The sequence below is a fragment of the Stenotrophomonas maltophilia genome, assembly GCF_002799155.1.
GTDB lineage: Bacteria > Pseudomonadota > Gammaproteobacteria > Xanthomonadales > Xanthomonadaceae > Stenotrophomonas > Stenotrophomonas maltophilia_R.
In genome coordinates this window covers 3841852-3887500 of the sequence record NZ_NERD01000002.1, presented here as the reverse complement: position 1 = coordinate 3887500, position 45649 = coordinate 3841852, and the positions used below count along the sequence as shown (strand labels likewise).

Annotated in this window: 33 protein-coding genes, 2 rRNA genes and 1 riboswitch (2 of these 36 running past the window's edge); of the genes, 22 read left to right on the top strand and 13 right to left on the bottom strand. The window is 67.1% G+C overall.

Going from position 1 to position 45649, the window contains the following annotated elements; all coding sequences use genetic code 11:
* Together B9Y82_RS18495 and rrf are read left to right on the top strand one after the other, a co-directional pair.
* Positions 1-1384, top strand: a 23S ribosomal RNA gene (locus B9Y82_RS18495) (it extends 1496 nt beyond the left edge of the window).
* A gap of 126 nt (positions 1385-1510) precedes the next feature.
* Positions 1511-1625: ribosomal RNA gene (rrf, locus tag B9Y82_RS18490) — 5S ribosomal RNA — on the top strand.
* A gap of 391 nt (positions 1626-2016) precedes the next feature.
* Here the strand turns inward: rrf and B9Y82_RS18485 are convergent.
* The 3 genes from B9Y82_RS18485 to hemH all read right to left on the bottom strand — a co-directional run bounded on the left by B9Y82_RS18485 (position 2017) and on the right by hemH (position 6226).
* Positions 2017-4122: a methyl-accepting chemotaxis protein gene (locus B9Y82_RS18485; protein WP_100474836.1), complete on the bottom strand. Its 2106-nt coding sequence runs from the start codon at positions 4120-4122 to the stop codon at positions 2017-2019.
* A gap of 290 nt (positions 4123-4412) precedes the next feature.
* On the bottom strand, positions 4413-5267 hold the full coding sequence (locus tag B9Y82_RS18480) for an alpha/beta fold hydrolase (protein ID WP_100474835.1): 855 nt from the start codon (positions 5265-5267) through the stop codon (positions 4413-4415).
* Positions 5264-6226, bottom strand: coding sequence for a ferrochelatase (gene hemH, locus B9Y82_RS18475; RefSeq protein WP_100474834.1), 963 nt, complete (start codon positions 6224-6226; stop codon positions 5264-5266). Before hemH ends, B9Y82_RS18480 begins: the two co-directional genes overlap by 4 nt.
* A gap of 165 nt (positions 6227-6391) precedes the next feature.
* On the opposite strand from hemH, the gene B9Y82_RS18470 reads away from it, so the two are divergent.
* The 4 genes from B9Y82_RS18470 (at position 6392) to tatC (ending at position 8817) form a co-directional block, all read left to right on the top strand.
* Positions 6392-7291 (top strand): lipid-binding SYLF domain-containing protein, encoded by a 900-nt coding sequence (locus B9Y82_RS18470; RefSeq protein WP_100474833.1) that lies wholly within the window; start codon positions 6392-6394, stop codon positions 7289-7291.
* Positions 7292-7366: 75 nt separating this feature from the next.
* Positions 7367-7594, top strand: a complete 228-nt coding sequence (gene tatA, locus B9Y82_RS18465; protein ID WP_012512521.1) for a Sec-independent protein translocase subunit TatA — start codon at positions 7367-7369, stop codon at positions 7592-7594.
* A gap of 15 nt (positions 7595-7609) precedes the next feature.
* A complete protein-coding gene (tatB, locus tag B9Y82_RS18460; protein WP_100474832.1) occupies positions 7610-8071 on the top strand; it encodes a Sec-independent protein translocase protein TatB in 462 nt (153 codons plus the stop codon).
* Positions 8068-8817, top strand: a complete 750-nt coding sequence (tatC, locus tag B9Y82_RS18455) for a twin-arginine translocase subunit TatC (RefSeq protein WP_100474831.1) — start codon at positions 8068-8070, stop codon at positions 8815-8817. The genes tatB and tatC overlap by 4 nt, the downstream gene beginning before the upstream one ends.
* An 84-nt stretch (positions 8818-8901) precedes the next feature.
* Here tatC and B9Y82_RS18450 read toward each other — a convergent pair whose 3' ends face one another.
* From B9Y82_RS18450 to B9Y82_RS18440, 3 genes are read right to left on the bottom strand one after another with little or no spacing between them, the layout of a single operon-like run.
* Complete coding sequence (locus B9Y82_RS18450) at positions 8902-9813, bottom strand: BPSS1780 family membrane protein (protein ID WP_100474830.1); 912 nt, start codon at positions 9811-9813, stop codon at positions 8902-8904.
* Between the two features lie 50 nt (positions 9814-9863).
* Positions 9864-10610: a glutamine amidotransferase gene (locus B9Y82_RS18445; protein WP_100474829.1), complete on the bottom strand. Its 747-nt coding sequence runs from the start codon at positions 10608-10610 to the stop codon at positions 9864-9866.
* Positions 10582-12417, bottom strand: coding sequence for a GspE/PulE family protein (locus tag B9Y82_RS18440; RefSeq protein ID WP_100474828.1), 1836 nt, complete (start codon positions 12415-12417; stop codon positions 10582-10584). The genes B9Y82_RS18445 and B9Y82_RS18440 overlap by 29 nt, the downstream gene beginning before the upstream one ends.
* Positions 12418-12500: 83 nt before the next feature.
* Between B9Y82_RS18440 and glyQ the strand changes: the two genes are divergently transcribed.
* The 4 genes from glyQ (at position 12501) to B9Y82_RS18420 (ending at position 21439) form a co-directional block, all read left to right on the top strand.
* Positions 12501-13412 (top strand): glycine--tRNA ligase subunit alpha, encoded by a 912-nt coding sequence (gene glyQ / locus B9Y82_RS18435; protein ID WP_100474827.1) that lies wholly within the window; start codon positions 12501-12503, stop codon positions 13410-13412.
* A gap of 87 nt (positions 13413-13499) precedes the next feature.
* Complete coding sequence (gene glyS, locus B9Y82_RS18430; RefSeq protein WP_100474826.1) at positions 13500-15575, top strand: glycine--tRNA ligase subunit beta; 2076 nt, start codon at positions 13500-13502, stop codon at positions 15573-15575.
* 213 nt (positions 15576-15788) lie between these two features.
* On the top strand, positions 15789-17585 hold the full coding sequence (locus B9Y82_RS18425; protein ID WP_100474825.1) for an autotransporter assembly complex protein TamA: 1797 nt from the start codon (positions 15789-15791) through the stop codon (positions 17583-17585).
* Positions 17582-21439 carry a translocation/assembly module TamB domain-containing protein gene (locus B9Y82_RS18420; RefSeq protein ID WP_100474824.1) on the top strand — a complete coding sequence of 1286 codons (3858 nt, stop codon included), beginning with the start codon at positions 17582-17584 and terminating at the stop codon, positions 21437-21439. The genes B9Y82_RS18425 and B9Y82_RS18420 overlap by 4 nt, the downstream gene beginning before the upstream one ends.
* An 11-nt stretch (positions 21440-21450) precedes the next feature.
* Here the strand turns inward: B9Y82_RS18420 and B9Y82_RS18415 are convergent, their stop codons facing one another.
* The 3 genes from B9Y82_RS18415 to B9Y82_RS18405 are packed head-to-tail and all read right to left on the bottom strand — an operon-like array spanning position 21451 to position 25837.
* Positions 21451-22698, bottom strand: coding sequence for a heat-shock protein (locus B9Y82_RS18415; RefSeq protein WP_100474823.1), 1248 nt, complete (start codon positions 22696-22698; stop codon positions 21451-21453).
* Entirely contained in the window at positions 22695-24152 is a 1458-nt protein-coding gene (locus B9Y82_RS18410; protein WP_100474822.1) for a J domain-containing protein, read from the bottom strand. The genes B9Y82_RS18415 and B9Y82_RS18410 overlap by 4 nt, the downstream gene beginning before the upstream one ends.
* Positions 24149-25837, bottom strand: coding sequence for a molecular chaperone HscC (locus tag B9Y82_RS18405; protein WP_100474821.1), 1689 nt, complete (start codon positions 25835-25837; stop codon positions 24149-24151). Before B9Y82_RS18405 ends, B9Y82_RS18410 begins: the two co-directional genes overlap by 4 nt.
* 126 nt (positions 25838-25963) lie before the next feature.
* Here B9Y82_RS18405 and B9Y82_RS18400 point away from each other — a divergent pair, with 126 nt between their 5' ends.
* Together B9Y82_RS18400 and B9Y82_RS18395 are read left to right on the top strand one after the other, a co-directional pair.
* Positions 25964-28111: a S46 family peptidase gene (locus B9Y82_RS18400; protein WP_100474820.1), complete on the top strand. Its 2148-nt coding sequence runs from the start codon at positions 25964-25966 to the stop codon at positions 28109-28111.
* 135 nt (positions 28112-28246) lie between these two features.
* Positions 28247-31693 (top strand): hybrid sensor histidine kinase/response regulator, encoded by a 3447-nt coding sequence (locus B9Y82_RS18395; RefSeq protein WP_100474819.1) that lies wholly within the window; start codon positions 28247-28249, stop codon positions 31691-31693.
* 39 nt (positions 31694-31732) lie between these two features.
* Here B9Y82_RS18395 and B9Y82_RS18390 read toward each other — a convergent pair whose 3' ends face one another.
* From B9Y82_RS18390 to acs, 3 genes are all read right to left on the bottom strand, one after another.
* Entirely contained in the window at positions 31733-32308 is a 576-nt protein-coding gene (locus tag B9Y82_RS18390) for a manganese efflux pump MntP family protein (RefSeq protein WP_100474818.1), read from the bottom strand.
* 88 nt (positions 32309-32396) lie between these two features.
* Positions 32397-32486, bottom strand: a riboswitch (yybP-ykoY riboswitch).
* A 189-nt stretch (positions 32487-32675) separates the two neighbouring features.
* A complete protein-coding gene (locus tag B9Y82_RS18385; RefSeq protein ID WP_006477308.1) occupies positions 32676-33341 on the bottom strand; it encodes a response regulator transcription factor in 666 nt (221 codons plus the stop codon).
* 82 nt (positions 33342-33423) lie between these two features.
* Complete coding sequence (gene acs / locus B9Y82_RS18380) at positions 33424-35367, bottom strand: acetate--CoA ligase (RefSeq protein WP_100474817.1); 1944 nt, start codon at positions 35365-35367, stop codon at positions 33424-33426.
* Between the two features lie 245 nt (positions 35368-35612).
* Here acs and B9Y82_RS18375 point away from each other — a divergent pair, with 245 nt between their 5' ends.
* The 4 genes from B9Y82_RS18375 to xth all read left to right on the top strand — a co-directional run bounded on the left by B9Y82_RS18375 (position 35613) and on the right by xth (position 41228).
* Positions 35613-37040 carry a DcaP family trimeric outer membrane transporter gene (locus B9Y82_RS18375; protein WP_100474816.1) on the top strand — a complete coding sequence of 476 codons (1428 nt, stop codon included), beginning with the start codon at positions 35613-35615 and terminating at the stop codon, positions 37038-37040.
* Positions 37041-37135: 95 nt separating this feature from the next.
* On the top strand, positions 37136-38800 hold the full coding sequence (locus B9Y82_RS18370; protein WP_100474815.1) for an MFS transporter: 1665 nt from the start codon (positions 37136-37138) through the stop codon (positions 38798-38800).
* Positions 38801-38955: 155 nt separating this feature from the next.
* Positions 38956-40365 (top strand): coniferyl aldehyde dehydrogenase, encoded by a 1410-nt coding sequence (locus B9Y82_RS18365; protein ID WP_100474814.1) that lies wholly within the window; start codon positions 38956-38958, stop codon positions 40363-40365.
* Between the two features lie 95 nt (positions 40366-40460).
* Positions 40461-41228 (top strand): exodeoxyribonuclease III, encoded by a 768-nt coding sequence (xth, locus tag B9Y82_RS18360; protein WP_100474813.1) that lies wholly within the window; start codon positions 40461-40463, stop codon positions 41226-41228.
* A gap of 36 nt (positions 41229-41264) precedes the next feature.
* Here the strand turns inward: xth and B9Y82_RS18355 are convergent, their stop codons facing one another.
* Positions 41265-41516, bottom strand: a complete 252-nt coding sequence (locus tag B9Y82_RS18355; RefSeq protein WP_025878785.1) for a GlsB/YeaQ/YmgE family stress response membrane protein — start codon at positions 41514-41516, stop codon at positions 41265-41267.
* An 84-nt stretch (positions 41517-41600) separates the two neighbouring features.
* On the opposite strand from B9Y82_RS18355, the gene B9Y82_RS18350 reads away from it, so the two are divergent.
* The 6 genes from B9Y82_RS18350 to B9Y82_RS18325 form a co-directional block, all read left to right on the top strand.
* Entirely contained in the window at positions 41601-42200 is a 600-nt protein-coding gene (locus B9Y82_RS18350) for a 4'-phosphopantetheinyl transferase family protein (protein ID WP_100474812.1), read from the top strand.
* A gap of 39 nt (positions 42201-42239) precedes the next feature.
* Positions 42240-42878: a 16S rRNA (guanine(527)-N(7))-methyltransferase RsmG gene (gene rsmG, locus B9Y82_RS18345; protein WP_100474811.1), complete on the top strand. Its 639-nt coding sequence runs from the start codon at positions 42240-42242 to the stop codon at positions 42876-42878.
* 112 nt (positions 42879-42990) lie between these two features.
* Positions 42991-43788, top strand: a complete 798-nt coding sequence (locus B9Y82_RS18340; RefSeq protein ID WP_014648884.1) for a ParA family protein — start codon at positions 42991-42993, stop codon at positions 43786-43788.
* Positions 43788-44711, top strand: a complete 924-nt coding sequence (locus tag B9Y82_RS18335; RefSeq protein ID WP_008267278.1) for a ParB/RepB/Spo0J family partition protein — start codon at positions 43788-43790, stop codon at positions 44709-44711. Before B9Y82_RS18340 ends, B9Y82_RS18335 begins: the two co-directional genes overlap by 1 nt.
* 95 nt (positions 44712-44806) lie before the next feature.
* Positions 44807-45541, top strand: a complete 735-nt coding sequence (locus B9Y82_RS18330; protein WP_100474810.1) for a suppressor of fused domain protein — start codon at positions 44807-44809, stop codon at positions 45539-45541.
* A 45-nt stretch (positions 45542-45586) separates the two neighbouring features.
* Positions 45587-45649 carry the 5' end (the start) of an NAD-dependent epimerase/dehydratase family protein gene (locus B9Y82_RS18325; protein ID WP_100474809.1) on the top strand. It continues 903 nt past the right edge of the window, so the window shows 63 of its 966 coding nt (coding positions 1-63); it begins with the start codon at positions 45587-45589; its stop codon lies beyond the right edge, outside the window.

The following is a 45649-nucleotide window of genomic DNA, read 5'->3' as shown; positions in this document are numbered from 1 at the left end:
CCGAGCACCGAGACGAGCCTTTATGGCGAAGTCACTGATACCACGCTTCCAGGAAAAGCTCCTAAGCTTCAGCTTACGCAGACCGTACCGTAAACCGACACAGGTGGGTAGGATGAGAATTCTCAGGCGCTTGAGAGAACTCGGGTGAAGGAACTAGGCAACATGGCACCGTAACTTCGGGAGAAGGTGCACCCTTTTTGGTGGCTCGTGCGAGCTATAGCTGAAGAGGGTCGCAGTAACCAGGCCGCTGCGACTGTTTATCAAAAACACAGCACTCTGCAAACACGAAAGTGGACGTATAGGGTGTGACGCCTGCCCGGTGCTGGAAGGTTAATTGATGGGGTCAGCCGCAAGGCGAAGCTCTTGATCGAAGCCCCAGTAAACGGCGGCCGTAACTATAACGGTCCTAAGGTAGCGAAATTCCTTGTCGGGTAAGTTCCGACCTGCACGAATGGCGTAACGACAGCGGCGCTGTCTCCACCCGAGACTCAGTGAAATTGAAATCGCTGTGAAGATGCAGCGTTCCCGTGGCAAGACGGAAAGACCCCGTGAACCTTTACTATAGCTTTACACTGAACGTTGAGTTCGTCTGTGTAGGATAGGTGGGAGGCTATGAAACTGTGGCGCTAGCTGCAGCGGAGCCATCCTTGAAATACCACCCTGTCGTGCTTGACGTTCTAACCTGGGCCCATTATCTGGGTCGGGGACCGTGTATGGTGGGTAGTTTGACTGGGGCGGTCTCCTCCTAAAGAGTAACGGAGGAGCTCGAAGGTACGCTCAGCGCGGTCGGACATCGCGCACTGTGTGCAAAGGCATAAGCGTGCTTGACTGCAAGATCGACGGATCAAGCAGGTAGGAAACTAGGACTTAGTGATCCGGTGGTTCTGTATGGAAGGGCCATCGCTCAACGGATAAAAGGTACTCCGGGGATAACAGGCTGATACCGCCCAAGAGTTCATATCGACGGCGGTGTTTGGCACCTCGATGTCGGCTCATCACATCCTGGGGCTGTAGTCGGTCCCAAGGGTATGGCTGTTCGCCATTTAAAGTGGTACGCGAGCTGGGTTCAGAACGTCGTGAGACAGTTCGGTCCCTATCTGCCATGGGCGTTGGAGATTTGAGAGGGGCTGCTCCTAGTACGAGAGGACCGGAGTGGACGAACCTCTGGTGTTCCGGTTGTCACGCCAGTGGCATTGCCGGGTAGCTATGTTCGGAAGCGATAACCGCTGAAAGCATCTAAGCGGGAAGCGCGCCTCAAGATGAGATCTCCCGGGGCACAAGCCCCCTGAAGGAACCATGTAGACTACGTGGTTGATAGGTCAGGTGTGTAAGTACAGCAATGTATTGAGCTAACTGATACTAATGATCCGTGCGGCTTGACCATATAACCTCAAGTTGCCTTGGCTTTACGACAACGTCGTAAGAGCATCCAAGTGCACGCTACGTCACAAGAACTATGCGAGGCTGGCGCCTTGTCCCTCCGGGACGAGTGCGACTCTCCAAAAGCCTCCCTGGTGAAATTAGCGCTGTGGAACCACCCGATCCCATCCCGAACTCGGAAGTGAAACGCAGCTGCGCCGATGGTAGTGTGGCTCAAGCCATGCGAGAGTAGGTCATCGCCAGGGTTTATACCCAAAACCCCGCTGCTCACGCAGCGGGGTTTTTCTTTGCGCGCAGAAAATGCGGGTAGTGCCGTCCGCTGGCCGGCAATCCCGTGGCTGCACACCGGCCGGTAGGTCCACGCCACGCGTGGATGGGCTGTCCCTGCGAAGAGCGGTGCCAGCCCAGGTTGGAGGCTACCGGCAGCAGGCCCAGATAGCGCACGCCACTGGGGTTGCCGGCCAGCGGACGGCACTCCGGTAGATTCACGCCGAGTGTGGATGTGGCGCCAACCAAGGTTGGCCGCTCTCCACGGCAGGTCCGGAAGCGGTCTTTTCCTGACCCATCACGCAAAGGCAGGCAAAAAAACGGCGCCCTGCGGGCGCCGTTTTCGTCAGCTCGCGTTGCAGGCCCCGATCAGGCGGCCCGCGAGACCTCGTGCGGTTCCTGTTGGCGGAACACCGACACCGCCTCGGTGAGCGTACCTGCCTGCGATTGCAGCTCGCGTGCTGCGGCGGTCGCTTCCTCCACCAGCGCGGCGTTCTGCTGGGTGGCCTGGTCCATCTGCACCACGGTCTGGTTGATCTGCTCGATGCCGATCGACTGTTCCTGCGAGGCCGCCGAGATCTCGTGCATCAGGTGGCTGACATTCTCCACGCCCCCGACAATGCCCTGCATATGTTGTCCGGCGTCGGCCACCAGCTGGGCACCTTCGCCGACCTGGCGACCGGCTTCATCGATCAGCTTCTTGATTTCCTGTGCGGCGGCGGCCGAACGCTGCGCCAGCACGCGCACCTCGCTGGCCACCACGGCGAAGCCACGGCCCTGCTCGCCGGCACGCGCGGCTTCCACCGCGGCATTGAGCGCGAGGATGTTGGTCTGGAAGGCGATACCATCAATCACGCCAGTGATGTCGCCGATCCGCTTCGAGGCGCCTTCGATCGCCTGCATGGTGTCGATCACCCGCTGCATGGCGACGTTGCCGTCGCTGGCGGCGGCCTGCGTGGTGACCGCGAGCTGGCTCGCCTCGCGTGCATGGGCAGCGTTCTGGCGCACGGTGGCGGTCAGCTCCTCCATCGAGGCGGCGGTTTCCTGCAGGTGCGCCGCCTGGCGCTCGCTGCGCTCGGACAGCGCGCCATTGCCCGCAGCGATTTCGCTTGCAGCGGTGCTGATCGAGGCGGCGCACTGCTGGATGCGACCGACCATGCGTGCCAACTGCCCTGCCGTCGCATTGGCATCGCGCTGGATCGCAGCGAAGGCGCCGTGATACTCGCCGTGCATGCGTCGATCGAGATCGCCGCTGGCCAGCGCCGAGAGCATCTGCCGCACTTCATCGACGGTACTGCCCAACGTATCCAGCAGCTGGTTGATGCCACCGGTCAGGCCATCGAGGAAGCTGGCGCCTTCGGTTGCCTGCAGGCGCTGGTCGAGATCGCCGGCGGCGGCGGCCGCGACGATGCCGGCGACGGCGTTCTCCAGCGCGAGCTCATGGGTACGGTCATGCCACTCCACGGCGAAGCCCAGGCGCAGGCCCTGTGCGTCGAAGACCGGAGTAACCACCTGGGCGAAGTGCACTGGGCCGATCTGGACCTTGCCGTTGTGGGTGACCTGCAGGCCATTGAGGATGGCGCGGATGCGGTCCGGGTTGGCGTGGAAGCGATGGATGCTGCTGCCCACCAGGCGCTCGGCATCGAAATCGGGGAAGGCCTGGCGCAACGTTGCCTGCTGGTTGCGCAGCAGGGCTACCACCGAGCGGTTCACGTAGCGGATCACGTGGTCGTTGTCGGCAATCATCATCGCGGTGCGCGAGGCATCGAGGGCCTGGCGGATCTGCGCGTTCTCGGCGTGCGCCTCCGCTTCGCGTCCACGCTGGGCCTGCACATGGCGTGCAGTGTCGGCCAGCGCATGGGCCAGCGAACCCGGTGCGTAGGCGCTGGTGTCGGCGTGTGCACCAAGATCGGCACCGGTGGCGATATCGCGCGCCAGTGCAGCCAACCGGCGGGGGCCGTGGCCGAGTGCTTCGGTCTGCTGGCGGAGCCGCAGTGCGACCCGGCCAAGGAACAGGGTCAGGACGGCGAGCATGGCGGCCTGCAGCAGTGTCGGCCCCACCGCGGCACCCGCCTGCAGCGGTGCCAGCAGTGCGAGCGTGCCGATGCTACCGGCCAGCCACACCGGCAGGCGATCGCGATGGCCCAGCAGCACGCCCAGCAGCAGGGCGATCGGCAACGCCGGCGACAGGCCGGCGATCGCGGACAACAGGGCCAGCTGCAGCGACAACAGTATCGCCAGGCCGTTGCGCGCGATCCCGCGGCCTGCCAGCGGACCAGCCAGCCACAAGGCGGGCAACACCGCGCCCGCGGCCAACGCGGCGGTCATTACGTGCGGACCGCGCAGGGCCAGCACCAGGGCGGCCACGGCCAGCGCCGCGCTGCCGATCAGCAGGCGGCGGTCGGCGCCGCGGGCGAGCTGCTGCAGGTGCGACAGGCGGGCGGTATCGGGGGGACGGGCGGATGCATTGGACATCGGAGGCTCCTGGATCAGCAGACGACAACGAGCACGCCGCAGCGCACGCAGCAGGGCGTGACCAGGGCGGGTGCCGGGAATTCGGGGGAAGCGGCGCGATCAGCGACGCGGAGACGGGACACCGCGGCCACATCCTGTGGGTGACGGTGCAGCAGAGCGGGCATGCGGACTTCCTTGCAGAACCAGACACATGCCGCAGGACCGACCGGACCCGCGTGCAGCGGGCGCAGGGGCCCGCAACTGATGTATCGGCCGCAAACGCGCAGAGTGAAGCGCGCGGTTGCCTGCGCTCAGCCGGCGTTGTCGTTGCTGAAGAAGCGCAGGATCACCTCGGCGATTGGCGCCGGCGCTTCCATGTGCAGGTGGTGGTTGCCGGGAAACACTGCCAGCCGTCCATCGCGCAGGTGCTGCAGGCGATCGCTGCGCATCGGCTCGGGATAATAGGACTGCGCCGGTGTGGCATAGATCACCTGCGTCGGGCAGGCGATGGCCTGCAGCAGGTTGTCGATCTGGCCTTCACTGAGGCGGATCGCGGTGGGCAGCATCAGGCGTGGATCACTGCACCAGCGATAGCCGCCTTCGACCGGTTCCACGCCGCGCTCGACCAGCAGCCGTGCGCACGGTTCGCTGAGCTGGTTGGTCATCATCCGTGCGCGGATCGGCGCGGCCAGGTCGGGGAACACGCGCAGCTGCTTGCGCGCCAACGCACGAGTGGCGTTCACATGCTCGCGCAGGCGATGGGCGGTTTCTTCCTCGGGGCCGCGCAGGCCGCCGAGGGCTTCGATCGCCACCAGGCGTTCGACACGGTCGCTGACCGAGGCGGTAAGGCTGGCGATGCCAGCGCCCATTGAATGGCCGAGCAGGCTGAAGCGGTCCCAGCCCAGCGCGTCGGCGACATCAAGTACGTGGCAGATCGCGGCCGCCGTGGTGTAGCTGGCACCGGCCGGCAGATGCGCGCTGTGGCCATGGCCGGGCAGGTCGATCGCCACCAGCTGCAGCGAAGACAGATGCGGTGCCAGTGGTACGAAGCTGGCGGCGTTGTCGAGCCAGCCATGCAGGGCCAGCACGCGCGGGCCCTCGCTGCTGTTGCGCAGGCCGGCGACGCGGGTGCCGCCGACCTCGAGTTCAAAGGGCTGCAGATTCATGCCAGCGAGGCCACGGCCAGTCGCGCCAGGGCGCGCGCGTGTTCCGGTTCGGCGTTGAGGCAGGGGATGTAGCGCATCGTCGCGCCGCGTTCGGCCAGCGTTTCGGTGAAGCCCATCGCGACTTCTTCCAGTGTTTCCAGGCAATCGGTGGCGAAGCCGGGGCAGACCACATCGATCTGCTTCACACCGGATTCGGCCAGCGCCCACAGGCTCGGCTCAGCGTAAGGCTGCAGCCAGCGCTCGCGGCCGAAGCGCGACTGGTAACCCATCTGCCAGTCGTCCTTGCCCAGGCCCAGCGCGTTCGCGATGGCCTGCGCGCTCGCTTCGCAGCGCTGCGGGTACGGATCACCCGCGTCGGCCAGGCGCTGCGGGATGCCGTGGAAGGAGAACATCAGCGTCTGGCCGCGGCCGTGCTGATCCCAGTAGCGCCGGATCGAGCCGGCAACCGCATCGACCCAGCCGGGGTCGATCGAGTAGTCGCGCACCAGGCTGACGGTCACGCCCGGATTGCGGCGCTGCCAAGCGTCGACGCGGTCTTCGACCGAGGCGGTGGTGGTGGTCGAATACTGCGGGTACAGCGGCAGCACCACGATGCGGCGTGCGCCTTCGGCGGCGAGGCGGTCGAGCTCGCTGGCCAGGGCCGGCTCGCCGTAGCGCATTGCATGACGCACTTTCAGGGTTGGCAGCAGGGCCTGCATCGCCTGCGCCAGCTGCCGGGTATGGACTATCAGTGGTGAGCCATCCGGCAGCCAGACCTGGGCGTACTTGGCCGCCGAACGGCTGCTGCGCAGCGGCAGGATCAGCCCGCGCAGCAGCGGCTGCCACAGCAGCGCCGGGATCGAGACCACGCGGGGGTCGGACAGGAATTCGGCCAGATAACGGCGTACGGCGGGGGCCGTCGGCGTCTCGGGCGTGCCTAGGTTGACCGCCAGCACGGCGGTATCGGGTGCGTCGAGCATGGCGTGTATTGTCGCCGATCCGATGCCGCGCCGGGATGCAGGGTTCCGATTGCAGGCATAGCGCGCCTCAATACAAGCAGGGAGCGCTCATTGGCGATTCATGACAACACCACTAATTTCAGTCACTTGCTATATCTTCCTATGGACTGACTTCTGGAGCCTGCCATGCGTCGCCCGATCCAAGCCCTGCTGATCGCCGCCAGCCTGCTGTCCAGCCAGGCCATGGCCGGACCGCAGGAAGACCAGCGTGCCCGCAATGCCGTGCGCGTGCTGGCTGAAATCCAGGAAATCCCTGAACAGGGAATTCCGGACAAGTTGCTCGACGAAGGCCGCGCGGTCATCGTCATCCCCGACACGATCAAGGCCGGTCTGGTCATTGGCGGACGCCGCGGCCACGGCCTGATGTCGGTGCGCATGCCCAATGGCGCGTGGTCCAGCCCGGTATTCGTGAAGCTGACCGGTGGCAGCATCGGCTTCCAGGCCGGCGTTCAGTCTTCGGACGTGGTGCTGGTGTTCCGCAACGACCGCAGCCTGGACAACCTGGTCAACGGCAAGTTCACCCTCGGCGCCGATGCCGGCGTTGCCGCCGGTCCGGTGGGCCGCAATGCCGCTGCGGCCACCGACGGCCAGCTGAAGGCCGAAATCTGGTCCTGGTCGCGTGCCCGCGGCCTGTTCGCCGGTGTTGCGTTGGATGGCGCGGTGCTGCAGATCGACGATGCCGCCAACCTTGAGGCCTACGGCAGCAACACCACGCCGCGGATGATCTTCGAAGGTCGCGCCGTTGGGTCGCCGTCGATGGACGTGGTCGCCTTCCGTGATCGTCTGGAAGAGGCTACCTACACTGCCCGCAACAACCGCAATGGCAACGGTGGCAACGGTGGCAACGCGCGCCCGGTGCCGGCCCCGGCTGCCGCTCCTGCGCCTGTTCAGGCAGCACCGGCCGCCCCGGCCGAGGCCACCACCGCACCGCTGCAGAACGTCCCGCAGAACCCGCCGCCGCAGCAGCAGGGCTTCCAACCGGTCAACGACGGCGAAATCCGCACGGAAACGCTGGGCGGAAACTGACTTTCGTCACGCGCGCCGGCTAACAGCCGGTGCGCTATGCTCGACAGCCTGATCACTAACGTAACGAGCGTCTTTATGGGCAGTTTCAGCATCTGGCATTGGTTGGTCGTGCTGGCCATCGTCCTGCTGGTGTTCGGCACCAAGCGCCTGACCAGTGGCGCCAAGGACCTCGGCTCGGCGGTCAAGGAATTCAAGAAGGGCATGCGCGACGAGGACAAGCCGAACGCGCAGCTGGGCGACGAGTCGCGCAGCCAGGATGCCTCGCGCACCGCGCAGGACGAGCACGACCGCACCCCTCGCTGATCCGGAGCGGTTGCGGTGTTCGATATCGGCTTCAGCGAACTGCTGGTGATTGCAGTGGTCGCCCTGGTGGTGCTCGGTCCCGAGCGCCTGCCCAAGGCGGCCCGCTTCGCCGGCCTGTGGGTGCGCCGCGCCCGCAATCAGTGGGATTCGGTGAAACAGGAACTGGAGCGCGAACTGCAGGCCGAGGACATCAAGCGGCAGATGCAGGACGTGCGCCAGGGCATGCAGGAGACCGAGAACCAGCTGCGCGCCAGCGGTGAAGCGATCCGTCGCGAAGCGCAGGACGCGCAGCGGCAGGGCGATACGCTGGCGCAGGAGGTACGCGCACCGGCGCCCGCGGATCTGCCGCCGCATATGAGCGCCGAGGCCGATGTGGACGCATCGGCGCAGGATGGCGTTGCTCCCGAGTCGACGCCGGCGACACCCCCTGTAGCCGGTGCGACGCCGCCGACGCAGAGCACGGAGCGTCATCCATGAGTGAACAGGACTTCGGCGAAAGCTCGCTGGTCGAACATCTGGTGGAACTGCGCGGGCGCCTGGTGCGTGCGCTGCTGGGTCTGGGCGTGGCGCTGCTGGCCCTGCTGCCGTTCACCCAGAAGCTGTACAACGCGCTGGCCGAGCCGCTGGTATCGCAGCTGCCGAACGGGCAGACGATGATTGCGACCAATCCGGCCGGCGCCTTCTTCGCACCATTGAAGCTGACCTTCTTCGTGGCCCTGTTCGTGGCGGTGCCGTGGCTGCTGTACCAGCTGTGGGCGTTCGTTGCCCCTGGCCTGTATGCGCGTGAAAAGCGCCTGGCGGTGCCGTTGCTGGTGTCTTCGGTGCTGCTGTTCTACACCGGCTGTGCCTTCGCCTACTTCCTGGTGCTGCCGGCGGTGTTCCATTTCCTGACCACCTTCAGCCCGGACGTGATTGCGATCACCCCGGATGCGAACGCCTACCTGGATTTCGTGCTGGCGATCTTCTTCGCCTTCGGTGGCAGTTTCGAACTGCCGGTGGCAATGGTGATCCTGGTGCTGCTGGGCTGGGTGACGCCGCAGCAGTTCAAGGAGGGCCGGGGTTACGCGATCGTCGGCATCTTCGTGGTGGCGGCGGTGCTGACCCCGCCGGACGTGGTCTCGCAACTGATGCTGGCGATACCGATGTGCCTGCTGTACGAGCTGGGCATCCATGCCGCGCGCTGGCTGGTGCCGTCGTCGGTGGTGAAGAAACCCGCCGCCTGAAAAGAAAAGGGGACGGAGGGGATTAAGTCGTTGGCTGCACACACTGGGCATAAACGACTTAATCCCCTCCGTCCCCTTTTTTCGTCAGGCGTGGAAGACGTCGCTCGACGTCGGCGTGGTCGGGATCGGCGGCGCGGCGCGGCTGCCGCGGTGCACGAACATCTGCTTCCACGCGGCGTACACCGCACCGACATACAGCGGCATCAGCACCGTGGTCAGTACCAGCTGCGCGATGAAGGCGGCGGCCAGCGGGCCACCGATCAGCATCGCGATCTGGATAACGATCACGAACAGGATGTAGATGCAGAACGCGGCGATCAGGCCGAGTACGGCGAACACGATCATCGCGCCGATGTTCTCGACGCAGCCCTGCAGGCTCAGGCGCAGGGCGTGCATGCCGCTCTGCTTGTCGAACACCACCAGCGCCGGCTGGGTGAACATCGCCAGCGACAGCGCAACCGCGCTCAGGAACACCAGCAGCATCCACAGCGCAATGCGCTTGGCCGGCAGGTTGGCCACCAGCGCAGCGGCATCGTCCGGCTTGATCTGCTGGCCACTGCGGCTGATCGCTTCCATCTTGGTCATGACCTCGCTGAAGGCGGTGAAGCCCTCGCGGCCGATCATCATGAACAGCAGCGCGCCCAGCAGTAGTACTGCCAGTACCTGGATCGCCAGCGGTACCAGCAGGTGGCTGACGCGATGGTCGCGGATCGGCTGCAGCAGGTGCGAGGCCAGGCCCGGGCGGCCTTCGTCGATCTCACCCACGGCGTACAGCATGCCGCCGAACATGATCGGCGAGATGGCCAGGGTCATCAGCTGCACCGCCATGCCGGCGGCGCCGGGAATCAGCGTCGACAACAGGGTGACCACCCAGCTCACCAGCAGCCAGGCCAGGCCGATCCGGGCCAGCTGCAGCGGCGCACGCCGGTACAGCGAGAACGTATCCAGCAACCACTGGGCGCCCGCCGAGGCCGGCAGCTTGCGAATCTCTTTCATGGACATCCGGGTAGGACAGGAGGGGGCCGGGCGGCTGCCCGTGCCGCTGATTATCCCTGTTTTGCCGCCGGCTGGGCTGAAGGCAGCCGCGCCTGGCGAACGAAGCGGCGCAGCAGCTGGCGGGCCAGCGGTGCGGCGCTGACTGCACGCTCGATGCTGCGGGCACAGCCGCCGTGGCGGCCGATGCAGTCGGCGCGGGCACGCACATAGCCGCGCATGTGGTGGGTGGCGAATTCGGGATGGAACTGTACGCCCCAGGCTTGGCGCCCCCAGCGGAAGGCGTGGCACCCATCCAGCGGGGAGCGTGCCAGCACTTCGGCACCATCGGGGGCGCGCAGCACGGTCTGCAGGTGGGTGGCGTGGGCGGCGAAGTGCTGCGGCAGGCCCTGGAACAGCGGGTCCTGCGCGGCCTGCGGCTGCAGCTGCAGTTCAATCGTGCCGGACTCGCGCCCGGCCGGGTTGTAGGCGACCTCCCCGCCCAGTGCGTGCGCCAGCAGCTGATGGCCGTAGCAGATGCCGAATACCGGCAGGTCAGCGTGGGCGGTCTGGCGCAGCCACGCCGCGCTGCGCTCGCTCCATTCGGCATGGTCGGTGACGAAGGCGGCCGAGCCGGTCACCAGCACACCGGCGAAGCCATGCGGATCGGGCAGGGCATCCCCGTGTTCGACATCCACCACCACGGTCTCGTGCTCCTCCAGCCCGGCGGCGACGCGGATCCAGTGCGGGAAGCGCCCATAGCGGCGCAGTGCCGGCACCGGTCGGCCGGTTTCAAGGATCAGGAACGGGGCTGGATTCATCCGGGGGCGGCAGCACTGACAGGACTTCCTCGATTGTAGTCAGCCCCTGCGCCACCTTTTCAAGCCCGGCCTGGCGCAGGGTTCGCAGCCCTTCAGCCCGCGCGGCACGGGTGAAACCGGCCAGATCCATGTCGGCGCGGATCTGGCCGCGCAGCCGCGAGCCCAATGGCAGCAACTCATACAGGCCGATGCGGCCGAGGAAACCGGTGCGCCGGCACTCCAGGCAACCGACCGGCCGACAGGGCGTGGCGGCATCTGGATATGCCGCCTGGCTATCAGCCAGCACCGCCCAATCGGCGGCGCCGAGGCTGTGCGGCTGCTTGCAGTGCGGGCACAGCGTGCGCACCAGGCGCTGGGCAAGGATGCCGTTGAGGGTGCTGGCCAGCAGGTAATGCGGCACGCCCAGGTCGAGCAGGCGGGTGACCGCCGACGGCGCGTCGTTGGTGTGCAGGGTGGACAGCACCAGGTGGCCGGTCAGCGACGCCTGCACCGCCATCTGCGCGGTTTCCAGGTCGCGGATCTCGCCGATCATGATGATGTCCGGGTCCTGCCGCAGCAGGGTGCGCACGCCGCTGGCGAAGTCCAGGTCGATGTTGGCCTGGACCTGCATCTGGTTGAACTCGGGCGCGATCATCTCGATCGGGTCCTCCACCGTGCACACGTTCACGTCCGGCGTGGCCAGCCGCTTCAGCGTCGAATACAGGGTGGTGGTCTTGCCCGAGCCGGTCGGGCCGGTGACCAGCACGATGCCGTGCGGACGCTCGACCAGCGCATTCCAGCCGGCGGCCTCCTGCGGGCTGAAACCGAGCTGGTCGATGCTCTTGAAGGCGGCATCGGGGTCGAAGATGCGCATCACGCACTTCTCGCCGAACGCGGTGGGCATGGTCGACAGGCGCATCTCGACTTCGCGGCCACCTGGCGAGCGGGTTTTGATGCGGCCGTCCTGCGGGCGCCGGCGTTCGGCCAGGTCCATGCGGCCGAGCACCTTGATGCGGCTGACCACGGCGGTCATCACCGCTGGTGGCACCTCGAACACCTTGTGCAGCACGCCGTCGATGCGGAAGCGCATGCGCCCCATTTCGCGGCGCGGCTCCAGGTGGATGTCCGAGGCGCGCTGTTCGTAGGCGTACTGCAGCAGCCAGTCGACGATGTGCACGATGTGCTGGTCGTCGGCGTTGACGTCGCCCGTGCGGCCCAGCTCGACCAGCTGCTCGAAGCTGGGCAGGGTGGTGTTGGCCTCGCCGCGGACGTCGCCGCGGGCGCCACGCACCGAGCGGGTCACCCCGTAGAACTCCATGGTGTAGCGGTGCAGGTCCAGCGGATTGACCACCGCCAGCTCGATGCGGCGGCGGGTCAGGTGCTGCAGGTCGCGGCGCCATTCCTGTACCAGCGGCTCGCTGGTGGCCACCAGCACGCGCTCTGCATCCACCGCCAGCGGCAGGAAGCGGTGGCGGCGGGCATAGGCGTGGGAGACCAGCGCGGTGACGGCCGCGACGTCGACCCGGGTCGGATCGATGCGCAGGTAGCGGCTGCCGGTCCGCCGGGCCAGCCATTCGGTCAGGCGCTCCAGGGTCAGCTCGCCACCGTCACGGGCGGCCAGCTTGAGGTTGGACAGCAGCACCAGCGGATGCACTTCACTGGCATTGCGCGCGCCCTGCGCGGAAAACCGCATGCGCTCGCCCTCGTGCTCGGCGACCAGGCCGTCGGCCAGCAGCGCCGCACCGACCTGTTCGAAATGCAGGCGGCCCCACGGCAGCGGGACGCCGCCTGGCTCGCCGGGCGTGCCCACCGGCAGCCGATGTTCCATCTGCCTGCTCCTCCCGGGTACGGAATGCCCCGCAGGTCGGCCGTTATACTAGCGCACCCCCTTGCCGGCCAAGACTCGTACGCATGTCCGCGACCCCGACCGTTCCGATCACCTTCCAGGGCCTGATCCAGACCCTGAACCAGTTCTGGGCCCAGCAGGGCTGCGTGCTCATCCAGCCGCTCGACCTGGAGGTGGGCGCCGGTACCTTCCACCCGGCCACCTTCCTGCGTGCGATCGGTCCGGAAAGCTGGAACGCGGCCTACGTGCAGCCGTCGCGCCGCCCGACCGACGGCCGTTACGGCGAGAACCCGAACCGCCTGCAGCGCTACTACCAGTACCAGGTGGCGATGAAGCCGGCACCGGACAACATCCAGCAGCTGTACCTGGATTCGCTGAAGGCGCTGGGCATCGATCCGCTGGTGCACGACCTGCGCTTCGTCGAGGACAACTGGGAATCGCCGACCCTGGGCGCCTGGGGCCTGGGCTGGGAAGTCTGGCTCAATGGCATGGAAGTGACCCAGTTCACCTACTTCCAGCAGGCCGGTGGCCTGGAGTGCCGCCCGGTGCTGGGCGAGATCACCTATGGTCTCGAGCGCCTGTGCATGTACCTGCAGAACTGCGACAACGTCTACGACCTGGTGTGGACCTACGGCCCGGACGGCCAGCCGGTGACCTACGGCGACGTCTACCACCAGAACGAGGTGGAGCAGAGCACCTACAACTTCGAATACGCCGACGTGGAAGAGATGTTCCACCGCTTCGACGCCTGCGAACGTGAAGCGCAGAAGCTGGTGGAAGTGAACCTGCCGCTGCCGGCCTACGAGCAGGTGATGAAGGCCAGCCACACCTTCAACCTGCTCGATGCGCGCCGCGCGATCAGCGTGACCGAGCGCCAGCGCTACATCCTGCGCGTGCGCGCGCTGGCCCAGGCGGTGGCCAGTGCGTACTACGAGCAGCGCGAGAAGCTGGGCTTCCCGGGTGCGAAGAAGGCCTGACGGCTCTCCCGCACCGACCCGCTTTTCACCCACTACCCGGGGCGCCGGACGCGTTGCGCGCTGCGCCCCCACCACAGGATCGAACCGATGAGCCAACTGTCCCCCCTGCTGATCGAACTGGGCACCGAGGAGCTGCCGGTCAAGGCGCTGCCGGGCCTGGCCCAGGCGTTCTTCGACGGTGTTGTCGAAGGCCTGCGCAAGCGCGGCGTCGCGCTGGAACTGGGCGACGCGCGCCCGCTGTCGACCCCGCGCCGCCTGGCCGTGCTGCTGCCGGGCGTCGGCCTGGAGCAGCCGGAACAGCACAGCGAAGTGCTGGGCCCGTACCTGAACATCGCGCTGGACGCCGCAGGCCAGCCGACCAAGGCCCTGCAGGGCTTCGCCGCCAAGGCCGGGATCGACTGGACCGCGCTGGAGAGGACCACCGACAACAAGGGTGAGCGCTTCGTGCACCGCGCGGTGACCCCGGGCGCGAGCACCGCCAGCCTGCTGCCGGAGATCCTGCGCGAGGCGATCGCGGCGATGCCGATTCCCAAGCCGATGCGCTGGGGCGACCACGCCTGGGGCTTTGCTCGCCCAGCACATTGGCTGGTGCTGCTGCACGGTGCCAACGTGGTCGAAGCCGAGCTGTTCGGTTTGCAGGCCGACCGCCTCAGCCGTGGCCATCGCTTCCACCACGACCAGACGGTGTCGCTGGCGCAGCCGCAGGACTACGTGGAAGCCCTGCGTGCCGCGTTCGTGCTGGTCGACCCGAGCGAGCGCCGTGCGCGCATCGTGGCCGAGGTCGAGGCCGCCGCGGCCGAGGCCGGTGGCAGCGCCCGCATCACCGACGACAACCTGGAGCAGGTGGTGAACCTGGTCGAGTGGCCGTCGGCAGTGCTGTGCAGCTTCGAGCGTGCGTTCCTGGCGGTGCCGCAGGAAGCGCTGATCGAGACGATGGAGATCAACCAGAAGTTCTTCCCGGTGCTGGATGCTGCGGGCACCCTGACCGAGAAGTTCATCGGCATCGCCAACATCGAATCGAAGGACGTGGCCGAAGTGGCCAAGGGCTACGAGCGCGTGATCCGCCCGCGCTTCGCCGACGCCAAGTTCTTCTTCGACGAGGACCTGAAGCAGGGCCTGGTGTCGATGGGCGAGGGCCTGAAGACGGTGACCTACCAGGCCAAGCTGGGCAGCGTGGCCGACAAGGTCGCGCGCGTGGCCGCCCTGGCTGAAGTGATCGCACCCCAGGCCGGCGCCGATGCCGCGCAGGCCAGGCGTGCCGCCGAGCTGGCCAAGAACGATCTGCAGTCGCGCATGGTCAACGAGTTCCCGGAGCTGCAGGGCATCGCCGGTCGCCACTACGCCGTGGCTGGTGGCGAATCGGCCGAGGTCGCGCTGGCCATCGACGAGGCCTACCAGCCGCGCTTCGGTGGCGATGACATCGCGCTGTCGCCGCTGGGCAAGGTGCTGGCGATCGCCGAGCGCGTCGACACGCTGGCCGGTGGCTTCGCCGCTGGCCTGAAGCCGACCGGCAACAAGGACCCGTTCGGCCTGCGCCGCAACGCGCTGGGCCTGGCCCGCACGATCATTGAAAGCGGCTTCGAACTGGACCTGCGCGCGCTGCTGGCCAGCGCCAACGCCGGCCTGGCCGCGCGCAACGTGCAGGCCGATGTCGGCGAGCTGTACGACTTCATCCTCGACCGCCTGAAGGGCTACTACGCCGACAAGGGCGTGCCGGCCACGCACTTCAATGCGGTGGCCGAGCTGAAGCCGGCCTCGCTGTACGACTTCGACCGCCGCCTGGATGCGATCGGCACCTTCGCGGCACTGCCGGAAGCGGAGGCGCTGGCTGCGGCCAACAAGCGCATCCGCAATATCCTGCGCAAGGCCGAGGGCGACATTCCGGCCCAGATCGACCCGGCGCTGCTGCAGGAAGATGCCGAACGCGCGCTGGCCGAAGCGGTCACCGCAGCCATCGACGACACCGGCGCCAGCCTGCAGCACAAGGATTACGTGGCCGTGCTGGCCCGCCTGGCCCGCCTGCGCCCGCAGGTCGACGCCTTCTTCGATGGCGTGATGGTCAATGCGGAGGATCCGGCGCTGCGTGGCAACCGCCTGGCGCTGCTGACGATGCTGGGTGAGCGCCTGGGCAAGGTCGCGGCGATCGAGCATCTGTCGAGCTGACGCCCGTATCGGTAGTGCCGGCCGCTGGCCGGCATTACCACCGCGCACCGCATCGACGGCGGATGTCCATCGGGGTCATTGCCGGCATCGCGCACGATGCCGGCATCCTCGCCTGCGATCACGACGATCGCCACAAAGGCGCGTATTTTGACCGCCACTTAACAACCGATCCCGAATGACGTGATGCATTTCGCATCGTCACCTCCGGTCGGTATGCTGTGCCGCATGCAGCCAAAGAAATACGCCCTGCCGCTGATGGTCCTGTCGCTGGCCGCCACTTCCGTGGCCCACGCGCGCGGCACCATCGACAAGGTGGACATCAAGGGATTGGACAAGGGCGACGACGCCGCGATCATCGAGAACATCCAGGAATCGCTGTCGCTGTACGACACGATCGGCAAGGTACAGGGCGAATCGCGCCTGGAATACCTGCTGTCACAGGCCGAGCGGCAGACCCGCCAGGCACTGGAGCCGTTCGGGTACTACAACCCGGTGATCAAGGTCGAGGCGCCGCGCGAGGACGAACACGTGCGGGTGCTCATCCATGTCGACAAGGGCACCCCGGTGACCGTGCGCCGCGAGCACATCGACATCACCGGCCCGGCGATGTACGACCAGTACCTGCAGGACGACCTGGCCGCGTTCAAGCCGCGCAAGGGCCAGCGCTTCGAGCACACCCAGTACGAAGCCAGCAAGATCACCATCACCCGGCGCCTGGCCGAGCGTGGTTATTTCGATGCCGACTACACCCAGCGCCAGGTGCAGATCACCCGCGCCGACAATGCCGCCGACATCGACCTGACCTGGGACAGCGGCCGCCGCTACAACATGGGCCCGGTGCGTTTCGAACAGGACTACTTCGTCGACAAGCTGTTCGATCCGCTGGTGTACTGGGACCAGGGCAGCTACTACCACGAGGGCAAGCTGGACCGCCTGCGGCAGTCGCTGACCAAGCTGGATTACTTCAGCGTGATCGACATCCAGCCGCGGCCGGACCAGGCCAACGAAAACGGCGACGTGCCGGTGGACGTGAAGCTGACCCGGGCCAAGCGCACCATCTACACCGCCGGCCTGAGCTACGGCAGCGAGAGCGGCCCGGGTGTGCGCGGTGGCATCGAGCGGCGGTTCCTGAACAACCGCGGCCATAAGATGAACACGCAGCTGGACTATGCGCAGAAGCGCAAGAGCCTGGTGACCAGCTACCGCATCCCGGCGTTCAACTGGCTCGATGGCTGGTACACCTTCGCTGCCAGTGCGTATGACGAGCAGACCGACTACATCGACCTGCGCAACTTCAAGCTGATTGCCAGCCGCAGCGGCGAGATCAACGAGCACTGGACTGCGATCGCCTCGGTCAACGCACTGCGCGAGCGCTGGCGCTATGCCTCCGGCACCGAATTCACCGACGCCGTCTACAACACCTCGACGCTGGTGTACCCGCAGATGGTTGCCGACTACGTCAACGTCGACGACGAGATGTTCCCCCGCAAGGGCATCAGCGGCACCGCGACGATGCGTGCCGGTGTCGAAGGTGCCGGCTCGGATACCAGCTTCGTGCAGGCCAACGCCGTGTTGCGCTGGTACATCCCGGTGGGCGAAAGCAATCGCCTGATCCTGCGCGGCGAAGGTGGCACCACCTGGACCAGCGACCTGGTGGCGATGCCGCCGAGCCTGCGTTACTTCGCCGGCGGCGACCGCAGCATCCGTGGCTACGCTTATCGTGAGGTCGGCCCGCGCACGCCGGCGCCGGACAAGTACGCGCTGGGCGCCAAGAACCTGGTGATCGGCTCGGCCGAGTACGAGCACTATTTCAATGGGGGCCCTTGGGGCGCGGCGGTGTTCGTTGACACTGGCAGTGCCTTTGACGACACCATCGACCTGCATACCGGCGTTGGCTTCGGCGTGCGCTGGAAATCGCCGGTGGGCCCGGTGCGCATCGACGTGGCGCATGGCCTGAACAACCCGGATTCGCAGTTCCAGCTGTACCTGAACATCGGAGCGGACCTGTGAGCACGCCTGCACCGACCCCCAGCACGCCGCCGCCGCGCGTGCGCTTCTACCGCCGCCGCCGCTTCTGGGCGTGGTCCGGCGCCGGCGTGATCGGGCTGGTGCTGCTGGCCCTGCTGGCGGTGTACTGGCTGCTGCAGACCGTGGCCGGCCGCGATGTGCTGCTGGCGCAGGTGGTGGCGCGGCTGCCGGTGGGCGCCAGCTTCACCTGGGACAAGGTGGACGGCCCGGTGGCTGGCCCGCTGACCCTGTACAACGTCGACTTCCGCTACGACGACATCCATTTCCATGCCGAGCGTGCACACCTGGAGCCGGACCTGCGTCCACTGCTTGGCCGCAAGCTGCTGCTGGACAAGCTGGAGCTGACCAATGCGACGTTGAACCTGGCCAAGAGTGACGAGCCGTTCAAGCTGCCGTCCTGGCCCGATTCGCTGCCGCAGATTGAAATGCCGCTGGCGATCCAGGCCGATGCCATCGCCATCGATGGTTTCCGCATCAGCCAGGCCAACGAGCCGGTGATCGACATCAGCCGCGTGCGTGGCGGCATCGAGATCGCCAACGGCGAGTTCCAGGCGCGCAAACTGGTCGTGGACAGCGACATGGGCAATTTCACCGCCCAAGGCCGCTACATCCCGGCCAAGGACTACGACACCGACGTGACCGTCACCGCAGTGCTGCCGGCCCCGCGTGGTCGCACCGCCGCGACGCTTGGCCTGGTCGCCCGTGGTGACCTGTCGCACATGGAAGTCGCGCTGGCTGGACGTGCGCCGAAGCCGCTGCACGCCATGCTGGTGTTCGATGGCCGCACCGACCCGAGCTGGAGCGCCAGCGTGCGCAGCGACGAGCTGGATCTGGCGCTGCTGTCGCCGGCACTGGCCAGCTCGGCGATCGCGCCACTGGCATTGGACTTCACTGCTGCCGGCAAGGGCGGCAACGCCAATCTGCGCGGCAAGGTAAAGCAGGGTGACCAGGAACTGGAGCTGGCACCGTCGGTGGTATCGCTGCAGGACCAGGTGCTGAAGGTTTCACCGCTGCTGGTGAAGGGCCTCGGTGGCGAAGCCCGCCTGGAGGGCACCGCTGATTTCAGCCAGGAAGACCAGCAGAAGCTCAACTTCTCGGTGGTCGCACGGGACCTGACCTATGTGCCGGTGCCCGATCCGAACACCGCCGGCAGCGCACCGGTACCGGTGACCCTGAAGGAAGCTCGCTTCGGCCTGGCCGGCACGTTGAAGGCCTGGGCCGCGATCGGCCGCGCCGAGGTGGAGCGAGATGCGCAGAAGGCGCTGCTGCGCTTCGACGTGCGCGGCAACGACCAGGCCGCGTCGATCCACCAGCTGCAGGCGCAGACGCCGGGTGGACAGCTGCAGGTGGAAGGCCAGGTGGCCTGGGCGCCGCAGCTGGACTGGGACGCCAAGGCCACGCTGAAGGACTTCGACCCCGGCTATTTCGTGCCGGGCTGGAACGGCCGCCTGTCCGGCAACCTGGCCTCCAAGGGCCGCCAGCTGCCGCCGCCGGCCAATGCCGCACCGGGCACCGCCGGAACGCTGGAAGCCACGGTGGACCTGCCCTCGCTGAAGGGCATGCTGCGCCAGCGCAACCTCGACGCACAGGGCAAGTTCGCGCTGCAGGGCGCGCAGGGCCAGGGCGACCTGAAGCTGTCGCTGGGCAGCAGCCGGGTGACCGCGTCGGGCAAGGTCGGCGACCGCCTCGACATCGATGCGCGTTTCGAACCGCTGCAGCTGAGCGACCTGCTGCCGGGCGCCGATGGTGGCCTGCGTGGCCAGGTGCAGGTGAAGGGCCCGCGCGATGCGCCGGACATCACCGCCGACCTGGTCGGCAACAATCTCAACTGGGACGGCTACGGCGCCGAGAGCGTGAGCATCAAGGGCCACCTGCCCTGGCGTGGCGACAGCGGCACGCTGGCGGTGCAGGGCCAGCAGGTCAACGCTGGCATGCTGCTGGAACGCTTGAATGTGGATGCGCAGGGCAGTGTCTCCAACCTGCGCCTGGCAGCGCAGACCCGCAACGAGATGGGCGCGATCGAGCTGCAGGGCAGCGTGCGCCAGCAGGGTGCGCAGTGGCGTGGCGAGCTGGCATCGCTGCGCATCGCACCGGTGAAGGGCGATGCCTGGTCGCTGCGTGCACCGGCGGCGTTCGCGATCAACGGCAGCACCTACACGCTGTCCGAAGCCTGCCTGGTCGCCGCCAGCAGCGGCGCACTGTGCGCACAGGCCAACTGGCCGCGCGAGGGCCTGGTGGTGCGCAGTGATGCGCTGCCGTTGGCGCTGGTACAGCCGTGGTTGCCGCCGCAGTCCGGCCGTCGCATCTACCTGCGTGGCGATGTCAGCCTGGATGCGCAGATCCGCCCGCGCGGCAACGCCTGGGAAGGTCATGTGGAAGTGCGCTCGAAGGAAGGCGGCGTGCGCCTGGGCGAGAACCGCAACGCCGTGGGCGACACCACCCGTGGCGAGCTGGTGCGCTATGACCAGTTCTCGCTGAAGCTGGACATGACCCCCGCCAGCATCAAGGGCTACCTGGGCATGGGCTTCCAGGGCAACGGCTTCGTCGACGCCAGGATGCAGACCGGCTGGGAAGCCAGCGCACCGCTGAACGGAGAGCTCTACCTCAACATGTCGCGGTTGTATTGGCTGGAGCTGTTCTCGCCGGACATCGTGCGACCGACCGGCCTGATCGAAGGCCACGTCAGCCTGCGCGGCACGCGCGGCCAGCCGTCGCTGGGCGGTGACGCGCAGCTGAGCAACTTCAAGGGTGAATTCCCGGCGCTGGGCCTGACCTTCGACCAGGGCAAGGGCAGCTTCGTGGCCCAGCCCGACGGTTCGGCCAAGATCACCGCGCAGGCCAACTCGGGCCAGGGCACGCTGTACGTGGATGGTGGCCTGTCGTGGTTCGGCGATGCACAGCCGCTGCAGCTGAAGATCCACGGCGAGAATGTGCTGCTGTCCAACACCAGTGAACTGCGCATCGTCGCCAATCCCAACCTCGACTTCACCCTGGCCAAGGCCGCGATGGAGCTGCGTGGCACCGTGCACGTGCCCGAGGCCGACATCGATCTGGAGCGCCTGGACCGCGGCACCTCGGTGTCCGAAGACGTGGTGGTGCTCGACCCGGCCGATCCGGAAGCGTCGCGCACTTCGCCGCTGGACATGGACCTGGTGGTCAGCCTCGGCGACAAGGTGAAGATGACCGGCTTCGGTCTGAAGGGTGCACTGACCGGCAAGATGCAGGTCTGGGCCAAGCCCGGCCGTGAAATGACCGCCAATGGCGGCCTGGAAGTGAGCGGCCGCTACAAGGCGTATGGGCAGGACCTGACCATCACCCGCGGCAACCTCACCTGGAACTACAACGCGGTGTCCGACCCGCGCATCAACATCCGCGCCGAGCGCCGGATCGGTGATGTCACCGCCGGCATCGACGTGACCGGGCGTGCGCAGCAGCCGCGCGCGGACGTGTGGTCCGATCCGGCGATGTCGCAGTCCGAGGCACTGGCCTATCTGGTGCTGGGACGCAGCCTGACCGGTGCCAGCAGCGACCAGACCCAGCAGGTCAATGCGGCCTCGGCGGCATTGTCGGCCGGTAGCGGCCTGCTGGCCTCGCAGCTGGGTGCCAAGCTGGGCCTGGACGATGCCGGCGTGAGCCAGTCGCGCGCGTTGGGTGGCTCGGTGATCGGCGTTGGCAAGTACATCTCGCCCAAGCTGTACGTCGGCTACGGCGTGTCGCTGGTCGGTGCCGGTTCGGTGATCACGCTGAAGTACCTGCTGCGTCGCGGCTTCGATGTGGAAGTGGAATCGAGCACGGTGGAAAACCGTGGGTCGATCAACTGGCGGCGGGAGAAGTAACCCGCCGCCACTCAACCACCGTCTGTGCCAAGGGCCATCCGCTTCACGACGGCGAAGGAGGGGATTGGCCTGCGCGGGCGAGGCCAGTGTGTGAGCATGCCGGGTCCATCGAGCGGCGACGGCGCTCCGGCGGGTGCTGGCACGGACGCCGTCCGTGATGGAACCCATCCCACGAAGGACGCCAGCATGAGGATGCCGAGCGTAATGACCACCGAGGCACGGATCGCCACACGCTTCATGCCGGACGTGCTGATCGCAAGTGGCCGCGCGGCCTCACCCAGCAGTGCCAGGATCGCCAAAACCGCCAGTACGATGAGTGCGCCCAGCAGGCAGCGGACAATCGCGACCTGCAACTTCGGGATGTTGAAGCGCCTGGGCTGCGATATCGCCATCCAGAAGGCGATCTGATCTGCGTCCAGTGGCGCCAGCGTGTCGCGGACGGTGTGTACCCCCAGATGCTGCATCGTGCGCCGCATGGTGCCTGCGCGCCCGGGCACGCAGGCCGACAATATCGATTCCAGCCAGTGCCACGGTCGGGTCAAGCGTTCCATGCGGGCATGGGCTTCCTGTGCGGACACGCGGTCCTGCGGAAGATCCAGTGCTGCGGTGAGGGCCGCGTGGTTGCGCGGCTGCAGCAGCCAGTGGCGATGCAGCTGGCTGCGTCGCGCACCCACCCGGTAGGGATCGATATCAGCCCGGATCTCATCCCAGTAGAAATACCGGCTGAGCAGATCGAAATTGGACTCGCACAGCGGGCCGCCCTGTTGCAGCAGCTGCTGCAGCACCACGTCGCCGATTCGTGGCCTGTCGGCCAATGACCACAGCTCCGGACGCCCGGCCAGCCAGTGCTCGAAGCTGGCCGGGTCGGCGTCGCCGGCGGTGTTGATCAGCCGGCGCGCAAACCGGGGCAGGTTCAATGACGGCTCCACCACATCGTCCGGCATGTCGGTGTCGAGCGTGCTTGGATGATGCAGCACCGACATGTGGTCCATCGGCGAATGGCTGTCGTACGGCGCCGGTGGGTCCGGCGGGCTGTTGTCTGCAGCCGTGCTCGTCAGCGCTTCTGCACTGCTCTCCTCCTGCCATTGCGCGCGGTTGCGTACCCACTGCAGGGCCTCCTGGTAAGCCTCGTGCAACGCCTGGAATGCCACCGGGTCTTCGTCCGGGCGTGCCGCGCGCAGTCTCTGCGCATAGGCGCGCTTGATCGCCCGTTCGTCGGCGCCGGCGTCGAGCCCGAGAGCGTCCAGCGCCCAGTTCACGCAGTGTTTCCAGAGGCCGGCGGGAGCCGGTCAATCGGCGCGTGACGACGCGCGCGATGCACGAACTCGGCACCCCACTGCAGCAGGGTCAGAACGATGCCTGCTTCGGCGATCAGCATGGCAAGCACCATGAACACGGCGTGGCGGACTCCGAACCGCATCCGGGCACCGACGCGTCGCCACAGGCGTGCAGTCGCCAAGGGCAGTGCCATGAAGATCAGCAGCGTACCTTCCATGCGGTGGCCCAGGCCATGGACAAGAACCAGGCTGCCGATTGCCATCAACGGCGCCGGTAGGGCCAGCAGCAGCCCTGCACGCTGATGAATGAGGTCAAGCGTAAGTTGGCGCAGCGCCCAGCGAACAGGCACCCACAGTACTCCCATCACCGCCAGCAGCAGGCCCAAGAGCGCCCCCAGCTGGACGAACATCGCGGTATCGCCCGCCTTTCCCTGGACCAACGAGACACCTGCGATTCCACCAAAGAACAACAGGCTGCAGACGCCCAGCAGCACGCCACGCAGCGCGTTCACCTGCCAGCGCCACCGGTTGGGCCGGGAGACGTCGGCAAGACTTCGCCAGAACACGATCTGCTGCGGATCCCATGCCTCGGGCACCTGCTCCCTTCCCCCCGACTCGATGGCATCCAGCAGCGCGTTGACTTCATTGATGTGCTCGGGCAGCTGCGCCTGCCAGAGGGATCGCCACAGGTTCCATGGCTGCGACAGGTAGCACAGGCAGCGGCTGACGGTGATCTTCCCCAGCCGCAGGCTGCCCTCTTGTTCAAGCTGCGCTGACAGCTCTGCCGCATTGCCGGTCTCGGCGGCCCAGCGTCGATGACCGCGCGATCGGATCGATATCAGCCTGTCCGCATCGAGGCCGTCGTGAACATCATCCCAGCCGAAACAACGTGCCAGCAGATCCATGTTGGCGGCGCTGATGCCGTTGGGACTGCGTGCCAGTTCATCCAGCAGCGCGTCGCCCACCAATGGCTTGTAGCGCAGCGACCACAGCACCGGCGTGGCCTCCAGCCAGGGGCCGAAGTCGTCGACGGGCAACAGGTAGGCCTGGCGCAGGATCGACTGCGCGTGGCTTGGTACATCGACCACCCCCTCCAGCTCCACCACCGGTGCCGTGCGCAGCAGCACTGGCGTGCCGCGGGGTGGCAATGGAGGTGAGTACGAACGCGTTTCGGGTGGCGCCCATGCCACGTCGGCGTCGTGCGGCCAGGGTGCGACATCGGCTGCATGCTCCGCCGGTTCGGCCTCGTCCGCGGTATCCGCCACCGGTTCCTGGCGGACCCAGTCCAATGCCGTCTGATAGGCCTCATGCAGGTGCTGGAAGGCGACGGGATCCTCGTCGGGGCGGGTCACCCGCAGGCGCTTAGCATAGGCGCGCTTGATCGCACGCTCGTCAGCGGTGTCGTCCAGCTCCAGGACGTGAAGTGCCCAGCTCATGCATCGCGCTCGAGGGTGTCGAGTGCCGCGTCCAGCTGATGGCGATGACGCTCGACGGCAACGGCATCCTGGCTTTCCAGCACATGGCGGAAGCTGCTCAGCCACGACTGCAACTGTTCGCGGTGATGGATGCGTTCCTCGTACAGGCGCTCGGTGCGGGCGATCACGGCGAGGTTGGGCTGAGCGTCACGCGGGTGGATTTTCAGCGCTTCCAGTGCGCGCAGGCGCTGCTGGATCTCTTCGGGTGACAGCAGCCCGGGATTCTGTTCCAGAATGAGCTCGTGGCGCCTGCCGGTGGCGTCCTCGGTGACTTCGACCTGCAGCAGCCCGTTCACGTCATAGGTAAAGCGGGCGGTGACGCTGCGCTCGTGCATCGGGCCGGAATGGGTCAGCGGCACGGTCAGCTCACCGAGCTTGATGTTGCGATCCACTGTCGGGCTTTCGCCCTGGAACACGTCGATGCGGATGGCACCTTGCCGCTCGTGTAGCGGGTAGAAACGATCCTCACGGCTGACCGGAACCACGCTGTTGCGCTGGATGATCGGGTGGAAATAGCCGCTGCGTTCGCCACCGGAAGCATCCTGGCGGGACACCTGCGTGCCCAGCGTATAGGGGCAGACATCGGTCAGCACGACTTCGCGCAACGACTCGTCGCGCGCCTTTAGCCCAGCGGCAACGGCGGCACCCAATGCAATCGCCTGGTCCGGATGGACATGGCGCAGCGGCAGCCGGCCGAACATGCGGGTCGCCAGCTTGCTGACCATCGGCATGCGTACCGCACCGCCGACCAGGATGATGTCGTCCAGCGCCTCGGGCTTGAGCCGGGCGTCGCGGATCGCGCGTTCGATGGGCGCACGCATGCGCAGCAGCAGCGGCTCGCAGAGCTGCGTGTAGCGCGCCTCATCCAGCTGCCACTGGCGCTCGCTGCCGGCAAGGGGCAACTGCAGGCTGGCAGCGCCGTTCTGGCTGAGTTCGCGCTTGAACAGTTCCAGCCGACGCAGCAGCTGCGCCTGTTCGGCAGCGGACAGGTCGCTGGAGGACATGCCCTGGTCGGCATGGAAGGCTTGCACGAGTACCTGCAGGAAGTCCTCGCCACCCAGGAAATTGTCGCCGGCGCTGGCATGCACTTCGACCACGCCGTCGAACAGTTCCAGGATGGAGACGTCGAAGGTGCCACCGCCCAGGTCCAGCACCAGCACGCGGCCTTCGCCGTCACGCTCCTGCAGACCATAGGCCAGCGCGGCGGCCGTGGGTTCATTGATCAGGCGCTCGACGCGGATGCCGGCCAGCTCGCCGGCCGCCCGGGTGGCTTTGCGCTGGGCGTCGGAGAAATAGGCCGGTACGCTGATTACCGCTTCCTCCACCTTGTGACCCAAGGCGGCTTCGGCGTCGGCCAGCAGCGAGCGCAGCACCATGGCCGAGAGCTCCTCAGGGCGGAAACTGCGCTCACCCAGCCGGGTCTCGCGATCGCTGCCCATCCAGCGCTTGAAGTGCGCCACGGTCTGCTGTGGGTGGCTGACCAGCCGGTCGCGGGCTGGCTGGCCAACCAGCACGGCGCCATCGACCAGGCTCACCACCGACGGCGTCAACAGCTCGCCGTGGGCATTGGGGAACAGCTGCGGCCCGGCTGCCGTGTGCATGCCGATGAGGGAATGGGTAGTGCCAAGATCGATACCGACGATCATCTGCTGACGTCCGATGTGCAGAAAACGGCAATTCTAGGAGCGGGGCGCAGGCCTGACTATCGGGCGTTGCCCGACAGCGCCCCAACAGCTATGGTCCCGGGCTGTTCTGTCGTACCGGATTGCCTCATGTCACCACGCAAAGCCCTTCCCACCGCCCTGGCCCTGGGCCTGACCCTCGCCGCCGGTGCCCACGCCGATGAAGGCATGTGGATGCCGACCCAGCTGCCGGAACTGGCCAAGCCGCTGCAGGCCGCAGGTTTCAAGGGCAATCCGGCCGACCTGGCCAACGTCACTGCGCCGCCGCTGAGCGCCGTGGTGCGTGCCGGCGGCGGCACCGGTTCGTTCGTGTCCGCCGACGGCCTGCTGCTGACCAACCACCACGTGGCGATGGGCGTGATCCAGTACAACAGTTCGCCCGAGCACGACCTGATCAATGGTGGCTTCATCGCCAAGGACCGTGCCGACGAACGCCCGGCCAACCCGGACTTCCGCGTGCTGGTCACCGTCGGCTTCGACAAGGTGACCGACCAGGTGCTGGCGCAGGCCCGTGGCAAGACCGGTCGTGCCTACTTCGATGCCGTGGATGCGGCCAGCAAGCAGATCGTGGCCGAGTGCGAGAAGGACGGCAGCGTGCGCTGCTCGGTGGCCAACATGTACTACGGCACCGACTTCTACCGCATCGCCCAGCTGGAGCTGAGCGACGTGCGCCTGGTGTATGCGCCGCCGCGTGCGATCGGCAACTACGGTGATGAGATCGACAACTTCATGTGGCCGCGCCACACCGGCGATTTCACCCTGCTGCGCGCCTATGTCGGCAAGGATGGCAAGCCAGCCGCCTACAGCAAGGACAACGTGCCCTACCAGGCGCCGGCGCACCTGCAGATGTCGGTGGAAGGCCCGAAGGAAGGCGATTACGCGATGCTGGCCGGTTATCCGGGCATTACCTACCGCCACCGTACCGCGGCCGAATTCGCCGGCCAGATCGATACCGTGCTGCCGCGCCGCGTATCGGTGTTCCAGCAGATGATCGACACCATCGAGGCCGCCAGTGCCAAGGACGCGCAGGCACGCACCCGCTACGCCTCGCAGCTGCAGTCGCTGAAGAACAACCGCAAGCGCGCCGCCGGTGAGCTGGAAGGCCTGCTGCGCAGCGACGCCAAGGCCCAGCGTGCGGCCGACGAGACGGCCATGCTGGCCGCCACCGACCGCAAGTACCAGGGCGACATCAAGGCGCTGCTGGCCAACCTGTCGCAGGGCGCGGCGGTGGGCGAGCGTGACCTGCTGCTGGAGCAGATGGCCGCGCAGAGCCAGCTGCTGCGTTCGGCGCTGCTGCTGGAGCGCCTGCGCATCGAATCGGCCAAGCCGGATGCGCAGCGCGAGAGCGGCTACCAGCAGCGCGACCAGGCGATGATCGAAGGCGTGCTCAAGCAGGTCCAGCGCCGCTACGCGCCGGAAGTCGAGAAGGCGCTGCTGACCACCCTGCTGACCCGCTACCAGAAGCTGCCGGACGCGCAGCGCGTGGCCGAGTTCGATACGGCCTTCGGCCGTACCCCGGAGCAGCTGGCCAAGGCACTGGACACCCTGTACGCCGGCACCCAGCTGGGTGATGAGGCGCAGCGCCTGTCGCGCTTCGCTGCTGCCCGCGAAGGCAAGGCGCTGGCTGCCGATCCGCTGATCGCCTTGGCCGGCCCGCTGGTGGCCGCGCAGCTGCGCATCGAGAACGAGAGCAAGACCCGCGAAGGCGAGCAGCTGCGCCTGCGCCCGGCCTACATGCAGGCGCTGTTCGCCTGGCGCGCCAAGCAGGGCCGCGCGGTGTACCCCGATGCCAACCGCACGCTGCGCATCAGCTACGGCAAGGTCGAAGCGCTGCATCCGCGCGACGGCGTGACCTACTCGCCGGTGACCACCGTGGCCGGCATCGTCGAGAAGAACACCAACGCCTATCCGTTCGATGCGCCCAAGCCGCTGCTGGCCGCCATCGCCAAGGGTGACTTCGGCAGCACCGCCGACCCGGCGCTGAAGACCCAGACGGTCAACTTCCTGACCAACCTGGATACCACCGGCGGTAACTCCGGCTCGCCGGTGCTCAACGCCAAGGGCGAACTGATCGGCCTGAACTTCGACAGCAACTGGGAGTCGGTCAGCGCCAGCTGGTGGTTCGACCCGCGCTACAAGCGCGCCGTGCACGTGGACATGCGCTACCTGCGCTGGCTGCTGGCCAAGGTCTACCCGGCACCGGAACTGCTGAAGGAAATGGGCGTGCCGGCCCAGTAAGAAGCCGGCCACGACCAATGGTCGTGGCCCGCACCGCGTAGGCCCCCACCTTGGTGGGGGTGGTTGCCCCCAACGAGCCCGCACCCCCGGCCACGCGTGGCCTACACTGCGGGTTCTTCCGACGGAAACGCACGCGTGGTCTCCAGCTGGATCCTGCTGCTGGTCTCGGTTGCCTATGCCGCGCTGCTGTTCGGCGTGGCGTGGTGGGGTGACCGTCGGCCGATGTACCCCGACCGGCCGTGGCTGCGGCCGGTGGTCTACAGCCTGGCGCTGGCCGTGTACTGCTCGTCGTGGACGTTCTATGGCGCGGTCGGCACCGCCGTGCGCAACGGCGTGGGCTACCTGCCGATCTATATCGGCCCGCTGCTGCTGCTGCTGTTCGGCTGGCGCATCATCGAGCGCCTGGCGCTGATCGCGCGCAGCCAGAACGTGGTGTCCATCGCCGACTTCATCTCTTCGCGCTTCGGCCGCTCGCGGCGGCTGGCGGCGCTGGTGGCGATCATCGCGCTGATCGGCATCATTCCGTACCTGGCCCTGCAGTACAAAGCGGTGGCGATGAGCCTGCAGGTGCTGACCGGCAACACCGGCCCGACCGGCTTCTTCACCGACCCGGCGCTGTACGTGGCGTTGCTGATGGCGTTGTTCGCCACCCTGTTCGGTACCCGCCAGGTCGATGCGACCGAGCACCACCACGGCATGATGCTGGCGATCGCCTTCGAATCGGTGATCAAGCTGCTGGCGATGCTGGCCGTGGGCGTGTTCGCCTACCTGTGGCTGAGCAACCGCAGCGACGCGGTGGTTGAATCAGTGCATACGCTGTTCACCGGGCTGCCGCCGGTGGGCTTCATTTCGCAGACCCTGCTCAGCTTCCTCGCCATCATCTGCCTGCCGCGCCAGTTCCACGTGGCCGTGGTCGAGTGCGGTGACGTGCGCGATGTGCGCCGCGCGCGCTGGATGTTCGGCGGCTACCTGGTGCTGATCTCGGGCATGGTGCTGCCGATCGCCACCGCCGGCGTGACCCTGTTCGGCACCGGTGGCAGCGTCGCCGACGATTCGATGGTACTGGCCCTGCCGTTGGCCGAGGGCCGCAACGCGCTGGCGCTGATCGCCTACGTGGGTGGCTTCTCGGCGGCCACCGGCATGGTCATCGTGTCGTCGATCGCGCTGGCCACCATGGTCAGCAACGACCTGGTGATGCCGGTGTTGCTGCGCCGTAGCGGTGACCACCAGGAGGCCGCCGACGTCGCCTCGCGCGTGCTGTGGATCCGCCGCCTGGCGATCCTGCTGCTGGCGCTGATGGCCTACAGCTACTACCGCACCAGCAGCAACGACAGCACGCTGGCCTCGTACGGCCTGATGGCGTTCGCGGCGGTGGCGCAGTTCGCGCCCGGCCTGATCGGTGGCCTGTACTGGCGCGGTGCCAGCCGGCGCGGCGTTGAAGTGGGCATGCTGCTGGGCTTCGCCACCTGGCTGTACACCCTGCTGCTGCCGGCGATGACCATGGCCGGCTGGGTCGATGCCGCCTGGGTGCAGCACGGCCCGTTCGGCATCGAGTGGCTGCGCCCGCAACAGCTGTTCGGCATGACCGGCTGGGATCCGCTGACCCACGGCACGTTCTGGTCGCTGCTGGTCAATGCGGCCACGATGATGCTGGTGTCTGCGCGCTGGCGGCCCGGCGTGGACGAACGGCTTCGCGCTGCACCGTTCCTCGACCCGTATGCCGAGCGCCCGTCGGTGGCGGGTGGCTGGCCCGGCCACGTGCACGTGGGCGACCTGTTGGCACTGGCCTCGCGCGTGGTCGGTGAACGCCATGCACGGCGTTCGTTCTTCGAACAGGCACAGTCGCTGGGGCGTGAGCTGCAGTCTTCGGCACCTGCGGACCGGCCGTGGGTGCAGTTCACCGAGCGTCTGCTGGCCGCGTCGATCGGTGCGGCGTCGGCACGCCTGCTGCTGACCAGCCTGTTGCGTGGTTCGGGCATGGACCTGGGCGAAGTGGTGGCGGTGCTTGACGAAGCGGGGCAGGAGCTGCGCTTCAACCGCGAGATCCTGTCGACCACGCTGGAGAACATCAGCGCCGGGGTCAGCGTGGTCGACCCGGACATGCGACTGACCGCTTGGAACCGCCGCTACCAGGACATGTTCGGCTACCCCGACGGCATGCTCTACGTGGGCCGCCCGGTGGCCGACCTGATCCGCTACAACGCCGAGCGTGGCGAGCTGGGCGAGGGCGATATCGAAGTGCAGATCAACCGCCGCATCGGCTACATGCGCGCCGGTTCACCGCACGTGTTCGAGCGCACCCGCAGCGATGGCAAGGTGATCGAGATGCGCGGCCAGGCGCTGCCCGGCGGCGGTTACGTGACCAGCTACAACGACATCACCGACTACAAGCACGCGGAAAAAGCGCTGCTGGAAGCCAATGAGACGCTGGAACAGCGCGTGGCCGAGCGCTCGCATGAAGCAGAGGTCGCGCAGCAGTCGAAGACCCGCTTCCTGGCAGCGATCAGCCACGACGTGCTGCAGCCGCTGAACGCCGCAAGGTTGTTCGCTTCCGCGTTGCGCGACAGTGATCATGTGAGCGACGAGCAGAAGCATCTGGCCGAGCGCGTGGACGCGTCGTTGCGTGCGGCCGAAGAACTGCTCGATGGCCTGCTGGATGTGTCGCGGCTGGATGCCGGCGGCCTGCACCCGGTGATCGGCGAGTTCGACGTGAGCGCGCTGATGCGCGAACTGGCCGCGCAGTACACCCCGGTCGCGGCCGGCCGTGGCCTGCGCCTGGACCTGTTCGCGCGCCCGGCCTGGGTACGCAGTGACCGTCGCCTGCTGCGCCGGGTACTGCAGAACTTCCTGGCCAATGCGCTGCGCTACACCCGCCAGGGCCGCATCGTGCTGGCCGTGCGCCAGCGCGGCGACGAAGTGGAACTGCAGGTGTGGGATACCGGTCCCGGCATTCCCGAGCATCACATGCGGCAGATCTTCGACGAGTTCCACCGCTACCAGCAGCCGTTCGACTGGGGCGAGCAGGGCCTGGGCCTGGGCCTGTCGATCTGCCAGCGCATCTCGCGCCTGCTCGACCATCGGCTCAATGCGCGCAGCCGGGTCGGTAGAGGGTCGATGTTCTCGATCATCCTGCCGCGGGTGGCGCCGCTGCCGGGCTACACCGAATTGGCGACCCCGGTACAGGCCGTCGCCGCGCCGGTGCGCAGCGATTCATTGGCCGGCCTGCGCGTGCTGTGCGTGGACAACGACGAGGAGATCCTCGACGGCATGCGCGCGCTGCTCGGCCGCTGGCAGGTGCAGGTGATCACCGCCGCAACCGTCGACCAGGCGCTGGAGAAGATCGCCGAGCGCCCACAGGTGATGCTGGTGGATTACCACCTGCACGACCGCATGGATGGCCTGGACGCGCTGGTGGCGCTGCGCGAGGCAGCCGGTTACCCGCTGCCGGGTGCGCTGCTGACCGCCGATGGTCGCGATGAGCTGAAGCGGATGGCGCGCGAGCGCGGTTACCGCGTGCTGACCAAGCCGATCAAGCCGGCCTCGCTGCGCGCCTTCCTGGGCGCGCTGCGCGACGCGCAGTAGTGCCGGCCGCTGGCCGGCAACCACGTAATCGCGGATGTGTTACCCCACGCCGTGCAGGTGTTCGTACAGGATCGTCGCGCCGATGATCACCAGGATCACGCCGCCGATGATCTCCGCACGCTTGCCGACCATGCTGCCCAGTACGCGGCCGAGCATGATGCCGACGGTGACCATGGTCAGCGTGCACAGGCCGATCACCGCAGCCATCACGCCGATATGCACGTCCATGAAGGCCAGGCCGATACCCACCGCCATCGCATCGATGCTGGTGGCGAAGCCGGTCAGCGCCAGCTTCCAGAAGCCGTGGTGCTGCGAGGGATCTTCATCGTCCTCGGCGCTGTCCGGGCGCAGGCCGTTGTAGATCATGTGGATGCCCAGCGCGCCGAGCAGGCCGAACGCGATCCAGTGGTCGAAGGCTTCGACGTACTGCAGGGCGGCCCGACCGAGCAGCCAGCCGATGATGGGCGTGATCGCCTCGATGACGCCGAAGATGATGCCGGCACGCAGTGCGTCGCGGAACACCGGCTTGCGCATGGCCGCACCCTTGCCGATCGCCGCGGCGAAGGCATCGGTGGACATGGCAAAGCCGATCAGGAGGATCGAAAGGGGGGACATGGGCGGCGGCTGAGGTCGGGCTGGGACGGACGCACGGCCTGCGCTCGCGCCCAACCTGACGTTGCGCGCGCGGGCCGCTGGTCTCGCCAACCATCATGGTTGTCCACGCCACGGCGCACTGGCCGAGTATGTTGACGTGGACGATTCCTGCGAAGGAATCCGGCTACTCCCCAAGGGGACGCGAAGCTTAGCACCGCGATTCGCGCGTGGCGCATTTCCAGCGAAACGCGCAGGCAGGGCTGGTTTGTATAGCGATGGCTATAAAGGACGAAGCAAGGGCGTGCCAAGCAAGCTTGGCACCTACCGAAGCGGTTTCGGGTGTTTTCAGGAGCTGAAGGCGATTGCCGGCCAGCGGCCGGCACTACCTTCAGTCTTCTTCCGGCGGCAGCACGATGGCGTCGTCGTCGATCGCCAGCTTGCCGGCCATCAGCACCGCCTGGGTGCGGTTGGTCACGCCCAGCTTGCGCAGGATGGCGGTGACGTGCGCCTTGATCGTCGCCTCGGAGACGTTGAGGTCGTAGGCGATCTGCTTGTTCAAGCGGCCGGCGCCGAGCATCTGCAGCACGCGGAACTGCTGGGGGGTCAGCTCGCGCAGGCGCTGGCCGACTTCGCGTTCTTCGCTGCCGGTGGGCGGCACGTTGTGCGCTTCCGGCGGTGCCCAGGTCTCGCCATCGAGGATGGTGCCCAGCGCGTGGCCGATGGTGTCCGAGTCGGCCGACTTCGGAATGAAGCCCAGCGCACCGTGGTCGAGCGCGCGGCGCATCACCGTCGCTTCTTCGCGCGCGGACACCACTACCACCGGCAGGTGCGGGTGCAGCGAGCGCATGTGCACCAGCGCGTTGAAACCCTGCGCACCGGGCATGTTGAGATCCATCAGGACCAGGTCGGCGTCGTTGTGCTGGTCGGCCAGTGCATACAGCGCTTCCACGCTGTCGGCCTCGAACAGCTGCACGCCGGGGATGACCCGCTGCACCGCCCCACGCAGGGCTTCGCGGAACAGCGGGTGGTCATCGGCAATCAGGAGGGTGGTCATGGTCGGGGGGAACCGTGGGGGGGAAACTCTATGGGGTCAGAGCCCTTTCCTGGCGGAAAGGGCTCTGACCCCGGGTGACGCATCAGCGCACCTTGCGCTCGTCCACCAGCGACGCCACCACCGACGGGTCGGCCAGGGTCGAGGTGTCGCCGAGCTGGTCCGGCGCGTTCTCGGCAATCTTGCGCAGGATGCGGCGCATGATCTTGCCCGAGCGGGTCTTCGGCAGGCCCGGTGCCCACTGCAGATGGTCCGGCGTGGCGATCGGGCCGATCTCCTTGCGTACCCAGGCGACCAGTTCCTTCTGCAGTTCGTCGCTCGGCGCTTCTTCGGCCACCAGGGTGACGTAGGCGTAGATGCCTTGGCCCTTCACGTCGTGCGGGAAGCCGACCACGGCCGCTTCGGCCACCTTCGGGTGCGAAACCAGCGCGCTTTCCACTTCGGCGGTGCCGATGCGATGGCCGGACACATTGATCACGTCATCGACGCGGCCGGTGATCCAGTAGTAGCCGTCCTCGTCGCGGCGGCAACCGTCGCCGGTGAAGTAGCTGCCCGGGTAGGTGCGGAAATAGGTATCGATGAAACGCTGGTGGTCGCCGTACACCGTGCGCATCTGGCCCGGCCAGGAATCACGGATGATCAGGTTGCCCTCGGTCGGGCCGTCCTGGATCTCGCCATCGGCATTGACCAGCGCCGGCTGCACGCCGAAGAAGGGCAGGGTGGCCGAACCCGGCTTGAGGTCCATCGCACCGGCCAGCGGCGAGATCAGGATGCCGCCGGTCTCGGTCTGCCACCAGGTATCGACGATCGGGCAGCGGCTGTCGCCGACCACCTCGTAGTACCAGCGCCAGGCTTCCGGGTTGATCGGCTCGCCGACGCTGCCAAGCAGGCGCAGCGACGCGCGCGAGGTCTTCTTCACCGGCTCCTCGCCTTCGCGCATCAGTGCACGGATGGCGGTCGGGGCGGTGTAGAAGAGGGTCACCTTGTGCTTGTCGATGACGTTCCAGAAACGCGAGGTGTCCGGGTAGTTCGGCACGCCTTCGAACATCAGCGAGGTCGCGCCGTTGGCCAGCGGCCCGTACACGATGTAGCTGTGGCCGGTGACCCAGCCGACGTCGGCGGTGCACCAGTAGATGTCATCCTCGCGCAGGTCGAACACCGCTTCATGGGTGTAGGCCGCGTACAGCAGGTAGCCGCCGGTGGTGTGCAGCACGCCCTTCGGCTTGCCGGTGGAACCGGAGGTGTAGAGGATGAACAGCGGGTCTTCCGCGTTCATGCGTTCCGGCTCGCAGCTGGCCGGCTGGCTGTCCACCACATCGTGGAACCAGCGGTCGCGCGGCGCCTGCATGTCCACCGCGCCACCGGTGTGGCGCACCACCAGCACGGTTTCCACGGTATTGGTGCCGGGCAGCTTCAGCGCCGCATCGACGTTGGCCTTCAGCGGAATCTTCCGGCCACCGCGCAGGCCCTCGTCGGCGGTGATGATCAGCTTGCTCTGGCAGTCGCTGACGCGGTCGGCGATCGAGTTCGGCGCGAAGCCACCGAACACCACCGAGTGGATCGCGCCAATACGGGCGCAGGCCAGCATGGCCACCGCGGCGTCGACGATCATCGGCAGGTAGATGGTGACCCGGTCGCCCTTCTTGACGCCGAGGTTGCGCAGCGCGTTGCCAAGGCGGCAGGTGCGCTCGTACAGCTCGCGATAGGTCACGTGCTGGGCCGGTGCATCCGGGCCGTCCGGCTCGAACAGCAGGGCGGTCTTGTCGCCGCGCGTCTCGAGCTGGCGGTCCAGGCAGTTCACGCTGGCATTGAGCTCGCCATCCTCGAACCACTTGATGTGGAAATCGGACAGGTCGTAGCTGACGTTCTTGATCTTCGTCGGCTTGCGCATCCACTGCAGGCGCTCGGCGGCCTTGCCCCAGAAACCATCCGGGTCGGTCACCGAAGCCTGGTACTGCTGTTCGTACGACGTCTTGTCGATGCGTGCCTTGGCGGCGAACTGCGGATCGACGGGGTAGATATCAGCCATGGCACCCTCACTTGCACGTTGACTTTGTATGTGCGGTCGCAGCATCGCAGCGACCGATCCCCCTCAGTTTGCCCCATCCACCCCCGGCCGCGTCACCACCCTGGTTAGACCATGGTCGAAAGTGAGCGCCCCGCAGGGCCGGGTTCGACCAATGGCCAATAGCCGCTGTGCGCGAACGCCCCGCAGTCTCGGCTCGACCGTGCCCCACGCGCGGCATCACCTTGCCACTTGGGAGAGAGGGCAACATGAGCCACCGTACGTTGAAAGCCGTGCGCAAACCTTTGGCGGCCTGCCTGTTGGTCGCCCTGGTCGCACCGGGCATGGCGTTCGCAGAGACCGCCAAAGAGAAAGCGCTGGAAGCACGCGTTGCCGAACTGGAACGCCAGGTCCAGCTGCTGCTGTCTTCGCAGCAACAACAGCAGACCCAGATCAGCCAGACCCAGCAGGCGGTGACCGAAGTCCGCACCGTGCAGGCCGAGCAGAAGCCGGTCGCACAGGTGCCGGCCGGCAAGCAGCCGATCCAGGTCACCACCATCACCCCGGGCGCCGCGCCCGGCACGACGGTCAAGATCGGCGGCTTCATCAAGGCCGACTTCCTGGCTACCCAGACCAGCGATGGCCAGCTGGCCGACGACGCCACCGGCCGCTCCCTGTACCTGCCGGGCCAGACGCCGGTGGAAGGCGCCGGCGGCAGCGGCAAGCGTTCGGGCACCGACTTCAACGCCCACGCCAAGTTCTCGCGCTTCAACCTGGGCATCGACAACGTGAGCGAATCCGGCAACAAGGCCGGTGCGTTCTTCGAGATGGATTTCTTCGGCAACTCGCTGGGCAACCAGACCGCCACCAATACCTACGGTGTGACCCTGCGCCACGCCTACATGTACTGGAACAACTGGATTGCCGGCCAGACCTGGTCCAACTTCATGGACGCGGCCGCATTGCCGGAAGCGGTCGACTTCGTCGGCCCCACCGACGGCGTGATCTTCGTGCGCCAGGCCCAGGTGCGCTACACCCAGGGTGGCTTCAGCGTCGCGCTGGAAAACCCCGAAACCACCACCCTCACCGGTACCCGCAACCCGGTTACCGGGGCCTGGACCAATGCCAGCGCCAACTCCGACCGTGGCAGCCTGCCTGATCTGACCCTGCGTTATGGCTGGAAGGGCGACTGGGGCACGTTCGGTGTCGGCGGCATCGTCCGCCAGCTGAAGGTCGACAACCAGGCCACCGGCGCCAAGGCCGACAAGGTGGCCGGCGGCCTGACCCTGGGCGGCAAATGGGTGATGGGTGACAGCGACTCGCTGCACTACCAGCTGACCGGCGGCGAAGGCATCGCCCGCTACATCGGCCTGGGCATCACCGCCGACAGCGCCTACGACGTGGCCCGCGACGAGCTCAACCCGACCGGCGTGCTTGCCGGTTACGTGGGCTGGCGGCATGCGTTCTCGCCGAAGCTGCGCACCAACCTCATCTACGCGCGCAGCGACTACGACAACGACAGCATCCTCGGCCCGCTGGTGACCAAGAGCGTGCAGAGCATCCGCGGCAACATCTTCTACTCACCGCTGCCCAAGGTCGATATCGGTGCCGAGCTGATGTACGGCCGTCGCGAAGTGGAGAACGGCAACAAGGGTGACATCACCCGGTTGCAGTTCACCACGAAGTACAGCTTCTGATCGAGTGCCGACCAACGGTCGGCACCTACCGAGATTGAGTGCCGACCAACAGTCGGCACCCACCAACAACGATTGCTTCGGAGGGGAAGCGTCTTATGTCCAGCACTGCATCAAGCCCGCACAATCCAGCGGGCACCCTGACCAAGGGCCACAAGAAGGTCATCTTCGCCTCGAGCCTGGGTACGGTCTTCGAGTGGTATGACTTCTTCCTGTATGGCTCGCTCGCCGCCATCATCGCCAAGCAGTTCTTCAGTGGCGTCAATGAAACCACGGGCATGATCTTCGCCCTGCTGGCCTTCGCTGCCGGCTTCTTCGTGCGTCCGTTCGGCGCGGCCTTCTTCGGCAGCCTCGGCGACCGCATCGGCCGCAAGTACACCTTCCTGGTCACCATCCTGATCATGGGCATCTCGACCTTCCTGGTCGGCGTGCTGCCCAACTACGCCTCGATCGGCTTCGCCGCACCGGTGATCCTGATCATCCTGCGCCTGGCCCAGGGCCTGGCGATGGGCGGTGAGTACGGCGGTGCCGCCACCTACGTGGCCGAGCATGCGCCGGACGACAAGCGCGGCCTGTACACCAGCTTCATCCAGTGCACCGCCACGCTCGGCCTGTTCATGTCGCTGCTGATCATCCTGGCCTGCCGCTACTTCCTCGGCAACGAAGCCTTCGAAGCCTGGGGCTGGCGCATTCCGTTCCTGGTCTCGATCCTGCTGCTGGGCGTGTCCGTGTGGATCCGCCTGCAGCTGAGCGAATCGCCGCTGTTCCAGCAGATGAAGTCCGAGGGCAAGGGTTCCAAGACCCCGTTCCGTGACAGCCTGAAGGGCGGCAACCTGAAGCTGATGCTGCTGGTCCTGCTGGGTGCTGCGGCTGGCCAGGCGGTGGTCTGGTACGGCGGCCAGTTCTACGCGCTGTTCTTCCTCAGCAGCATGCTGAAGGTCGATGCCACCACCTCCTACCTGCTGATCGCGGCCGCGCTGGCGCTGGGCGTGCCGTTCTTCATCTTCTTCGGCTGGCTGTCCGACCGTATCGGCCGCAAGAAGATCATCCTGGCCGGCTGCCTGCTGGCCGCCGTCACCTACATCCCGATCTTCAAGGGCTTGACCCACTTCGCCAACCCGGCCATCGAAGAGGCCCGCAGCAGCTCGCCGGCCCTGGTCGTGGCCGATCCGGCCACCTGCTCGTTCCAGTTCGATCCGGTCGGCCTGCGCAAGTTCACCAGCTCCTGCGACGTGGCCACCGCCGCGCTGACCAAGGCCGGTGTGCCGTACGACGTGCAGCCCGCCGCCGCCGGTTCGCTGGCGATGGTGAACGTGGGCAGCGCCAGCGTCACCTCGTATGAGGCGGCCGGCCTGACCAAGGAAGAGGGCAAAGCCAAGGCCGATGCGTTCGGTGCGGAACTGAAGACCGCCCTGACCACCGCCGGCTACCCGGCCAAGGCTGACAGCTCGCGCATCAACTATGCCGGCACCATCCTCATGCTGTGGCTGCTGGTGCTGTACGTGACCATGGTCTACGGCCCGATCGCCGCCTACCTGGTTGAATTGTTCCCGACCCGCATCCGCTACACCTCGATGTCGCTGCCGTACCACATCGGCAACGGCTGGTTCGGTGGCTTCCTGCCGGCGATCTCGTTCGCACTGGTGGCCGGTACCGGCAACCTGTACTACGGCCTGTGGTACCCCATCATCATCGCGCTGATGTCGGTGGTGATTGGTGGCCTGTTCCTGCGCGAGACCAAGGACGTGGATATCACCAAGTAATCGGCGTGCCGACCAACGGTCGGCACCCACCGGGTTTCAGGGGCCGCGGTGCAGACCGCGGCCTTTTTGTTTCCCTGTTTTTGGGGTCAGATCCCTTTCGCCTGCGAAAGGGATCTGACCCCATCGAGACGTGCTGCACCCCGTATAGTCGGCCCATGACCACCACCACGCCGGCCGACCTCCCCGCCATCCTGCACACCCTGCGCAGCGCCTGGCAGTCTCAGCGTCCATCGCTGGACCAGCGCGAAGCCGACCTGCGCCGCCTGCGTGAGGCGCTGAAGCCGCGCCTGGACGAGATGGCCCACGCCATCGCCGAAGACTTCGGCCACCGCGCCCACACCGAATCGAAGCTGGCCGATGGCATGAGCGTGCTCTCGGCCATCGACCACCTGCGCCGCCATCTGCGCCGCTGGTCGAAGCCGCAGCGCGTCGGCGCGGGTTGGCGGCTGTGGCCGGCGCGCGCGCAGCTGCGGCCGACGCCGCTGGGCGTGGTCGGGGTGATCTCGCCCTGGAACTATCCGGTCACGCTGGCGCTGGTGCCTTTGGCTACCGCCATCGCCGCCGGCAACCACGTGCTGCTCAAGCCTTCGGAACACACGCCGCGCACCAGCGCGTTCCTGGCCGATCTGCTGTCCAGCGTGTTCCCGCCCGATCGCGTGGCGGTGGTGCAGGGTGGGGCGGATGTGGCGGCGGCGGTGTCATCGCTGCCGCTGGACCATCTGCTGTTCACCGGCTCGACGGCCGTTGGCCGCAAGGTGATGGCCGCCGCGGCCGAGCATCTGGTACCGGTCACGCTGGAACTGGGCGGCAAGTCGCCGGCGATTGTCTGTCGCGATTTCCCACTGGAGAAGGCCGCCGCACGGCTGGCCACCGGCAAGTGGTTCAACGCGGGCCAGACCTGCATCGCGCCGGATTACGTGCTGATCGACACCGCGCGCCAGCGCGAGTTCGTGCAGGCGCTGCAGCAGCAGGTACGCGAGCGCTATGGCGACTTCAGCGACGCCGGCGACTACACGCGCATCATCAACGAAGGCCAGTACCGGCGCCTGCAGGGCCATCTGGCGCAGGCGCGCGAACGCGGCGTGCCGGTGATTCCGCTGGCACAGGTGGATGAAGCGCGCGCCGACCGCGAGCGCCTGCTGGTGCCGACCGTGGTGCTGGACCCGCCGGACGACCTGGACCTGATGCGCGAGGAGATCTTCGGGCCGATCCTGCCGGTGCGGGCCTACCCGGACCTGGACGGCGCGCTGGCCGATGTGCTGTCCCGCGATCGGCCGCTGGCGCTGTATCCCTTCAGCCATGACCGGGCCACGGTGGAGCGCATCCTCGGCCAGGTGGTGGCCGGCGGGGTGACGGTGAATGACACGCTACTGCACTTCGCCGCCGATGGTCTGCCGTTTGGCGGCGTGGGCGCCAGCGGCATGGGCGCGTACCACGGCCGGGCCGGGTTCGACGCCATGAGCAAGCGTCTGCCGGTGCTGTGGCAGTCGCGCTGGGCCGCCAGTGACCGGTTGCGGCCGCCGTATTCGAAGATTGCGGGGTTGTTGAAGCTGTTGCTGCGGTGAAGCCACGCATGGCGTGGCTCTACTGATTCCGGGGCCGATTCTACATGGGAGTCCGGGCCGGTCCCCGCCCCCGCCCACCCGGTTAGAATGCCCCCATGAAGATCGCCTCGTGGAACGTCAATTCGCTCAATGTCCGCCTGCCGCACCTGGAGCAGTGGCTCAAGGAGTTCGGCCCGGACATCGTCGGTATCCAGGAAACCAAGCTGGAGGACCACAAGTTCCCCGATTCGGCGCTGATCGCCGCGGGCTACCGCAGCGTGTTCGCCGGCCAGAAGACCTACAACGGCGTGGCGCTGCTGTCGCGTGAACCGGCGCAGGACGTGCAGATCGGCATTCCCGGTTTCGAGGACGAGCAGAAGCGCGTCATCGCCGGCACCTTCGGCGACCTGCGGGTGATCAACCTGTACGTGGTCAACGGCCAGGACATCGGCACCGACAAGTATGAGTACAAGCTGCGCTGGCTTGAGGCGGTGCATGCCTGGATCGCGCAGGAACTGCAGCGGCACCCGAAGCTGGTCGTGATGGGCGATTTCAACATCGCCCCGGACGCGCGCGACGTGCACGATCCGGAGGTGTGGAACGACAACCACATCCTGACTTCCACCGCCGAGCGCGGCGCGCTCAACAAGCTGCTGCAGCTGGGCCTGCACGATGGCTTCCGCCTGCACAACGACGAGCCCGGCACCTTCAGCTGGTGGGACTACCGTGCCGCCGGCTTCCGCCGCAACCTGGGCCTGCGCATCGACCTGACCCTGTTGTCAGACGCGCTGAAGGGCAGTGCGGTGGCCTCGGGCATCGACCGTGAGCCGCGTACCTGGGAACGCCCGAGCGATCACGCGCCGGCGTGGGTGCAGATCGGTTGAGATAGCGCCGGGCCATGCCCGGCGCTATCCGTCAGTTCACCGTATGCTCTTGCGGGTGAACAGGTTGACGATCGCCAGCAGGATCACCGCACCGATCAGCGAGAACAGGAAGGTGCGGAGGGTGATCGCTTCGTTGATGCCGCCGCCGAACAGCCAGCCGGAAATCAGCGCGCCGACGATGCCGACCACGATGTTGAGGATGATGCCCTGCTGGCCATCGCGCTTCATGATGATGCTGGCCAGCCAGCCTACGATGCCGCCGACGATCAGCCAGATGATGATGCCCATGATCGAACCTCCGGTGGGGAACTGTGACCAGTTGACGCGCACGGCCGTGAACCCGTCGTGGAATTGCGTGACGGGCGCGTGCGGATGAGCCTGCCAGCCACCCTCGACGGCCCGTGGCGCTTCGGTCCGGTGACGGTCTGGCGGCGTCCGCATGTGCCAGGCCAGCGCGGCGAACCGCAGGCGCGGCAGGTGCTGGCGCAGGCGCTGGGCGCCGACCCGGAGACGTTGCCACTGGTCCGTGATGACAAGGGCCGGCCGGAACTGAGCGGCGCGCTGGCCCACTACGGCACCGGCTGGAGCCACAGTGGCGAGGTGCTGCTGGTAGCGCTGGGCGATGGCGTGCGGCTGGGCGTGGACCTGGAGCTGCTGCGGCCGCGGGCCCGCCTGCTGGAGATCGTGCAGCGTTTCTTCCACCCCGAGGAGGTGGCCTGGCTGGAAAGCCTGGACGCGGCCGGTCGCGAGCACTGGTTCTTCCGCGTGTGGTGCATCAAGGAGGCCATCCTGAAGGCGCACGGGCAGGGCATCTCGTTCGGCCTGCACCGCCTGCAGCTGGCACCGGGGGCCGATGGCGCCCTGCACCTGCGCTGGTGCGACCCGGAACTGGGCGAGGCCACGCGCTGGCACCTGCACGAATGGCAGGCCAGCGGCCAGTTCCGTGCGGCGTTGGCCTGGTATCCGCACTGAAGCGGGGAATCAGCGCGCAAAACCGGCGATAATGCCGGCATGAGCGAACACCCACTTCCCGCCAGCGTGGCTGCCACGCTGGAACAGGGCCTGGCCAGCATGGGCCTGGACGCCGCGCTGGCGCCGCCGCTGCTGCGTTACCTGGCCCTGCTGCACCGCTGGAACGGCACCTACAACCTCACCGCCATCCGCGATCCGCAGGAGATGGTCACCCGCCACCTGCTCGACTCGCTGGCGATGCAGCCGTTCGTGGCCGACGGCAGCCTGGCCGACCTCGGCACCGGCCCCGGGCTGCCCGGCATCCCGCTGGCGATCGCCTGCCCGGGCCTGCAGGTCACCCTGGTCGAGAGCAACGGCAAGAAGGCGCGCTTCATGCGCGAGGCCGTGCGCCAGCTTGGCCTGGGCAACGCCCGCGTGGCCGAATCGCGTGCCGAGGCGCTGGACGAGGCCGGCCGCTACGACCAGCTGACCGCGCGCGCGATGGATACCCTGGCCGGCATCGTCCGCGTCGGTGGCCACCTGCTGCGCCCCGGCGGCGTGCTGCTGGCCATGAAGGGCGTCTACCCGCATGAAGAGATCGCGGAGCTGCCGGCTGGCTGGCAGGTGCGCGAGGTGACCCCGCTGGGCGTGCCCGGCCTGGCCGGTGAACGCCACCTGGTCACCGTTACAGGCCCCTGATTCCCGTCGCCAGCCCCTTGTGGAACAAGAGGTTGGCGATCCACGATTTCCGCAAGGGGCCGGTTGTACGCATAATGACCGGTCCCAGCACACGTCGACGAGGCACACCCGCATGGCCCGCATCATCGCCATCGCCAACCAGAAGGGTGGCGTCGGCAAGACCACGACCGCCGTCAACCTGGCCGCTTCCCTGGCCAACGCACCCAAGCGCGTGCTGTTGGTCGACCTGGATTCGCAGGGCAACGCGACCATGGGCAGTGGCGTGGACAAACGAGAGCTGGCCGCCTCCACCTGTGACCTGCTGCTCGGCGAGAACAGCGCCGCCGATGTGCGCGTGCAGACGGCCGAGGGCTACGACCTGCTGCCCGGCAACATCGACCTGACCGCCGCCGAGATCCAGCTGATGGGCCAGAGCGAGCGCGAGCAGCGCCTGAAGCGCGCGCTGGCGCCGATCCGCGACGAGTACGACTACATCCTGATCGACTGCCCGCCGGCGCTGTCGCTGCTGACGCTCAACGCGCTGGCCGCCGCCGACTCGGTGATCGTGCCGATGCAGTGCGAGTACTACGCGCTGGAAGGCCTGAGCGCGCTGGTGGAAACCATCGAGGCGCTGCGTACCAGCCTGAACCCGGCGCTGGAGATCGAAGGCGTGCTGCGCACCATGTTCGACGTGCGCAACAACCTGGCCAACGCGGTCTCGGCCGAGCTCACCGAACACTTCGGCGATCGCGTGTTCCGCACCATCGTGCCGCGCAACGTGCGCCTGGCCGAGGCGCCCAGCCATGGCCAGAGCATCGTCGGCTACGACCGCGCCTCGCGCGGTGGCGTGGCCTACCTGGGCCTGGCCGGCGAGATCATCCGCCGCAACAACGAACGCAACAAGGCCGGCAAGGCCGTGGAGATCGTCTGATGACCAGCAGCAAGCCGGCAGCCAAGAAGCGAGGCCTCGGCCGTGGCCTGGATGCGCTGCTGGGCCCGAAAGGCGCGGTCAGCCAGGTGCAGGCCACCACCGCAGTGATCGAGCCGCTGCCGGGTGAAGTACTGCGCAAGCTGGCCGTGGGCCAGCTGCAGCCGGGCAAGTACCAGCCGCGGCGCGAGATGGACGAGGGCAAGCTCTCCGAGCTGGCCGACTCGATCAAGTCGCAGGGCGTGATCCAGCCGATCCTGGTGCGCCAGCTGCCGGCGGGCAACTACGAAATCGTCGCCGGTGAGCGCCGCTGGCGCGCATCGCAGCTGGCCGGCCTGGACGAAGTGCCGGTGGTGGTGCGCGAGCTGGAAGACCGCACCGTCATCGCAATGGCGCTGATCGAGAACATCCAGCGCGAAGACCTCAACCCGCTGGAAGAAGCCGAGGCGCTGCAGCGCCTGATCAGCGAGTTCACCCTGACCCATGCCGAGGCCGCCGAGGCCGTTGGCCGCTCGCGCGCGGCGGTGTCCAACCTGCTGCGCCTGCTGGAGCTGCCGGTGGCGATCCGCCTGCTGCTGGAAACCCGCCGCCTGGAAATGGGCCACGCCCGCGCGCTGCTGACCCTGGCCCCCGAGCTGGCCGGCAAGCTGGCGCAGGAAGCGGCCGATGAAGGCTGGTCGGTGCGCGAGGTCGAGCGCCGTGCGCAGGCCTTCGCCGCCGGCAAGGTGCCAAGCAACCGCCCGGTGGCCACGCCGAAGGTGCAGCAGGCCGACATCGCCTCGCTGGAAACCGAACTGTCCGAAGCGCTGGGTGCCAAGGTGGCGATCAATCATGGCCGCGGCGGCAAGGGCAAGCTGATCATCCACTACACCGACCTGGACACGCTGGACGGCGTGCTGGAAAAGCTGCGCACGCGCCAGGGCTGAGCCCGGCGCAGTGACGGGGGACGCGGCGTGCCGCGTCCTGCCGGTGACAGGGAACGTACCGCCGCGCGCGCCGTGGCCTCATCAGGGAGCGGGACATGAGCAACGAATACGAGGGCGTCAGCCCGGACGGCACCCAGATCCTGGTGCACCAGCGCGAAAAGGACTTCGTGCTCGCCGTCGGCGAAGAGCAGCATATCGAGGCGATCAGCGCGCACATCGAGCGCCATCTCGGGCCGATCGCTACCGTCCTGCACGAGATCATTTCCGACCTGGTGCATATCGACGTGCACGTGGTGCCCCCCAATGACCACTGCCCGCATGTGCGGCTGGTGACCTCCGGCATGAGCGACCTGCCGATGACCGTGCCCGCCGAGCTGGACGCGGACGTGCCGCGCTACATGGAACTGATGGTGACCCTGCCGGCCGAGTGGCCGATCTCGCAGGAGGCCTTCGAGGACGAGCGCAACTACTGGCCGGTGCGCCTGCTGAAGGGCATGGCGCGGCTGCCGCACGAGTACGACACCTGGCTGGGCTTCGGCCACACCATCCCCAACGGCCATCCCAGCGAACCCTACGCGCCGGGCGTCGGCTTCGACGGTGCCATCGTGCTGCCGCCGGTGACTGCTCCGGACGACTTCGCCGCACTGGAACTGGACGATGGCAAGACCATCAGCTTCATGTCCCTGGTCCCGCTGTACCCGGAAGAGATGGACCTGAAGCTGAAGAAGGGCGCCGAGGCGCTGCTGGACCGCTTCGATGCGAAGAAGATCCAGGACGTGATCGAACCCGGCCGCACCAACGTGGCCAGGAAGCGTTTCGGTTTGTTCTGAGACCGGTAACATCAGGGGCCTGAACTTCGTTTCCAGGCCCCTGTCATGACCATCCTGCTCACCGGCGCTGCCGGCTTCATCGGTGCCTACACCGCCCGCGCGCTGCTG

Coding starts and splice junctions, on each gene's coding strand:
- acs (WP_100474817.1), bottom strand. CDS start 35,367: ATGGCTGATATCTACCCCGTCGATCCGCAGTTCGCCGCCAAGGCACGC.
- B9Y82_RS18480 (WP_100474835.1), bottom strand. CDS start 5,267: ATGAATCTGCAGCCCTTTGAACTCGAGGTCGGCGGCACCCGCGTCGCC.
- glyS (WP_100474826.1), top strand. CDS start 13,500: ATGAGCCAACTGTCCCCCCTGCTGATCGAACTGGGCACCGAGGAGCTG.
- B9Y82_RS18375 (WP_100474816.1), top strand. CDS start 35,613: ATGAGCCACCGTACGTTGAAAGCCGTGCGCAAACCTTTGGCGGCCTGC.
- B9Y82_RS18390 (WP_100474818.1), bottom strand. CDS start 32,308: ATGTCCCCCCTTTCGATCCTCCTGATCGGCTTTGCCATGTCCACCGAT.
- B9Y82_RS18405 (WP_100474821.1), bottom strand. CDS start 25,837: ATGATCGTCGGTATCGATCTTGGCACTACCCATTCCCTCATCGGCATG.
- B9Y82_RS18355 (WP_025878785.1), bottom strand. CDS start 41,516: ATGGGCATCATCATCTGGCTGATCGTCGGCGGCATCGTAGGCTGGCTG.
- B9Y82_RS18340 (WP_014648884.1), top strand. CDS start 42,991: ATGGCCCGCATCATCGCCATCGCCAACCAGAAGGGTGGCGTCGGCAAG.
- B9Y82_RS18370 (WP_100474815.1), top strand. CDS start 37,136: ATGTCCAGCACTGCATCAAGCCCGCACAATCCAGCGGGCACCCTGACC.
- B9Y82_RS18410 (WP_100474822.1), bottom strand. CDS start 24,152: ATGAGCTGGGCACTTCACGTCCTGGAGCTGGACGACACCGCTGACGAG.
- B9Y82_RS18440 (WP_100474828.1), bottom strand. CDS start 12,417: ATGGAACATCGGCTGCCGGTGGGCACGCCCGGCGAGCCAGGCGGCGTC.
- rsmG (WP_100474811.1), top strand. CDS start 42,240: ATGAGCGAACACCCACTTCCCGCCAGCGTGGCTGCCACGCTGGAACAG.
- B9Y82_RS18350 (WP_100474812.1), top strand. CDS start 41,601: ATGAGCCTGCCAGCCACCCTCGACGGCCCGTGGCGCTTCGGTCCGGTG.
- B9Y82_RS18445 (WP_100474829.1), bottom strand. CDS start 10,610: ATGAATCCAGCCCCGTTCCTGATCCTTGAAACCGGCCGACCGGTGCCG.
- B9Y82_RS18425 (WP_100474825.1), top strand. CDS start 15,789: ATGCTGTGCCGCATGCAGCCAAAGAAATACGCCCTGCCGCTGATGGTC.
- B9Y82_RS18330 (WP_100474810.1), top strand. CDS start 44,807: ATGAGCAACGAATACGAGGGCGTCAGCCCGGACGGCACCCAGATCCTG.
- glyQ (WP_100474827.1), top strand. CDS start 12,501: ATGTCCGCGACCCCGACCGTTCCGATCACCTTCCAGGGCCTGATCCAG.
- hemH (WP_100474834.1), bottom strand. CDS start 6,226: ATGCTCGACGCACCCGATACCGCCGTGCTGGCGGTCAACCTAGGCACG.
- B9Y82_RS18335 (WP_008267278.1), top strand. CDS start 43,788: ATGACCAGCAGCAAGCCGGCAGCCAAGAAGCGAGGCCTCGGCCGTGGC.
- B9Y82_RS18385 (WP_006477308.1), bottom strand. CDS start 33,341: ATGACCACCCTCCTGATTGCCGATGACCACCCGCTGTTCCGCGAAGCC.
- B9Y82_RS18470 (WP_100474833.1), top strand. CDS start 6,392: ATGCGTCGCCCGATCCAAGCCCTGCTGATCGCCGCCAGCCTGCTGTCC.
- tatA (WP_012512521.1), top strand. CDS start 7,367: ATGGGCAGTTTCAGCATCTGGCATTGGTTGGTCGTGCTGGCCATCGTC.
- B9Y82_RS18450 (WP_100474830.1), bottom strand. CDS start 9,813: ATGAAAGAGATTCGCAAGCTGCCGGCCTCGGCGGGCGCCCAGTGGTTG.
- B9Y82_RS18365 (WP_100474814.1), top strand. CDS start 38,956: ATGACCACCACCACGCCGGCCGACCTCCCCGCCATCCTGCACACCCTG.
- B9Y82_RS18485 (WP_100474836.1), bottom strand. CDS start 4,122: ATGTCCAATGCATCCGCCCGTCCCCCCGATACCGCCCGCCTGTCGCAC.
- B9Y82_RS18400 (WP_100474820.1), top strand. CDS start 25,964: ATGTCACCACGCAAAGCCCTTCCCACCGCCCTGGCCCTGGGCCTGACC.
- xth (WP_100474813.1), top strand. CDS start 40,461: ATGAAGATCGCCTCGTGGAACGTCAATTCGCTCAATGTCCGCCTGCCG.
- tatC (WP_100474831.1), top strand. CDS start 8,068: ATGAGTGAACAGGACTTCGGCGAAAGCTCGCTGGTCGAACATCTGGTG.